General features: G+C 58.6%; 67 protein-coding genes (2 of these 67 cut by a window edge). 38 read left to right on the forward strand and 29 right to left on the reverse strand.

Features of this window, described 5'->3' with window-relative positions; all coding sequences use genetic code 11:
- On the reverse strand, positions 1–97 hold the 5' end (the start) of the coding sequence (locus AC4FIA_RS01660) for a DUF721 domain-containing protein (RefSeq protein ID WP_287473792.1). Its footprint begins 422 nt before the window's first position; 97 of the gene's 519 nt are visible here — the first part of the coding sequence; it begins with the start codon at positions 95–97; the stop codon falls past the left edge of the window.
- A gap of 92 nt (positions 98–189) precedes the next feature.
- Here AC4FIA_RS01660 and mutY point away from each other — a divergent pair, with 92 nt between their 5' ends.
- Both mutY and AC4FIA_RS01670 read left to right on the forward strand, forming a co-directional pair.
- Positions 190–1242: an A/G-specific adenine glycosylase gene (mutY, locus tag AC4FIA_RS01665; RefSeq protein WP_490364456.1), complete on the forward strand. Its 1053-nt coding sequence runs from the start codon at positions 190–192 to the stop codon at positions 1240–1242.
- 100 nt (positions 1243–1342) lie between these two features.
- Positions 1343–2491, forward strand: a complete 1149-nt coding sequence (locus AC4FIA_RS01670; RefSeq protein ID WP_490364457.1) for an alkane 1-monooxygenase — start codon at positions 1343–1345, stop codon at positions 2489–2491.
- Positions 2492–2593: 102 nt separating this feature from the next.
- On the opposite strand, the gene AC4FIA_RS01675 is transcribed toward AC4FIA_RS01670, so the two are convergent.
- The 5 genes from AC4FIA_RS01675 to AC4FIA_RS01695 all read right to left on the reverse strand — a co-directional run bounded on the left by AC4FIA_RS01675 (position 2594) and on the right by AC4FIA_RS01695 (position 5210).
- Entirely contained in the window at positions 2594–3157 is a 564-nt protein-coding gene (locus tag AC4FIA_RS01675) for a F0F1 ATP synthase subunit B (protein ID WP_490364458.1), read from the reverse strand.
- Positions 3158–3161: 4 nt separating this feature from the next.
- Positions 3162–3692: a F0F1 ATP synthase subunit B' gene (locus tag AC4FIA_RS01680; protein WP_490364459.1), complete on the reverse strand. Its 531-nt coding sequence runs from the start codon at positions 3690–3692 to the stop codon at positions 3162–3164.
- 89 nt (positions 3693–3781) lie between these two features.
- Complete coding sequence (locus tag AC4FIA_RS01685; RefSeq protein ID WP_076447653.1) at positions 3782–4018, reverse strand: F0F1 ATP synthase subunit C; 237 nt, start codon at positions 4016–4018, stop codon at positions 3782–3784.
- 75 nt (positions 4019–4093) lie between these two features.
- The gene (locus AC4FIA_RS01690; protein WP_103909265.1) at positions 4094–4876 is read right to left on the reverse strand and encodes a F0F1 ATP synthase subunit A; all 783 of its coding nucleotides are present in this window, start codon (positions 4874–4876) and stop codon (positions 4094–4096) included.
- Entirely contained in the window at positions 4866–5210 is a 345-nt protein-coding gene (locus AC4FIA_RS01695) for an AtpZ/AtpI family protein (RefSeq protein WP_103909266.1), read from the reverse strand. The genes AC4FIA_RS01690 and AC4FIA_RS01695 overlap by 11 nt, the downstream gene beginning before the upstream one ends.
- Before the next feature lie 219 nt (positions 5211–5429).
- Between AC4FIA_RS01695 and AC4FIA_RS01700 the strand changes: the two genes are divergently transcribed.
- On the forward strand, positions 5430–5768 hold the full coding sequence (locus AC4FIA_RS01700) for an ArsR/SmtB family transcription factor (RefSeq protein WP_490364542.1): 339 nt from the start codon (positions 5430–5432) through the stop codon (positions 5766–5768).
- On the opposite strand, the gene AC4FIA_RS01705 is transcribed toward AC4FIA_RS01700, so the two are convergent.
- Positions 5769–6647: a LysR family transcriptional regulator gene (locus AC4FIA_RS01705; protein WP_490364460.1), complete on the reverse strand. Its 879-nt coding sequence runs from the start codon at positions 6645–6647 to the stop codon at positions 5769–5771.
- 110 nt (positions 6648–6757) lie between these two features.
- On the opposite strand from AC4FIA_RS01705, the gene AC4FIA_RS01710 reads away from it, so the two are divergent.
- Complete coding sequence (locus AC4FIA_RS01710) at positions 6758–7339, forward strand: FMN-dependent NADH-azoreductase (RefSeq protein WP_490364461.1); 582 nt, start codon at positions 6758–6760, stop codon at positions 7337–7339.
- A gap of 65 nt (positions 7340–7404) precedes the next feature.
- Positions 7405–8367, forward strand: a complete 963-nt coding sequence (locus AC4FIA_RS01715) for a glycerophosphodiester phosphodiesterase family protein (RefSeq protein WP_490364462.1) — start codon at positions 7405–7407, stop codon at positions 8365–8367.
- A gap of 24 nt (positions 8368–8391) precedes the next feature.
- Here the strand turns inward: AC4FIA_RS01715 and AC4FIA_RS01720 are convergent, their stop codons facing one another.
- Positions 8392–9198 carry a crotonase/enoyl-CoA hydratase family protein gene (locus AC4FIA_RS01720; protein WP_490364463.1) on the reverse strand — a complete coding sequence of 269 codons (807 nt, stop codon included), beginning with the start codon at positions 9196–9198 and terminating at the stop codon, positions 8392–8394.
- A gap of 177 nt (positions 9199–9375) precedes the next feature.
- Between AC4FIA_RS01720 and AC4FIA_RS01725 the strand changes: the two genes are divergently transcribed.
- The 8 genes from AC4FIA_RS01725 (at position 9376) to rpsP (ending at position 14804) form a co-directional block, all read left to right on the forward strand.
- The gene (locus AC4FIA_RS01725; protein ID WP_490364464.1) at positions 9376–10191 is read left to right on the forward strand and encodes a M15 family metallopeptidase; all 816 of its coding nucleotides are present in this window, start codon (positions 9376–9378) and stop codon (positions 10189–10191) included.
- 220 nt (positions 10192–10411) lie between these two features.
- Positions 10412–11920 (forward strand): signal recognition particle protein, encoded by a 1509-nt coding sequence (gene ffh, locus AC4FIA_RS01730; RefSeq protein WP_488049387.1) that lies wholly within the window; start codon positions 10412–10414, stop codon positions 11918–11920.
- 6 nt (positions 11921–11926) lie between these two features.
- Entirely contained in the window at positions 11927–12442 is a 516-nt protein-coding gene (locus AC4FIA_RS01735; protein ID WP_490364465.1) for a GNAT family N-acetyltransferase, read from the forward strand.
- Positions 12439–12969 carry a GNAT family N-acetyltransferase gene (locus tag AC4FIA_RS01740; protein ID WP_488049385.1) on the forward strand — a complete coding sequence of 177 codons (531 nt, stop codon included), beginning with the start codon at positions 12439–12441 and terminating at the stop codon, positions 12967–12969. The genes AC4FIA_RS01735 and AC4FIA_RS01740 overlap by 4 nt, the downstream gene beginning before the upstream one ends.
- Positions 12966–13496, forward strand: a complete 531-nt coding sequence (locus tag AC4FIA_RS01745) for a GNAT family N-acetyltransferase (protein ID WP_490364466.1) — start codon at positions 12966–12968, stop codon at positions 13494–13496. The genes AC4FIA_RS01740 and AC4FIA_RS01745 overlap by 4 nt, the downstream gene beginning before the upstream one ends.
- Complete coding sequence (locus AC4FIA_RS01750; RefSeq protein ID WP_490364467.1) at positions 13493–14020, forward strand: GNAT family N-acetyltransferase; 528 nt, start codon at positions 13493–13495, stop codon at positions 14018–14020. The genes AC4FIA_RS01745 and AC4FIA_RS01750 overlap by 4 nt, the downstream gene beginning before the upstream one ends.
- Before the next feature lie 33 nt (positions 14021–14053).
- Positions 14054–14365: a chorismate mutase gene (locus tag AC4FIA_RS01755; protein WP_103909274.1), complete on the forward strand. Its 312-nt coding sequence runs from the start codon at positions 14054–14056 to the stop codon at positions 14363–14365.
- 49 nt (positions 14366–14414) lie between these two features.
- Positions 14415–14804: a 30S ribosomal protein S16 gene (gene rpsP / locus AC4FIA_RS01760; protein ID WP_103909275.1), complete on the forward strand. Its 390-nt coding sequence runs from the start codon at positions 14415–14417 to the stop codon at positions 14802–14804.
- A gap of 142 nt (positions 14805–14946) precedes the next feature.
- Here the strand turns inward: rpsP and AC4FIA_RS01765 are convergent, their stop codons facing one another.
- A complete protein-coding gene (locus AC4FIA_RS01765) occupies positions 14947–15561 on the reverse strand; it encodes a hypothetical protein (protein ID WP_490364468.1) in 615 nt (204 codons plus the stop codon).
- Positions 15562–15729: 168 nt separating this feature from the next.
- Here AC4FIA_RS01765 and rimM point away from each other — a divergent pair, with 168 nt between their 5' ends.
- The 8 genes from rimM (at position 15730) to AC4FIA_RS01805 (ending at position 22247) form a co-directional block, all read left to right on the forward strand.
- Positions 15730–16242: a ribosome maturation factor RimM gene (rimM, locus tag AC4FIA_RS01770; RefSeq protein WP_287473772.1), complete on the forward strand. Its 513-nt coding sequence runs from the start codon at positions 15730–15732 to the stop codon at positions 16240–16242.
- A 77-nt stretch (positions 16243–16319) separates the two neighbouring features.
- Positions 16320–17477, forward strand: a complete 1158-nt coding sequence (locus AC4FIA_RS01775; RefSeq protein ID WP_490364469.1) for a hypothetical protein — start codon at positions 16320–16322, stop codon at positions 17475–17477.
- 83 nt (positions 17478–17560) lie between these two features.
- Positions 17561–18382, forward strand: a complete 822-nt coding sequence (trmD, locus tag AC4FIA_RS01780; RefSeq protein ID WP_490364470.1) for a tRNA (guanosine(37)-N1)-methyltransferase TrmD — start codon at positions 17561–17563, stop codon at positions 18380–18382.
- A 52-nt stretch (positions 18383–18434) separates the two neighbouring features.
- Positions 18435–18818: a 50S ribosomal protein L19 gene (gene rplS / locus AC4FIA_RS01785; protein WP_490364471.1), complete on the forward strand. Its 384-nt coding sequence runs from the start codon at positions 18435–18437 to the stop codon at positions 18816–18818.
- 12 nt (positions 18819–18830) lie between these two features.
- The gene (gene rpmE, locus AC4FIA_RS01790; protein ID WP_103909279.1) at positions 18831–19052 is read left to right on the forward strand and encodes a 50S ribosomal protein L31; all 222 of its coding nucleotides are present in this window, start codon (positions 18831–18833) and stop codon (positions 19050–19052) included.
- A 165-nt stretch (positions 19053–19217) separates the two neighbouring features.
- On the forward strand, positions 19218–20066 hold the full coding sequence (locus AC4FIA_RS01795) for a DUF3800 domain-containing protein (protein WP_490364472.1): 849 nt from the start codon (positions 19218–19220) through the stop codon (positions 20064–20066).
- Between the two features lie 301 nt (positions 20067–20367).
- A complete protein-coding gene (locus tag AC4FIA_RS01800) occupies positions 20368–21288 on the forward strand; it encodes an endonuclease/exonuclease/phosphatase family protein (protein ID WP_490364473.1) in 921 nt (306 codons plus the stop codon).
- Between the two features lie 149 nt (positions 21289–21437).
- Entirely contained in the window at positions 21438–22247 is an 810-nt protein-coding gene (locus AC4FIA_RS01805; RefSeq protein ID WP_490364474.1) for a division plane positioning ATPase MipZ, read from the forward strand.
- On the opposite strand, the gene AC4FIA_RS01810 is transcribed toward AC4FIA_RS01805, so the two are convergent.
- The gene (locus tag AC4FIA_RS01810) at positions 22237–22830 is read right to left on the reverse strand and encodes a hypothetical protein (protein ID WP_490364475.1); all 594 of its coding nucleotides are present in this window, start codon (positions 22828–22830) and stop codon (positions 22237–22239) included. The two genes, AC4FIA_RS01805 and AC4FIA_RS01810, sit on opposite strands and share 11 nt — an antisense overlap.
- 289 nt (positions 22831–23119) lie before the next feature.
- Between AC4FIA_RS01810 and AC4FIA_RS01815 the strand changes: the two genes are divergently transcribed.
- The 3 genes from AC4FIA_RS01815 to smc all read left to right on the forward strand — a co-directional run bounded on the left by AC4FIA_RS01815 (position 23120) and on the right by smc (position 27927).
- Entirely contained in the window at positions 23120–23905 is a 786-nt protein-coding gene (locus AC4FIA_RS01815) for an HpcH/HpaI aldolase family protein (RefSeq protein WP_490364476.1), read from the forward strand.
- Positions 23906–23940: 35 nt separating this feature from the next.
- Positions 23941–24336, forward strand: a complete 396-nt coding sequence (locus AC4FIA_RS01820; RefSeq protein ID WP_490364477.1) for a hypothetical protein — start codon at positions 23941–23943, stop codon at positions 24334–24336.
- 135 nt (positions 24337–24471) lie between these two features.
- Complete coding sequence (gene smc / locus AC4FIA_RS01825) at positions 24472–27927, forward strand: chromosome segregation protein SMC (protein WP_490364478.1); 3456 nt, start codon at positions 24472–24474, stop codon at positions 27925–27927.
- Positions 27928–27933: 6 nt separating this feature from the next.
- Here smc and AC4FIA_RS01830 read toward each other — a convergent pair whose 3' ends face one another.
- Entirely contained in the window at positions 27934–29109 is a 1176-nt protein-coding gene (locus AC4FIA_RS01830; RefSeq protein WP_490364479.1) for a lytic murein transglycosylase, read from the reverse strand.
- A gap of 164 nt (positions 29110–29273) precedes the next feature.
- Between AC4FIA_RS01830 and AC4FIA_RS01835 the strand changes: the two genes are divergently transcribed.
- Positions 29274–29639: a response regulator gene (locus AC4FIA_RS01835; protein WP_103909288.1), complete on the forward strand. Its 366-nt coding sequence runs from the start codon at positions 29274–29276 to the stop codon at positions 29637–29639.
- Here AC4FIA_RS01835 and AC4FIA_RS01840 read toward each other — a convergent pair whose 3' ends face one another.
- From AC4FIA_RS01840 to def (AC4FIA_RS01860), 5 genes are all read right to left on the reverse strand, one after another.
- Complete coding sequence (locus AC4FIA_RS01840) at positions 29640–30614, reverse strand: glutathione S-transferase family protein (RefSeq protein ID WP_473030839.1); 975 nt, start codon at positions 30612–30614, stop codon at positions 29640–29642.
- A gap of 100 nt (positions 30615–30714) precedes the next feature.
- Entirely contained in the window at positions 30715–30951 is a 237-nt protein-coding gene (locus AC4FIA_RS01845) for a hypothetical protein (protein WP_103909290.1), read from the reverse strand.
- A gap of 3 nt (positions 30952–30954) precedes the next feature.
- A complete protein-coding gene (fmt, locus tag AC4FIA_RS01850) occupies positions 30955–31869 on the reverse strand; it encodes a methionyl-tRNA formyltransferase (protein WP_490364480.1) in 915 nt (304 codons plus the stop codon).
- 31 nt (positions 31870–31900) lie between these two features.
- Positions 31901–32398 carry a peptide deformylase gene (gene def, locus AC4FIA_RS01855; RefSeq protein ID WP_103909292.1) on the reverse strand — a complete coding sequence of 166 codons (498 nt, stop codon included), beginning with the start codon at positions 32396–32398 and terminating at the stop codon, positions 31901–31903.
- Positions 32399–32443: 45 nt separating this feature from the next.
- Positions 32444–32962 carry a peptide deformylase gene (gene def, locus AC4FIA_RS01860; RefSeq protein ID WP_490364481.1) on the reverse strand — a complete coding sequence of 173 codons (519 nt, stop codon included), beginning with the start codon at positions 32960–32962 and terminating at the stop codon, positions 32444–32446.
- 110 nt (positions 32963–33072) lie between these two features.
- On the opposite strand from def (AC4FIA_RS01860), the gene AC4FIA_RS01865 reads away from it, so the two are divergent.
- Entirely contained in the window at positions 33073–34251 is a 1179-nt protein-coding gene (locus tag AC4FIA_RS01865) for a MalY/PatB family protein (RefSeq protein ID WP_490364482.1), read from the forward strand.
- A 3-nt stretch (positions 34252–34254) separates the two neighbouring features.
- On the opposite strand, the gene AC4FIA_RS01870 is transcribed toward AC4FIA_RS01865, so the two are convergent.
- The 4 genes from AC4FIA_RS01870 to ispH form a co-directional block, all read right to left on the reverse strand.
- Complete coding sequence (locus AC4FIA_RS01870) at positions 34255–34878, reverse strand: trimeric intracellular cation channel family protein (protein ID WP_490364483.1); 624 nt, start codon at positions 34876–34878, stop codon at positions 34255–34257.
- Complete coding sequence (gene rnhA, locus AC4FIA_RS01875; protein ID WP_287473845.1) at positions 34875–35342, reverse strand: ribonuclease HI; 468 nt, start codon at positions 35340–35342, stop codon at positions 34875–34877. Before rnhA ends, AC4FIA_RS01870 begins: the two co-directional genes overlap by 4 nt.
- 51 nt (positions 35343–35393) lie before the next feature.
- A complete protein-coding gene (locus AC4FIA_RS01880; protein WP_287473748.1) occupies positions 35394–35843 on the reverse strand; it encodes a DUF3429 domain-containing protein in 450 nt (149 codons plus the stop codon).
- 63 nt (positions 35844–35906) lie between these two features.
- Positions 35907–36857, reverse strand: coding sequence for a 4-hydroxy-3-methylbut-2-enyl diphosphate reductase (ispH, locus tag AC4FIA_RS01885; RefSeq protein WP_490364484.1), 951 nt, complete (start codon positions 36855–36857; stop codon positions 35907–35909).
- 142 nt (positions 36858–36999) lie between these two features.
- On the opposite strand from ispH, the gene AC4FIA_RS01890 reads away from it, so the two are divergent.
- Positions 37000–37425 carry a c-type cytochrome gene (locus tag AC4FIA_RS01890; RefSeq protein ID WP_490364485.1) on the forward strand — a complete coding sequence of 142 codons (426 nt, stop codon included), beginning with the start codon at positions 37000–37002 and terminating at the stop codon, positions 37423–37425.
- A 3-nt stretch (positions 37426–37428) separates the two neighbouring features.
- On the opposite strand, the gene AC4FIA_RS01895 is transcribed toward AC4FIA_RS01890, so the two are convergent.
- On the reverse strand, positions 37429–37863 hold the full coding sequence (locus AC4FIA_RS01895; protein WP_490364486.1) for a YqaA family protein: 435 nt from the start codon (positions 37861–37863) through the stop codon (positions 37429–37431).
- 43 nt (positions 37864–37906) lie between these two features.
- Complete coding sequence (locus AC4FIA_RS01900) at positions 37907–38482, reverse strand: LabA-like NYN domain-containing protein (protein WP_103909301.1); 576 nt, start codon at positions 38480–38482, stop codon at positions 37907–37909.
- Positions 38483–38624: 142 nt separating this feature from the next.
- On the opposite strand from AC4FIA_RS01900, the gene folK reads away from it, so the two are divergent.
- The 9 genes from folK to rnc all read left to right on the forward strand — a co-directional run bounded on the left by folK (position 38625) and on the right by rnc (position 45697).
- Complete coding sequence (folK, locus tag AC4FIA_RS01905) at positions 38625–39191, forward strand: 2-amino-4-hydroxy-6-hydroxymethyldihydropteridine diphosphokinase (RefSeq protein ID WP_490364487.1); 567 nt, start codon at positions 38625–38627, stop codon at positions 39189–39191.
- A gap of 81 nt (positions 39192–39272) precedes the next feature.
- Positions 39273–39626 carry a DNA-directed RNA polymerase subunit omega gene (gene rpoZ / locus AC4FIA_RS01910; protein ID WP_103909430.1) on the forward strand — a complete coding sequence of 118 codons (354 nt, stop codon included), beginning with the start codon at positions 39273–39275 and terminating at the stop codon, positions 39624–39626.
- A 39-nt stretch (positions 39627–39665) separates the two neighbouring features.
- Positions 39666–41804, forward strand: coding sequence for a RelA/SpoT family protein (locus tag AC4FIA_RS01915; protein WP_490364488.1), 2139 nt, complete (start codon positions 39666–39668; stop codon positions 41802–41804).
- A gap of 20 nt (positions 41805–41824) precedes the next feature.
- Positions 41825–42469 carry a DUF2062 domain-containing protein gene (locus tag AC4FIA_RS01920; protein ID WP_287473736.1) on the forward strand — a complete coding sequence of 215 codons (645 nt, stop codon included), beginning with the start codon at positions 41825–41827 and terminating at the stop codon, positions 42467–42469.
- 28 nt (positions 42470–42497) lie between these two features.
- A complete protein-coding gene (locus AC4FIA_RS01925) occupies positions 42498–43250 on the forward strand; it encodes a pyridoxine 5'-phosphate synthase (protein ID WP_103909305.1) in 753 nt (250 codons plus the stop codon).
- Positions 43247–43696, forward strand: a complete 450-nt coding sequence (locus AC4FIA_RS01930) for a hypothetical protein (protein ID WP_490364489.1) — start codon at positions 43247–43249, stop codon at positions 43694–43696. Before AC4FIA_RS01925 ends, AC4FIA_RS01930 begins: the two co-directional genes overlap by 4 nt.
- Positions 43693–44100: a holo-ACP synthase gene (gene acpS, locus AC4FIA_RS01935; protein WP_103909307.1), complete on the forward strand. Its 408-nt coding sequence runs from the start codon at positions 43693–43695 to the stop codon at positions 44098–44100. Before AC4FIA_RS01930 ends, acpS begins: the two co-directional genes overlap by 4 nt.
- Before the next feature lie 83 nt (positions 44101–44183).
- A complete protein-coding gene (gene lepB, locus AC4FIA_RS01940) occupies positions 44184–45017 on the forward strand; it encodes a signal peptidase I (RefSeq protein ID WP_103909308.1) in 834 nt (277 codons plus the stop codon).
- Positions 45014–45697, forward strand: a complete 684-nt coding sequence (gene rnc, locus AC4FIA_RS01945) for a ribonuclease III (protein ID WP_490364490.1) — start codon at positions 45014–45016, stop codon at positions 45695–45697. Before lepB ends, rnc begins: the two co-directional genes overlap by 4 nt.
- A gap of 8 nt (positions 45698–45705) precedes the next feature.
- Here the strand turns inward: rnc and AC4FIA_RS01950 are convergent, their stop codons facing one another.
- Complete coding sequence (locus AC4FIA_RS01950; RefSeq protein WP_490364491.1) at positions 45706–46644, reverse strand: LysR family transcriptional regulator; 939 nt, start codon at positions 46642–46644, stop codon at positions 45706–45708.
- A gap of 95 nt (positions 46645–46739) precedes the next feature.
- Here AC4FIA_RS01950 and AC4FIA_RS01955 point away from each other — a divergent pair, with 95 nt between their 5' ends.
- Positions 46740–47591, forward strand: coding sequence for an alpha/beta fold hydrolase (locus tag AC4FIA_RS01955; RefSeq protein ID WP_490364492.1), 852 nt, complete (start codon positions 46740–46742; stop codon positions 47589–47591).
- A 77-nt stretch (positions 47592–47668) separates the two neighbouring features.
- Here the strand turns inward: AC4FIA_RS01955 and AC4FIA_RS01960 are convergent, their stop codons facing one another.
- Genes AC4FIA_RS01960 through dctP form a run of 3 tightly spaced genes read right to left on the reverse strand, consistent with a single transcriptional unit; the run spans position 47669 to position 50513 of the window.
- A complete protein-coding gene (locus AC4FIA_RS01960) occupies positions 47669–48964 on the reverse strand; it encodes a TRAP transporter large permease (protein ID WP_490364493.1) in 1296 nt (431 codons plus the stop codon).
- On the reverse strand, positions 48961–49506 hold the full coding sequence (locus tag AC4FIA_RS01965; protein ID WP_490364494.1) for a TRAP transporter small permease: 546 nt from the start codon (positions 49504–49506) through the stop codon (positions 48961–48963). The genes AC4FIA_RS01960 and AC4FIA_RS01965 overlap by 4 nt, the downstream gene beginning before the upstream one ends.
- Positions 49503–50513 (reverse strand): TRAP transporter substrate-binding protein DctP, encoded by a 1011-nt coding sequence (dctP, locus tag AC4FIA_RS01970; protein WP_490364495.1) that lies wholly within the window; start codon positions 50511–50513, stop codon positions 49503–49505. The genes AC4FIA_RS01965 and dctP overlap by 4 nt, the downstream gene beginning before the upstream one ends.
- Before the next feature lie 138 nt (positions 50514–50651).
- Between dctP and AC4FIA_RS01975 the strand changes: the two genes are divergently transcribed.
- Positions 50652–51128 carry a DUF3237 family protein gene (locus AC4FIA_RS01975; RefSeq protein WP_490364496.1) on the forward strand — a complete coding sequence of 159 codons (477 nt, stop codon included), beginning with the start codon at positions 50652–50654 and terminating at the stop codon, positions 51126–51128.
- A 70-nt stretch (positions 51129–51198) separates the two neighbouring features.
- Here the strand turns inward: AC4FIA_RS01975 and AC4FIA_RS01980 are convergent, their stop codons facing one another.
- The 3 genes in view from AC4FIA_RS01980 to AC4FIA_RS01990 are tightly spaced (at most 38 nt apart) and all read right to left on the reverse strand, a layout consistent with a single transcriptional unit that may run on beyond the window.
- A complete protein-coding gene (locus tag AC4FIA_RS01980) occupies positions 51199–51909 on the reverse strand; it encodes a ribonuclease activity regulator RraA (RefSeq protein WP_490364497.1) in 711 nt (236 codons plus the stop codon).
- 38 nt (positions 51910–51947) lie between these two features.
- A complete protein-coding gene (locus AC4FIA_RS01985; RefSeq protein ID WP_490364498.1) occupies positions 51948–53471 on the reverse strand; it encodes an aldehyde dehydrogenase (NADP(+)) in 1524 nt (507 codons plus the stop codon).
- Positions 53472–53486: 15 nt separating this feature from the next.
- Positions 53487–53549, reverse strand: the 3' end of a protein-coding gene (locus AC4FIA_RS01990) for a dihydrodipicolinate synthase family protein (protein ID WP_490364499.1). It continues 837 nt past the right edge of the window; 63 of the gene's 900 nt are visible here — the last part of the coding sequence; its start codon lies beyond the right edge, outside the window; it ends in the stop codon at positions 53487–53489.

The following is a 53549-nucleotide window of genomic DNA, read 5'->3' on the forward strand; positions in this document are numbered from 1 at the left end:
GGGCAAATCCACGGCTTTCGGAAACCTTACGAATCTGCGCCTGCATCAGGCTGCTGGCCAGCGTCACTTTGCGTCTGCGCGGACTGTTGTTCGCCATGGGTTGAATCCTCTGCTCTGACGCTATTGTAGTGGTCCAGCGGCGGGCAACCAACCCGCATTCTTTGTCCTTCGTTCAAAGGCTTGTCAGTTATGCGTGAACGCGCCGATAGCAGCGCCCTTCTGGAATGGTATGACCGCCATGCGCGGTCGATGCCGTGGCGCGTGCCGCCTCATGATCGCAAGGCAGGCGTCGTGCCCGATCCCTATCGGGTCTGGATGTCGGAAATCATGCTGCAACAGACCACCGTTGCTGCCGTCAAAAGCTATTTCGAGGCGTTCACCCAGCGCTGGCCGACAGTCACCGACCTTGCCAATGCCGAGGATGCCGATGTGATGGCCGAATGGGCGGGGCTTGGATACTACGCGCGTGCGCGCAACCTGCTGAAATGTGCACGGGCCGTGGCGAACGACTATGACGGCAAGTTCCCCGATGATCACGATACGCTTCTGACCTTGCCCGGCGTTGGTCCCTACACGGCGGCGGCGGTGTCCTCGATCGCGTTTGATCGGCCCGAGACCGTGGTGGATGGCAACGTCGAACGCGTCATGGCGCGGCTTTATGATGAACACACGCCCCTGCCCAACGCCAAGCCGATCCTGACGGAATTTGCCCGCGACCTGACGCCCGACGAACGCCCCGGTGATTATGCGCAGGCCGTTATGGATCTGGGCGCAACGATCTGTACGCCCCGCAATCCGGCCTGCGGGTTGTGCCCGTGGCGCAAATCCTGCGCGGCTTGGGAAAACGGCACCGCGGCCGAACTGCCCAAGAAAGCACCCAAGAAACGCAAACCGACGCGGCACGGCATTGTGTACCTTGCCCGCCGGATCGACGGAGCGTGGTTGTTGGAACAGCGCCCCGACAGCGGGTTGCTGGGTGGTATGCTGGGCTGGCCGGGATCGGACTGGGGCGATGACCCGTCAGAGGCTGCGCCCATCCGTGCCGAATGGAAGACCCTGAACGAAGAAGCGCGCCACACCTTCACGCATTTCCACCTGCGCTTAACGGTAAAGACAGCTTTAGTGCCGCTGGATCGCGAACCGTCCACGGGTATGTTCATTGAGGCCGATGACTTTGATCGTTCGAACCTGCCCACGGTGATGCGCAAGGCCTACGATCTTGTTGCTAAAGGCAAAACTTAACGGCATCGCCTGACGTTTCGTCAGCATTTTATCCACAGGTGCAGACATTGCCGCCGAACCTGCTAGAATCGGGTCAACATGGTTGTTTGAAGGTCCGGTCATGGCTGATCAATCCATTCCCCCCGTCGCCCGCAATTTCGGTTTCCTCAGCGCGCTTCCGTTCTGGATTTCGCTTGGGCTGATCCCATTGGTCTGGCTTGCTGCCACGCAAGGCGGCTGGTGGCTAGCCCTGCCGCCTTTGGTGACGTGGTATCTGTTCAGCGTGCTTGATCTGGTGCTGGGCCAGAACAATGAAAATCCCGATCCTTTGACGGATGAGTCCAAGCTGTTCTGGTACAAGCTGATCACTATGATCTGGGTGCCTTTGCAGGTTCTGACGCTGTTCGGCCTGCTGTGGTACGTCACCCGCACCGATCATCTGACCACGGGCGAAACATTTGGCGTGTTCTTCGGCGTGGGCGTCCTTACGGGAACCATTGGCATCAACTATTCGCACGAGTTGATGCACCAGAAACCGGCCTTGGAGCGTCGTCTCAGCGATCTGCTTCTGGCGATGGTCCTTTATTCGCACTTCCGCTCTGAACACCTGCTGGTGCATCACCGCTATGTCGGCACACCGCGCGATCCGGTGACTGCGCGATACAACGAAGGCTTCCACCGCTTTTTCCCCCGTGTGCTGGTGCAATGCTATGCCTCGGCCTTCAAAGCCGAACGCGCGATGCTGGCGCGCAAGAACCTGCCGTGGACGCACCATAAAAACCCGTTCTTCTATTACTGGGGCCTGCAAGCGATCATGCTGGGTGCGTCCTTTGCAATCGCCGGCTGGTTCGGTGTCGGCCTTTTCCTGTTCCAAGCGTTCGTGGCCGTCTGGCAGCTTGAATTGGTGAATTACGTCGAACACTACGGCCTGACGCGGAAACATCTGGGGGACGGCAAATACGAACACGTCAAACCCCAACATTCGTGGAACGCGCCCTATCTGGCGTCCAACTGGCTGCTGATCAATCTGCAACGCCATTCGGACCACCACTACAAACCCGACCGCCGCTTCCCGCTTTTGCAGACCTATGACACGGTCGAGGCCCCAAAGTTGCCCTACAGCTATCCGGTCATGACAATCGCGGCGATGATCCCGCCCGTGTGGAAAAAGATGATGAACCCGCAGGTTCGCGCATGGCGGCAAAAGTTCTACCCCGAGATCACGGACTGGCTGGCCTATAACAAAGCAAGAAACCCGATGCCCAGATAGGCGGGGCGTGAAACCACGTTTGTTCAGGCTGGTTTACGAACATCCACAAAACAAAAAACCCGGCACTAGGCCGGGTTTCTTTTTGATCCTGTCGAAGACTGCTTAGTGCAGTTTCGAACCGACTGTCGCGATTGCGTCGTCGATCAGTTTCGCCTGATCTTTCGCCGCTGTGTTCTTGCTGACGATATCTTCGGCAGCTTTTACAGCAACGGTGATCGCAGCGTTGCGAACTTCTTTGACAGCGCTTGCTTCGGCGGATGCGATCTGATCTTCGGCTGCAGCCAGACGGCGTGCAACAGATGTTTCAAGATCGGCTTTCGCCTGTGCTGCTGTGGCTTCGGCGTCAACCTTGGCCTGTGCAACAATACGCTCTGCCTGTTCTTTGACTTCCTGCTGCTTACGCTCGTAGGAGGCCAGAAGGTTCTGGGCTTCTTCACGCAGGGCGCGTGCCTCGTCCAGATCCTTTTTGATACCTGCAGCGCGCTGATCCAGCAGTTTGCCCAGCATCCCGGGTACTTTGAAGTATACCAGAACGCCGAGGAACAGCAGGAACGAGATCAGAACAACAAAGTCAGTGTTGCGCAGCGAAAAGAAAGGTCCCGAAGCAGCGAGCGCGGGTGTCGCGCCCATCATAGCTACAGATGCAACGGCAAGTGTCTTACGCATGTCGTTACCCTTTCAACCGGTTTGTGACCGCAGCGTCGATGTCGGCTTTGCTTGCCGAACCACCCAGCGCCGATACCAGCGCTTCTGCTGTGTCTTTGGCGACCACTTCCACGTTCTCCATTGCAGAGGCGCGGATTTCAGCGATGGCCTTTTCAGACTCAGCCGCTTTCGCAGCGATCTTGGCGTCGGCTTCGGCCTGTGCGGCTTGGCCCTGTGCCTTGATATCATCACGAGTTGCCTGTGCGATGGCTTGCGCCTCGAAACGGGCATCTGCCAGCGCCTTTTCATAGGCAGCTTCGGCATCAGCAGCCTGAGCTTTCAGGTCTTCTGCCTTGGCAATGTCGTTAGTGATTGTGCCCTGACGTTCCGCAAGAACCGCCGCAATACGCGGCAGCGCGACGCGCGACAGGACAAAGTAGATCACGACCAGCGTGACCAGAAGCCAGAAGATCTGGTTGCCGAAGGTAGAAAAATCAAGCTGGGGCATACCCGGAGCTTGAGCCGCACCTGCAGCGTCTTGTGTTTCAGTCGCCATGTCGTCGTCCTCTCCGTCGGACCTATTCGTTTACTACGGGCGATGCCGGTGTCCGGTATCGCCCGCGCGTAAGGATCGGTCGGAGATGCTTAGACGGCGAACATCAGCAGCAGAGCAACGAGGAACGAGAAGATCCCCAGAGCTTCCGCAAACGCGATGCCGATGAACAGTGTAGCTGTCTGCGAAGCAGCAGCGGAGGGGTTGCGCAGAGCGCCGGCCAGGTAGTTGCCTGCAACGTTGCCCACACCAACAGCCGCGCCGCCCATGCCCATGCATGCCAGACCCGCGCCGATGAATGCGCCCATTTGTACGATATCGCCTTCCATGTCTTCTCTCCTTACGATGGAATTAGTTCGATTGGTTCAGTTGGATGCGCGCGAGGTGCCCCGCACGCCCCAGCATTAGTGATGCGGATGCAGCGCGTCTTTCAGGTAGACGCAGGTCAGGATCGTGAACACGTAGGCCTGAATGAAGGCTACGAGGATCTCAAGACCGTACATCGCAGTGATTGCGAGGATCGACAGCGGTGTCACGACAAGGCCGATGCCTGTCGAAATCAGCACCATCGGTGCGAACGCTGCGAAAACTTTGATAACCGCGTGACCCGCCATCATGTTACCAGCAAGACGGATCGAGTGGCTGACGGGGCGAACGAAGTAGGAAATCACTTCGATCAGCGCCAGAACGGGGCGCAGTGCCAGCGGGGCCGAGCTGACCCAGAACAGGCTCAGGAAACCTGCGCCGTTTTTGACAAAACCCAGAACAGTAACTGCTACGAAGACCAGCATCGCCAGAACCGCGGTCACCGCGATGTGGGATGTGGGTGTGAACGCGCGGGGCAGCAGGCCCAAGAAGTTCGCGAACACGATGAAGATGAACAGGGTCATGATGTACGGGAAGTACTTGACGCCGTCTTTGCCTGTGACGTCTTCAACCATCTTGTAGATGAAGCCGTAGGCCAGTTCCGCGATCGACTGTACGCGGCTGGGGATAATCGCGCGACGCGAGCTACCGACAACCATCAGGCCGATCACACAAAGAACTGTGATGATCATCCAAAGTGTCGAGTTTGTCACCGTGAACATGCTAACAGGGCCATCCCCCATCAGCGGTTTTACGATGAACTGATCCATCGGGTGGAATACCAGACCACCTTCGTCTGCGCCGTGCGATTCAGTCGCCATCGCCTTCCCTCTCATCCATTCTGGCCGTTTCAGCCAGTTTCTTCTCTTGGAGCTCTTGCGCCGAACGGAGCATTGTCTTCACGCCCGCGACGAACCCCAGCAATGTGAACAGCACCAGGAAAATGGGTTTGGTCCCAAAGAGGCTATCCAGCCCCCATCCCATGCCGAAGCCGATCAACAGACCGGCAACTAATTCGATCACCATCCGCCATGCCAGATCGGCTTGGGAATAGGATTTATCCTGATGGCGTTTAGGCGGTTCCTTGGCCTTTTTGTAGGCTTCGATCCTGGCTTCGAGATCTTCGAGCTGCCGTTTTGGATCGTTGTCGGTCACGCAAAATGCCCCAATCGGAATTTGCCCCGTTGCTAGGGTTCCTACGCGTCTGAGTCAAGCGCGATGACCGATCCTGCAAGGCACTGTATTATATGAACTATTTTCGAAGACAGAGTCGAAAAACACTATGTCGCAGGGGGGCAAATGGCTGTTTCGGGGGTATTTTCTATATTCAACCTTGTGGTTGACCTTTCCCGCACAAGGGCGCTTATGGCCTTTATGACCACCGATCTGGACCTTGTCTTTGCCGCACTGGCCGACCCCACCCGCCGCCGCATCCTGTCGATGCTGCTTGAGGACGATATGGCGGTCACGGACGTGGCCGAACCTTTTGATATGTCGCTGGCGGCGGTTTCCAAACACCTGACCATTCTGGCGCAGGCGGGACTGATTTCTCAGGAAAAGCGCGGGCGGGTAAAATGGTGTCAGCTTGAACCCAACGCCCTGCGCGACGCGAGCGTCTGGATGCAGGGCTTTGGTCAGTTCGAACCCGTCAATCTAGACGCGTTCGAACGGTTTCTTGAATCCGAGATCAGCCCGCAGACCGACGCCGACTGATCAGCTGATCAGTTCGGCAGTGTATTCTTTCAGATGCTTCAGGAACGCCTGAACCTTGGCCGTGCGGTGCAGGTCAACGTGCGTCACCAGCCACAAGGGCACGCGCCAGTCTTCCAGAGGCGGCAGGATTTCAACCATGTCGGGTCTGCTTGTTGCCTCGCGCACCGACATAAACCCGATGCCGGCGCCCTCGATCACAGCTTCTTCCAGCACGCGCTGGTCGCTGCTGCGGAACACAATCTGTTCGGCGGGCACATTGGCGCGCAGCCACGCATAGAACGGCGCACGGCTTTCTGCGTTTTCATGGCTGACGAACTGATGCGTCTTCAGTTCCTCTGGGGACGCGGGCTGACCGTATTTGTCGACATAGCTTTGCGCCGCATACAGCCCGATCGACACATGTTTGAATTCCTGCACCACGTTGTCGGGTTCATTGGGGCGCCCGCCAGCCCGAAGCGCCACATGCGCCTCGCCGTACTCCAGACGGAACACACGGTCGTCGGTCAGGTAGCGCACGATGACATCGGGATAGGCGTCACGGAAGGATTTCAACGCAGGCACAATCGCGGGGGCAAAGTTGATCAGGGATGTCACCAAAAGCTCACCCGACACACTCGCCCCACGGCCTTTTATGCGCCCGACAAGCTGATTGAACTGGTCATCGGTGGCTTGCGCTACACGCAGCAGGTCTTCGCCCGCCTCGGTCGCGGTATAGCCACGGGCATGACGCTGGAACAGTTTTACGCCCAAGCGCGTCTCGAGCGCGTCGATATGCCGGATCACAGTCGCATGGTGGACCCCCAGAACATCCGCCGCGCCGCTGACCGTTCCCAGACGCGCCACCTGAAAGGCGGTTCTGATCTCATCCCAATTGTCCATCACCTTACCTGTGCTTTGATTCACATAACCTGTGTAAATGTGGAAGTTGCGTGTATTTTTGCAAGGGCCATTTCTAGGAAAGACAGCAAAATCCATCAAGGACACATGAAATGACACACACATTGCTTCGCATCGATGCCTCCGCCCGCCGCGACGGATCGGTTTCCCGCCAACTGACGGATCAGATCATCGAAAAACTGACACCGGACCATGTGATCGCCCGCGATCTGGCAAATCCACTGCCCCACGTGAACGAGGCATGGATTTCCGCCAACTTCACCCCCATCACCGACCGCAACGACGAACAAAACAAGGCGCTGGAACTGTCCGACACACTGATCGAGGAAATCCAGCAAGCCGATACCATCGTCATCGGCGCGCCCATCTATAACTTCGGTGTCCCCGCGGGCCTGAAGGCTTGGATCGACCTTGTTGCCCGTGCTGGCGTCACCTTCCGCTATACCGAAGAAGGCCCCGTTGGCCTGCTGACCGGCAAACGCACAATCGTTGTCGTGGCATCGGGCGGTACAGAGGCCGGTTCGAACTACGACTTCGCGACCGGTTTCCTGAAACACGTTCTGGGCTTTATCGGCCTGACCGACGTGGAGTTTGTCACCGCTGACAAACTGGCACTGGATGCTGAAGGCACAATGGCCAAAGCCAAAGCAGATATCGAGCGGATTGCCGCCTGAGCCTGACCTGACGCTTGCGCGTCCCTGCCGATGGGCCAAAACTGGCCGTGATTGGCAGGGACTTTATGCGATATATTATTGGTTTAGGGATTTGTGCACTGGCTGTTTGGGCGGGCAACACGTCGATGTTCTCGGCCAGGTCTGACGTTGCACCCAGACTGATCGCGCATCGCGGTGTGCATCAGGTTGACCGTGGCGAAGGGCGCGATGCCAACACCTGCCGCGCCGCACAGATCGCATATTTCACCCACACCCATATTGAAAACACGGTCCCGTCCATGCGCGCGGCTTTCGAAGCAGGCGCAGAGGTGGTCGAGATCGATGTACACCTGACACCAGATGGCCAGTTCGCCGTTTTCCACGACTGGCGGCTTGAATGCCAGACCAACGGGGTGGGCGTGACCGAAGAAACGCCCATGGCGGAACTCAGGGCGCTGGACATCGGCTATGGGTTTACCGCCGACGGTGAAACGTTTCCCTTTCGTGGCACGGGTGTGGGCCTGATGCCCACGCTCACCGACGTAATTGCAGCTGACCTTCCCGGTCCGGTCTTTGTGAATTTCAAAAGCCGTCGCACAGAAGAGGGCACGCATCTGGCGGCTATGCTGGCAGATCCAGAGGCGCGCGCCGCAGTCTGGGGTGCCTATGGCGGGCAAGAGCCGACCCGCGCTGCACAGGCAGGCATGCCTACGCTACGTGGCTTTGACAAAAAATCGGTGATGGATTGCCTCAAACGCTACATGGCGTTCGGCTGGTCCGGTTACGTGCCGCAGGCTTGCCGAAACACCATTCTGCCCGTGCCGATCAGCCATGCCCGCTTTGTTTGGGGTTGGCCGCACCGCTTTACCAATAGACTGAAGGCACAGGGAACAGACGTGATCCTTTTAGGACCATGGGACGGCAGCGGGTTTACGACGGGCATCGACGACGCAGAAACTCTGGCCCGCGTTCCCGAGGGCTTTTACGGTTACATCTGGACCAACAGGGTCGAAGTGATCGGCGAGCTGGTTCAAGAAATGACCAGATAATCCAGCGTAGCGTGGTTAGCGTTTCTAGTCCGGACGCACCCGCGCGGCGGTTTTGTTGGCGAAGGCTTCAAGGCGGTCGCGGCTGGCTTCTTGTGTGTTCACAATGCCGGCGACCACGGATTCCGCATAGGCCGCATCCAGAGCCGACATGTTCTGCATGTGGCTGATCGCCGAACAGATCGCAAAGTTGGACAGCGGCGGGTTTTGGGCCGCTTTTCGCGCCAGTTCCATCGCCTTGGCGTCGGTGTCGCCATCGATCAGATACTGGCACAGGCCCACATCAACTGCTTCCTGTTGCTTATAGACACGGCCCGTCAGCATCATGTCGATCATCCGCGCCTTGCCAACCAGATCGGCCACGCGGATGGTGGCACCACCGCCTGTGAACAGGCCGCGTTGTCCTTCTGGCAGGGCAAAGTAGGTGGACTGATCCGCCACGCGCACATGAGCCGATGAGGCCAGCTCCAGACCGCCACCGACAACAGCGCCTTTCAGCGCCGCGATCACCGGAACGCCGCCGTATTCCATTTTGTTGAACGCCTCGTGCCAGCGCAGGCAGACGTGCATGAAATCTTCAGGGCGCCGTTCTTCTGTGTGGTGTTCCACCAGATCAAGACCGGCGCAGAAATGATCGCCCTCGGCCGCCAGAACAACTGCGCGCGCGCCCATGCGCGGAAGTTTCGAGAAGACTTCGATCAGTTCTTCGATAGTGTCCGCGTTCAAGGCATTCCGCTTTTCCGGACGGGACAGAACCACACGGACAACGCCGTCTTCGGTGCCGGTGACCTTCAGATATGTCAGGTTGAACTGTTCAAGTTTTGCGATGTCCATCCTTGCTCCTCCCGTTGCGATTTCGGGCACTCTGTGAGGTGAATGAACGATTGTCCATATAGGACGTTGGGAAACTTTCTTCGAAAAATTCCGTTTTCGTGATAAGATACCCAAATTCAAACAACCCAGTTTTATTTGAACTTTTCTGTTCTGCATTTTTTGAAAGGAATTCTGGCAATGGAATTGCGTCATCTACAAATGTTACTTGCTGCGACCGGTGATTATGTCGGTGGGATCGACGGCATCTTTGGTCCCAAAACCGAATCTGCGATTTTGGCGGTCGAGGCTCGGCACTTGGCCGATTACACCTTTGACCCAACCACCACGACAACTGCGCGGCGCCATACGGCCTGCGCTCAGGCCTGCCTGAACCAACTTGGCCATGATGCCGGTTTGATCGACGGGTGGAACGGCGTGTTCACGACCGAGGCGCTGAATGCGTTTCTGTTCGAGACCACAAATGGCCAGTCCGAAGTCGTCACGCGTCACCCAGTCGCCAATCCAACCGCAGGAAACGGGAACATCCCCCATCAGAACGATGTGTCGACATATTACGGCAATCCAGGAGACGACATCAAAAGCCAACTGGTCACGATTGAGGTGCCTTTTGATCTGCGGATTGATTGGAACCTGCGCCAGAAGACCCGCAAGATCACGGTGCATCGCAAAGCGTCCGAACAACTGCTTGCCGCATTGACCGCAGTCGAAGCGCACTATGGCTCTGACGCGATGCGAGAGCTGGGAATCGACCGCTACGCCGGTGCGTACACCCATCGCAAAATGCGCGGCGGGTCCAAATGGTCGATGCATGCCTTTGGCTGCGCGATTGATTTCTATGCCGAACCCAATGGTCTGCGCACCCGTTGCCCACAGGCTTTGTTTTGCGGCACTGATTACAAGGACTTCCTTGATATCATGGAAGCCCACGAATGGCTGCCTGCAATCCGGCTGTGGGGTGCGGATGCGATGCACTTCCAAAGGGCGCGCATTTGACCGCTTCCCTTGACTCTGAGCCATATTCAGACTAACCGCGACCTAACTTTCCGGAAGTGCCAAAGCTTCCGGTCCCATGGGCCTCGCCCGGGATCGCCCTCCGTCAGCGCGTTGCGCCCACGGGGGCGCTCGTCGTTTGGTCGATTGGGATTTGCGAAACAAGACGCCCGCCCCCACCTTTCGGGGACAACAGACAAGACCGGCATAGGAGGCCGCGGACATGTTTGAAAATCTTTCCGAACGTCTTGGTGGCGTCTTTGACCGCCTGACGAAACAGGGCGCCCTGTCCGAAGACGACGTCAAAACAGCCCTGCGCGAAGTGCGCGTTGCCCTGCTTGAGGCTGACGTATCGCTTCCTGTCGCACGCCAGTTCATCAAATCGGTCGAGAAAAAGGCCACAGGCGCTGCCGTGACCAAATCGATCACGCCCGGTCAGCAGGTGGTCAAGATCGTCCATGACGAACTGATCGCAACGCTCGCCGGTGAAGGTGAACCCGGCCAACTGCGCGTCGACAGCCCGCCTGCCCCGATCCTGATGGTCGGTCTGCAGGGTGGCGGTAAAACGACAACCACCGCCAAGCTGGCGAAACGCCTGAAGGAACGTGACGGCAAAAAGGTTCTGATGGCCTCGCTTGACGTCAACCGTCCTGCGGCGATGGAACAGCTGGAAATCCTTGGTAAGCAGATCGGCGTTGATACGCTTCCGATCGTCAAGGGCGAAGACCCCGTTGCCATTGCCAAGCGTGCCAAAACCCAAGCGGGCCTTGGCGGCTATGACGTTTACATGCTTGATACCGCTGGTCGTTTGTCCATCGACGAAGAGCTGATGGCACAGGTCGAAGCGGTGCGCGATGTTGCGAACCCGCGTGAAACGATCCTTGTTGTCGACGGCCTGACAGGTCAGGACGCCGTCAACACCGCCCAGAACTTTGACGACCGTATCGGTATCACCGGCGTTGTCCTGACCCGTATGGACGGTGACGGTCGCGGTGGTGCGGCGCTGTCCATGCGTGCGGTCACCGGCAAGCCCATCAAGTTCGTCGGTCTCGGCGAAAAAATGGACGCGCTGGAAACCTTTGAACCCGACCGTGTCGCGGGCCGCATCCTTGGCATGGGTGACATTGTTGCGCTGGTTGAAAAGGCGCAGCAGACCCTTGAGGCCGAACAAGCCGAGCGCATGATGAAGCGCTTCCAGAAGGGTCAGTTCAACATGAACGACCTGCGCATGCAGCTGGACCAGATGATGAAAATGGGCGGCATGGAAGGCATGATGTCCATGATGCCTGGCATGGGCAAAATGGCCAAGCAGATGGAAGGCGCGGGCATCGATGACCGCATCCTGAAACAGCAGATCGCCCTGATCAACTCCATGACCAAGAAAGAGCGCGCAAACCCGCAGCTTTTGCAGGCCAGCCGCAAGAAACGCATCGCGGCCGGTGCCGGTATGGAAGTGTCCGACCTGAACAAGCTTCTGAAAATGCAGCGCCAGATGGCGGACATGATGAAGAAGATGGGCAAAATGGGCAAAGGCGGCATGCTGAAACAGGCCATGCGCGGCATGTTCGGCAAGGGCGGTATGCCCGCTGGCATGGACCCGTCGCAAATGGACCCCAAAGCGCTGGAAGCGGCGGCCAAACAGATGGGCGCCAAGATGCCCGGCGGCCTGCCCGGTATGCCCGGCGGCATGGGTCTTCCCTCTGGTCTGTCCGGTCTGGGCAAAAAGAAGTAAGCCTCGATGCCCGCCCCCACCCTTCATACAGAGCGCCTGACGCTCCGTGGCCATGTGATGGCTGATCTCGACGCGCTTTGCGATTTGTTCGAGACAGACCGCGCGGCCTATATGGGTGGGCCTATTCCGCGCAAAGAAGCATGGCGCTGGATCGCATCCGAAATCGGCATGTGGGACCTGATGGGTCACGGCGCTTGGGGCATCGATACCAAGGACGGCGAATTCCTTGGTCAGATCGGCATCCTGAAGCCCCCGCATTTCCCCGAGGCCGAAATCGGCTGGACCCTGTTGGAACATGCCGAAGGCAAGGGCTATGCATCCGAGGCCGCACAGGCGGTTCTGGGTTGGGCCAAGGATCAGGGTTTCGAGACCTTGGTCAGCTACATCGATCCGTCGAACGAACGTTCTATCGCGCTGGCGACCCGTCTTGGCGCATCGCATGATCCCAAGGCCGCGCTGCCCAAAGGCGAAACCCCAGACGACACCGTCGTCTATCGCCACACACTGGGGGTCCTGCAATGAGCCTGACACCCGCACCGCGCCTTGAAACAGATCGCCTGATCATCCGGTCCTTTCACATGGATGATTTCGACGCCTTCGCCGAATTTCACGCCGACCCCGTGCGCGCACCGGGTTTTGGCGAGGTCTACACACGCGACCAAAGCTGGCGCTGGTTTGCCTGCAACATCGGGCACTGGCACATCCACGGCTACGGCTACATGACCGTCGAAGACAAAGAGACCGGCCGCCCCTGTGGCATCTGCGGTATCTGGAACCCCGAAGGCTGGCCCGAACCGGAAATCGGCTGGGTCGTCTACGAGGCCTTCGAAGGCAAGGGCATCGCCTACGAGGCCGCCATTCGCGTGCGCCGCTGGGCCTATGAGGAACTGGGCCTGAAAACCCTGACGTCGAACATCCTAGCCTCGAACGACCGGTCGCAGGCCTTGGCCACACGTCTGGGCGCGAAATACGAACGCACCTACCACAACGTCCACATGGGCGAAGACCAGCTGTGGCGTCACCCTGGCCCTGACGAGGTGCTGGCATGACACAGATGTTGCTGAGCGCGCCCCGACTGGAAACCGAACGCCTGGTCCTGCGCGGCCCCGAGGAATCGGATTTCGACGCGGTAAAGGCCTTTATGTCGTCCGAGCGCACCAAATTCATTGGGGGCAAAACGGCCAGCGAATGGGAAGCGTGGCGTGGTTTCCTTGGCTCTATCGGTCACTGGGCCCTGCGTGGCTACGGCTTCTTCACTGTGCTGGATAAACTGGGCAACCGCCTTGGTCGCGTTGGTCTGCTCAATCACGTGATGTGGCCGGAACCCGAACTGGGCTGGCACATGTTCGACGGCAGCGAAGGCAAAGGCTTTGCCTATGAGGCCGCCATGGCGATCCGTGACTGGGCCGCGAAAGAGCGTAAACTCGACCGCCTGATTTCCCAGATTCACCCTGATAACGCGCGGTCTATTGCCTTGGCCGAACGCATGGGCGCGACGCTGGAAAAAGAAACGACGCTGCTGGGCGATCCCTGCCTGATCTACCGCCATCCCTCTGTCGCAGGGGTTGCCGCATGATCGACCGCACCATCACAACAGACCGTCTGGTCCTGCGCCCGTTCCGGCCCGAGGATTGTGCTGGCTACACAGCCTATTCCACTGGCCCGCGCACGCAGTTCGTGGGTGGTCCTGTTAGCTGTGCTGATGCAGCAGCCAAGTTCTGCGCCATGATCGGTCACTGGACGCTGCGCGGCTTCGGCCGCTTTGCGATCTGCCGCAAGGGCGCGACGGGAACGCCCATCGGCCACGCCGGCCTGATGCAGATGGACCTGCTGCGTGATCCCGAAATGACGTGGACACTCTGGAGCGAAGAGGCCGAAGGTCAGGGCTATGCACGCGAGGCCGTAAAGGCGCTCTGTGACGATGCCGTGGCGACCTATGGCTTCAAAACCCTGACCGCGATGGTCCATCAGGACAACGACCGTTCCATCGCGATTGCCAACACCTTGGGCTTTGTCGCCGATCCGTCGACGCCAGCGCCCTTCCGCGATTACCGCGCGTTCCGCCGCACCTCTGACACAGAGGCCGCCGCATGCGCATGACCCTGACACCCTTGAACCCGAAAGGCGCCCTTGATGTCTGACACAACATCCCAAGACGACGTCGCCCGCGCGGCCGAACTGCTGAAAGAACACCGCAACAGCATTGACCGGCTGGATGCGATCCTTGTCTTTACGCTGGCCGAACGGTTCAAGCACACACAAGCCGTGGGCCTGCTGAAAGCAGAGCACGCGCTCCCTCCTTCCGATCCCGCGCGCGAAGAAAAACAGATCGCGCGGCTCGAAGATTTGGCGGATCAGGCCGATCTCGACCCTGAATTCGCTAAGGCTTTCCTGAACTTCATCATTCAGGAAGTCATCCAGCACCACCAGAAACACCAATCTTGATGGGCCACAGCCCCATCGCCTGAACTTCGCCATTCAAAGGAGAAAACCAATGGCTACAAAAATTCGTCTCGCCCGCGGCGGTTCCAAAAAGCGCCCCCACTACGCAATCGTTGTTGCAGACAGCCGCATGCCCCGCGACGGCCGTTTCATCGAAAAAGTCGGCACATATAACCCGCTGCTGGCAAAAGACGACGAGCGTCGCGTTGTCATGAACGTAGAGCGCATCCAGTACTGGCTGGGCCAAGGCGCTCAGACAACTGACCGCATCCAGCGTTTCCTCGAAGCCGCAAACCTGGCCGAGAAGAAAGAGCGCAACAACCCGAAAAAAGGCACACCGGGCAAAGCTGCTCAGGACCGTGCAGAAGCAAAAGCTGAAAAGGCGCGTGAAGCAGAAGAAGCTGCAAACGCACCGGCAGAAGAAGCAGCCGCAGAAGAATAAACCCTTCTGCCTGTTTCAGGCTTTCGAACGGCGGATCAGGAAACTGGTCCGTCGTTTTTTATTGGGTTTCAGATGTGGCCGCGCATCGACGACGCGCGCGGTGGCGAACGGACCGAGGGATCAACTCAGCGTCAAATTCTCCTCATATATCATACGCTTTTCCAGTTATCGCGTTCAAACCTTCCAGCACATCGGCTGGCTCAAAAATGTACTCCATTCCAAGCTTGCCGAGCGCTTCAGAATTCTTCTGAAAATCGCTGGTATTGCGCGTGACGAAGACGTCGCGCTTGGCATGGATATGTGAGTACGCGGAAATCACATCACACCAAGCGTTTCTCCATTTGGCCAAGTCTTTGGACTGTATCGCCTCATCGGTTAAGTTGACTCCTGTGGGCAGGTGGCAACATGGATCGCTTTTCACGTTCGGCGCTATAGCCAGCCACAACTTGGCCATATCGTCTTTGAATTTTTCTCCGTCATCTACGAAAAAACTACGGTCGAAGTAGCTCAGTCCAAAAATCCCGGGCACCAAAATGAGTGGCAAATCCTCCCAACCTAAAGCTTCTACTCGTTCGTTGAAGATTGCGGCGCTTTCAGGGAGGCGCCTAAACCTATTGTTCTCAGACGCAGACGCCGCCAAAAGGGCTACTTCGAATTGCCCCTTCCGATGGCGATCGATCAAATCCATAACCGCGAATGCCTGACTGCGCTGTTCCTCGACTTCGATTACGCAGTTCCAGTCCAGTGTAAGTTTCATTGGAAATATCGATCCTGTAATGCGTTCGAAATGATTGAGATCAGCTTCAATGCGTTCAGTCTGCGCGACACATGCTTAGCGTTTCAATAGATATGCCGGCAGGCGCACCATTGCCCTTGCCCCTGAACCCGCGCTATTTGAAACTCAACACGGCCTGAGGGACACACCATGAGCGACATGATCTGCGTAGGGGTAATCGGCGGCGCCTTTGGCGTGAACGGCGAAGTGCGCATCAAAAGCTATACCGCCGATCCCGAAGCCATCGAAGACTATGCGCCGCTGCAAACCGAAGACGGCAGCAAGACCTTTGACATCCAGATCACACGCGGCGTCAAACAGGGCTTTGCCGCCCGCCTTAGCGACGTACGTACCAAGGAAGAGGCCGACGCCTTGAAAGGCGTGCGCTTGTTCGCCCCGCGTGATCGCTTGCCGAACCTGCCCGACGACGAATACTACCACGCCGATCTGATCGGCCTGTCCGTCTATGACACGGGCGGTCAGTTGATCGGCAAGGTGCGCAATGTGCTGAACCACGGCGCGTCCGACATTCTGGAAATCGCGGTCGACGGCAAAAGCGGCACGACATTGCTGCCCTTTACCCTTGCGGCGGTTCCGACCGTCGATCTGACCGCCGGACGCATTGTTGCAGATCCGCCAGATGGTCTGTTCGACGACGAATAAACCATAAAATCCGCGGCAAAAGACCCGTTTCAGCCACAATCATCCCGTATGAATCGGCTGAAAGTTATTGAGGTTTCTTGGTGCGTCGTTTGTGCATTCGCGGTGTTTTGCTGGGGATAGCGGTATTCCCTGCTGCCTTTCTGTTGTCACTGGCAACGGAGACACGCGTCACGTTGGTGCAAACGGTGGGCGCATTCGGCCTGATCGCCTGCTTTGTCCTGCTTGCCGGCATCGCCATCCATTTCTCGTCCCAACACCGGAAACGTGATACGACCACACCCGAAGAACCGCAGCCCGTCGCCCTTTTAACAGGCCGCGCCCGACGGGCGTTGCAGGCCACTCTGCCGACCGCGGATGAGCAGCGCCAAGCGGTGGATCAGCACCTTGCGCGCCACGGCACCATCAGCACCCACGCGGTGTTTGGCAAAGAACCCGAAAGCCGCGACAGCGCGATCACCCGCGTTGTGCGCCTGATTGCCGATACGTGGCACGCGCCGACGACGGCCCATATGACCCCCGATCAGGTCACCGATATCTTTGTGCTGGAAAAGCTGCTGCGTGCCTCGCCAGAAGAGGCTGGCGCTTTGGCGCAGATGTTCCGCGATCCGTCGCGTGTTCTGGAAATCCGCGACCAGATCGCCGCTTTGGCGCGGCAGCGGGCGCAATACGAACAGCAACGCGACGCGTTTTCCGCCAGCTGGACGCTGTGGCGGACACAAACGGTGAACCTGTCGCCTTTGTCCCTGATCGACGATCTTGCCGCCATGGCGCACCCCGATCCCGACCTTTGGCACAGAGTGATCGAAGACCACGACCCAGACGATAAAACCCAACGCGACGCTGCCCTGTGGTGTGCCCTACAACCCGATTGCGACCGCGCCTCGGTCGCGTTGTTTCTGGCGCAGATCGCTGCACAATCAACGTTGGTCTATGCCGCCGAAACAAGGGATCGCGTCTATCTGGACGGTGTTCATCAGGTGATCCGGCAATGGAACGAGTCGATGTATCAGCGCCACGACCTTGCCCTTGATCCGCCCGAGGCCGTTCTGGAGGCTGCCAAGGATTTCCATCAGGCGCTGGCAGATGTGGCGGCCATTCTGGATCAACCCGAATGGCCCATGCCCAAATCGGCGTTCACCGAATACGCGGGCCGCGCGCCCCTACCACGCAGCGCGTGGGATATTGCAGACGGCGGGCTGATGCGGAAACCTGTGGTCAGCGACTATATGATCTGATCTCTGACGGTTGCCTTTTGCCTTCGCAGGCCAAGGACGCTAGAGAACGGCGCAAACACCCTTAACCGCAGTCAGGTGGCCCCATGTCCAACCCTTCCCGCTCACTTGGGCGCAAAAGCATTTCAGTCAGCCTGAAACCCCGCGACCTGATGGCCGAGCGCGCTGACCTGCACAATGTCTGGAAGGCGCAGGTGATCACCCTGATGCCCGAGGCCTTCCCCGGCATCCTTGGCGAATCCCTGACTGGCCGCGCCCTGAAAGACGGGCTGTGGCAGCTGGAAACCGTGCCCTTGCGCGAATTCGGCGAAGGCAAACACCGCAACGTCGATGACACACCCGCAGGCGGTGGCGCGGGTATGGTGCTGCGCCCTGACATCATGGGCGCCGCCATCGAAGACGCCCGCCAGCGCATCGCACCGGGTGCGCCGCTGATCTATCTGTCGCCCCGTGGCCGCCGGTTTGATCAGTCCATGGCACGCATGCTCAGCGAAGGGCCGGGCATGACGCTGATCTGTGGCCGGTTCGAAGGTTTGGACCAGCGTGTGATGGATCATTACAACGTGGTCGAGGTGTCTTTGGGCGACTTTGTCCTGACCGGAGGAGAGCTGGCAGCACAGGCCTTGATTGACGCGACGGTTCGACTTATACCGCGCGTGCTTGGGAATCAGGCATCCATCGAAGAAGAATCCTTCTCGCACGGATTGCTGGAACATCCCCAGTATACCAAACCCGCCGTCTGGAATGGCCGCGCGATCCCTGACGTTCTTCTGTCAGGACATCACGCGAATATCGCCAAGTGGCAACGGGCTATGGCCGAAAGGCTGACTAAAGAACGACGACCTGACCTCTGGCGGGCTTATTGTGCGAACCACGATAGGGACCCGGATGAAGACCAAGAGCTCTGAGGACGCGCACACCTTTGCGGAACAAACCGCAAGCAAAATAGGAGAAGGTCAGATGGATCTGATCGCACAGCTGGAAGCAGAACAAATTGCTTCCCTCGGGAAAACCATTCCCGATTTCAAAGCCGGCGACACCATTCGCGTAGGCTATAAGGTGACCGAAGGTACGCGTACTCGTGTGCAGAACTACGAAGGCGTCTGCATCAGCCGCAAGAACGGCAAAGGCATTGCCGGTTCGTTCACCGTTCGCAAGATTTCCTTCGGTGAAGGCGTGGAACGTGTGTTCCCGCTGTTCTCGACAAACATCGAGTCGATCGAAGTTGTCCGCCGTGGCCGTGTACGCCGCGCCAAGCTGTACTATCTGCGTTCGCGTCGTGGTAAGTCCGCGCGTATCGCCGAGGTCACCAACTACAAAGCGCCCAAAGGCGCCGAAGCGTAAGGAACCGGCGAGATGAAAAAAGACATCCACCCCGATTACCACACAATCACTGTCAAAATGACAGATGGTTCCACTTTCGAAACACGTTCGGTCTGGGGCAAAGAAGGCGATACAATGTCGCTGGAAATCGACCCGACAGCACACCCGGCATGGAACGGCGGCTCGTCCCGCCTGATGGACCAGGGTGGTCGCGTTTCCAAGTTCAAAAAGAAATACGAAGGTCTGGGCTTCTAATTCAGCTCAAACTGACGGTTCTGAAAGGCCCACGCATTTGCGTGGGTCTTTTGTTTTGGATGAACAAAATTAGAAAACTTGAAATATCGTACTTTCCGAAGCTGGCTAGCAGCACCTAAGAGTTGTAATGTTGACTCTCCTTCGCGTCAGGTGGTCGTTTAATCCATGCCCAACTCCTCAGAATCTTACAACTATGTGCTATATATCGATGAAGCAGGAGACGACGGACTTAAACGGGTTAAACCGATAGACGAAAACGGTGGGAGTGAATGGCTTTGCATCGGAGGACTTTTAATCCGCGCGGACTTTGAAGCAGACACCGTTGAATGGGTCAGGGACATTAGGAAGAATATCAACGCTGTCCAAGGTCCTGCATTACATTATCGAGACCTTTCTCCTACCAAAAGAAGGCGAGCGTGCGAATTACTAGCCGAGTACCCATGCAGGTTCTTTTCCGTCGCCTCAAACAAAAAAAATATGCGGGGCCATAATAATTCTCGCGCAGCCAAGCGAGGCGGCAAGCAATGGTATTACAATTATTGCGTTCGCCTGCTCATGGAGCGAGTTACAGACTATTGCCTGCAAGACAGCACCAAACGCTTTGGTGAGCCACGATGTATAAGGGTGATATTCAGCGCCCGAGGTGGTCACTCATACGGTCAAACAAAAGCCTATTGGGAGTTGCTGAAAAAACAGGCTACTGGAGGATCGACTTATTTGAATAAACGCGAGATTGCGTACCAAGTATTGAGGTTTGGCCTCGTTGAATATGTCCCGCACTATAGCGTAGCTGGACTACAGTTGGCAGATGTAGTCGCCAGTTCAGTTTACCAAGCCGCCGATGCTCTAGGACCAAAATGGGCGATTGAACCAGCAAAAGCACTCGAACCACGAATGGGTAGAGAAAGAGGACTAATTGCAGACTACGGCATTGTATTGCAGCCATCAGCTAAAAAGGCAGAATTAACTGATGATCAAAAGCTGATTTTCCAGCACTACGGATATCAGTTCTGAAGAGCGTGGGCCCCGGCCCCAAGTTGCATTAAGTCTTCTAGGCTGTCATCCGTTTGGACAACCGTACTAAATGCCGCCAGAGTCACATATTGCGCTCCAACATGGGGGTGTTCCGGTGTTTCCCACGCTCATAATTTTCGCACATATTGTGGAATCTGTCATCTAAAATATGCGCTTACGCATATATAGGTTAAAAACACTAAACAATTTATTTAGTACTAACGACATTCACGCAAATATGCAGTGATCCAGCATCGCCCCTATGGCAGGGTTTCCATCACAAGACACAATCGGGGGCGGCATGGGGATCATAAGACGGATACGGCTGTGGGGCACGCTGGTATTGGCGTCGATGCTTTTGGTGGCCTGTGCGCTTCAGATCAGCCATTCGACCGATACCGCGATCCCTGCCCGTCCTGCCGATGGTCTGCGCGTCGCGACCCACAACGCCCATTACATCATCCTGTCGAAGGAAACCGGCGCTTGGTCGGTTGCCGATTGGAACGAACGTGCCCCTGCCATGGATGCCGCCTTCAAGGCGGTGGATGCCGACATCATCGCCTATCAAGAGATGGAAAGCTTCTCGGGCGGGGATTCAGACGACGTCAATCTGGCCCGCAGCTATCTGGCCGATCGCAATCCTGATTACAGCATCGCGGCCATCGGCGACTGGCGGGAGTTTCCGTCGACCCAGCCGATCTTTTACCGCAGCGCGCGGCTGCACCTGCTGGATCAAGGGTGGTTCTTTTTCTCGGACACGCCCGACGTGATCTATTCGCGCACCTTCAACGGGTCTTGGCCTGCGTTCGCGTCTTGGGCCGAATTTCAGGACCGTCAGAGCGGCAAGCGGCTAGCAGTGATGAACCTCCACTTCGAATACAAAAACGCGTCGAACAGGCTGCAATCGGCGGCGCTGGTGGTTGACCGCACAGCCCCCCTTGCCGCCCGCAACGATGCGGTGATCCTGCTGGGCGATCTGAATGCCGTGGCCGGGTCCGAGACGATGGAAATCCTTGAAGCCGCAGGCTACCGCTTTGCCCCCGTTGATGGCGCGACCTACCACATGAACCGTGGAGTGAACCTATTTGGCGCCATTGACCACATCGCCACCATCGGCGCGGTTCAGCCCATCGATGCCCCCGTCATCGTGCAGCAAAAGTTCGCAGGCGACTGGCCGTCAGATCACTATCCTGTCCTGATGGACCTGCGTCTGGCCCCCTGAAACAGGGCAATTCGGTTGTGTCCCTGACGCCCCTATTTTTTTCGCGTTTCGCCGCAAAATTGCACCACGCTTTTCTTGCCGAGGTCCACAAGATACCGTAGGTGGCAAAGCCCGCAGGCAAACATGCGGATATAAATGAGGGACGGCAAGTGGCGCATATTATAGTTGTCGGAAACGAAAAGGGCGGTGCGGGGAAATCGACGGTTTCCATGCACGTTGCAACGGCCCTGTGCCGCGCGGGGCATCGCGTGGGCGTCTTGGATTTGGACCTGCGCCAGCAAACCACCGGCAGCTACATCCGGAACCGGAAGAAGTTTCTTGAGGCAGAAGGGCTAGACCTGCCCAGCCCGATCTATCAGGAACTGCCCGAGATTGATCAGGCCTCGCTCCAGCCCGGCGAAAACGTCTATGACCACCGCCTGTCCGCCGCTGTGGCCAAACTGGAACCCGAAACGGACTTTATCCTGATCGACTGCCCGGGGTCGCATACCCGCCTGAGTCAGGTCGCCCATTCGCTGGCCGACACGTTGATCACACCGCTGAACGACAGCTTTGTCGATTTCGATCTGCTGGCCCATGTGGATTCCACCGGTGACAAAATCCTTGGCCCGTCGGTTTATGCCGAAATGGTCTGGAACGCGCGTCAGCTGCGGGCGCAAGCCGGTCTGAAGCCCATCGACTGGATTGTTCTGCGCAACCGCCTTGGTGCCCAGAACATGGTGAACAAACAAAAGATGGAAAAGGCGCTGGAACGTCTGGCCAAGCGGATCGGTTTCCGCATCGCACCCGGCTTTTCCGAACGTGTTGTGTTCCGTGAACTGTTCCCGCGTGGCCTGACCCTGCTTGATCTCAAGGACGTCGGCGTCAAACAGCTGAACATCTCGAACATCGCAGCGCGGCAAGAGCTTCGCGATCTGATCAAGGAACTGAACCTGCCGGGCGTCGAGATCAGCTTTTGAACAAACCCGAATAGTTTTTATCGTGGTTCTCGGTCGCAACGAGAGCCGCGATAAAGATCGCGTAGACGCCTTTGACACAGGCGTAGACCGACAGGACAATCATCAAAATCCACGCGTCGCGTTCGTTGCCAAGCGTTGCGGTCAGCGCCGCCATCGCCAACCAGAACACCCCCGAAAGCGCCATCATCCCGCGACCATCCAGTGTCCGGCTGAAAAGGACGGCGCCCAGATTGCCCAAACCGGCCAGCCCCATCGCCGCCGAGATCAGCAAGCCTGCCTGTTCAAACGGGATCACCGCGCAGATCGCCAGTACGCCTGACGCAATCAGGGCCATCACGCCAAAGCTGTAGATTTGGGTCATCGACCCCCAAAGGTCCGGAATGTACCGCGCGTTCAACACCACGATAAGACCCGCCATTGCCAAGGACAGCGTTGTGACGAACGGGCTGAACGACCAATGCCAAGACACATCGCTTAAAAGAAGGATACCTGCGACGGCCATCAGCCATCCGTACCCGATCAACGCCGCAAAACCGCGTTTCGTCCCTTGCTCGGGAAGGTTCTTTTGTGAATTGCTTGTCATTATCGCGATCCCCTACCGGAAAAACGGACAAAAATATCTTCAATCAAACCGGTCCCGCGTGACAGAAAATGTCGCTTGGGATGTCGCGCAAAAGGTCGTCAAGTTAGCGTACGAAACCACGCGCGACAAAGCCGATCAGGGCGTTTAAAAATTTTACGCGCGCCAACCCGGAGCGGATCATAAAAAACCAAAAAAATCGCAGGGACACCCAAAGGGTCGGCGTGCTTGCCTTCACTTAAGTGCGTTGCCTAGAGTTTGAACTAGCGCAGATCCCCAGAAAGGCCAGCACATGCCCGCACCGATCAATCAGTTCAAACAGCAGCTATTGGCAGGGACCCGCACTGTTGGGCTGTGGATGGGATTTTGTGATCCCTACGTGGCGGAACTTGTCGGCAAGTCCGGTTTCGACTGGGTGGTGATCGACGGAGAGCACACGCCGAATGACATCCCGCTTTTGACACGGCAGCTTCAGGTGCTGGATCCCCTGCCGACCTCGGCGATCGTGCGGCTGCCTGTGGGGGATGTGAACCTGATTAAGCAAGTGTTGGACGGCGGGGCGCAGACATTGCTGATCCCGATGGTGAACACAGCCGAACAGGCAAAGCAGCTTGTCGCCGCCATGCGCTACGCGCCCGAGGGTATCCGGGGCATGGGCGGGGCGCTGGCCCGCAGCACGAACTTCGGGCGCGATGCCGACTATGTTGCGACAGCCAACGACCAGATGTGCCTTCTGGTCCAGATCGAAACGCGCCAAGGGCTGGAAAATCTGGATGAGATTCTGGCCGTCGACGGGGTAGATGGCCTGTTTGTGGGCCCCGCTGATCTGTCCGCCGAAATGGGATACCCCGGCCTCCCAGATGCCCCCGAGATGCAGGCATTGATTTCGGAAACACTGGGCCGGATCAGGGATGGGGGCAAAGCGGCGGGTATCATCGACTTCAGCGAAGATGCCGTCACCCGCCATTATGCCAGCGGCGCGCAGTATGTGGCTGTTGGTGCAGACATCACCTTTCTGTCACGCGGCCTGCGCGATCTGGCAACGCGGTGGAAAGATCAGGTTTCGACCTTCGATTAACCGCCTGTTTACCATGTGGTCGCAGTCTGACGGCTATGAAGCGGTCTCTCACATTCTGCTTGCTGCTTGCAGCCTGCAACACCCCCAGTCAGGGGTATTGGGGCGCTGACAAAGTGCAGTTCACCGATGGCGGCATGCGTTTTACCGCCTATCGCAAAGGCAACCTGATCGAAGTTTTGCGCACCTCGCCCGAGGTGTTGCCGGCCTTTCCGCAGGTCGCTTTGCGCGCCGTTCCTGGGGTCGAACGTCTGACCGGTTGCAAGGCTGTCTGGGCCGAAGGGGATCAGGCTCTGATGGAGATGGGGCTGTCCTGCGACGGGGCCAAAGCACCAAAGCGAAAGCGCCGACCAAAGACGCTTTATTGCGATATCATCAGCGGACCAGCGCGTGATGGCGTTAGCTATGGCGATATGCGCTGCGAAACTGGCTAAGACATCATCACCCCTTGATGGATGCCCAATATCTTGTGGATAACCCGCCGATAGCAGCCAGATGATGCGCAAAACGTTTGACTCAGCGCCTTTCGGCCCCGCAAACTTGATGAATATCAGGAATCGGGGTGCCATTTGCGCTTTTCGCGACTCAAACTTGCAGGCTTCAAAAGCTTCGTTGATCCGACGGATCTGGTCATTGCCGAAGGGCTGACCGGTGTCGTGGGTCCGAACGGCTGCGGCAAGTCCAACCTGCTTGAGGCGCTGCGCTGGGTGATGGGCGAAAACCGCCCGACCGCGATGCGTGGCGGCGGCATGGAAGACGTGATCTTTGCCGGTGCCTCCAGCCGCCCTGCCCGTAACTTTGCTGAAGTCACACTGACCATCGACAACTCTGACCGGCTTGCGCCTGCAGGGTTCAACGATCAGGACCAGCTGGAAATCGTCCGCCGCATCACCCGCGATGTGGGATCCGCCTATAAGGCCAACGGCAAGGATGTCCGCGCCCGCGATATCCAGATGTTGTTTGCCGATGCGGCCACCGGTTCGACATCGCCCGCTCTGGTGCGTCAGGGCCAGATTTCGGAACTGATCAACGCCAAGCCCAAGGCGCGCCGCCGCATTCTGGAAGATGCCGCTGGTATCGCCGGTCTCTATCAGCGCCGGCACGAAGCCGAGCTGAAGCTGAAGAACACCGAAGCCAACCTGTTGCGCGTCGATGACGTGATCGAACAGCTGGCCGGTCAGCTGTCGCAACTGGCCCGTCAGGCCCGCCAAGCCGCCCGCTACCGCGCGATTGGCGAAGACCTGCGCCGCGCCGAAGGCATGCTGCTGTATCGCCGCTGGAAAGAGGCCGATCTGACCCGTGCCACCACCGAAGAACAGCTGCGCACCCGCCTGACCGACGCCGCCCGCGCGGAGGCCGCCGCGCGTGAGGCCGCCAAGTTGCGCGAAACGCAGGAAAACGCCCTGCCTCCGCTGCGCGAAGAAGAGGCCATTGCCGCCGCCATTCTGCAACGCCTGATCGTCGAACGCGATGCGCTGTCCGAACAGGAAAAGCGCGCGGCGGAGACCATCGAAACACTGAAACGCCGCATTACCCAGTTGACGCAGGATATCGACCGCGAAGGCGGGCTGAACCGAGACGCGGGCGAAACCATCGAACGGCTGGAATGGGAAAGCCGCGAACTGGCCAAGGCCAGCGAAGGCCATCAGGACAAACTCGACGCCGCCTCTGACGGCGCGACTGAGGCCGCCAGTGTTCTGCAAGACCGCGAAGCCGATCTGGGTCAGCTGACCGAAGACGTCGCCCGCCTTGCCGCCCGCCACCAGTCGGCGCAACGCTTGCTGGCCGACACACAGAAAACGCTGGAACGCAGCGAAACAGAATCGCAGCGCGCGCGCAATGCGGTGGAAGAGGCCAAGGAAAAACTGGTCGAACTGTCCGACACGTTGGAAGCCGCCGTTGAGGCCCGCGAAGCCGCGCAGGAAATGGTCGACCGCGCCGATGCCGTTCTGACCGAAACCGAAGCGCAGCGGTCCGAGACGCAATCGCGCGAAGCGGACGCCCGTGGTGAACGTTCCGAGGCGGAAGGCGAACTGAGCGCACTTCGTGCAGAGGTCACGGCTCTTGCCCGCCTGCTGGAACGCGACACGGCTGAAGGTGGCCAGATCCTTGACCGTCTTCAGGTGGAACAGGGTTTTGAAAAGGCGCTTGGTGCGGCACTGGCCGACGATCTGCGCGCACCCGAGGTTGAGGCCGACGGCCCCTCGGGCTGGACCGTTCTGGCCGCCTATGACACCGAACAATCGCTGCCTGCGGGCGTGACATCGCTGGCGCAACACGTGTCTGTCCCCGATGTTCTGGCCCGCCGCATGAGCCAGATCGGCCTTGTCGACAGCGACGACGGCGACCGCATCCAGCCGCTTTTGAAACCCGGTCAGCGCGTGGTCAGCCTTGAAGGCGACCTGTGGCGTTGGGACGGTTACCGCGCTTGGGCGGAAGACATGCCCTCGGCTGCCGCACTGCGTCTGGAACAGCTGAACCGCCTCGAGGCGCTGAAACAAGAAATGGCCAGCGCCACCGCCCGTGCGGAAGGCGCGATTGCCGCGCATGAGACACTGCAGAACCGACTGGCCGAACTGAACCGCGCCGATAAATCCGCGCGCGAGGCGCGTCGCGAAGCCGAACAGCGCCTGACCGATGCCACCCGCGCCCTGAACCGCGCCGAGGCGGACAGGTCCGTGGCCGAGGGCCGCGTAGAAAGCCTGACCATGGCGGTTGCCCGTCACGAAGACGACGCCACCGAAGCCCGCAAACAGGTGACCGAAGCAAAGCGCGCGATGGGTGATCTGGATGATCTGGATGCCGCCCGCGCCAAGGTCGAAGACGTCAAAATGACGGTCGAAGCCGCGCGGATGACGATGATGGCACGCAGGTCTTCGTTCGACGAACTTCGCCGCGAAGGCGAGGCTCGTACAGCCCGCAGCCAGCAAGTGACCAAGGAACTGTCCGGCTGGCGCCACCGTCTGGAAACCGCCAAATCCCGTAGCGCGGAACTGGAAGACCGCCGCGCCGCAGCCGAAGATGAGCTGGTCGATGCGTCCTCGGCGCCCGAGGAAATCGCCGAAAAGCGCGCCGAAATGGCCGACGCGATCGAGGCCGCAGAAGAACGCCGTTCTGCCGCCGCTGACGCGCTGGCACAGGCCGAAACCATCCTGCGCGAAGCGGTTGCGACCGAGCGCGATGCGGAACGTCTTGCATCCGAGGCCCGCGAAGCCCGCGCTGGCGCCGAGGCCCGTGCAGAAGCCGCGCGCGAAGCGGTTCAAACCGCCGCTGCCCGCATCCGCGAAGAACAGGAAACCACGCCGGACAAGCTTCTGGAGCAGCTTGATGCCAACCCCGAAGACATGCCGCCGTCGGACGAGATCGAGACACAGGTCAACAGCCTGAAACGCCAGCGCGATGCTTTGGGCGCGGTGAACCTGCGGGCCGAGGAAGACGCCAAGGAAGTTCAGGAAGAACACGACACGCTGCTGGCCGAAAAGATCGATCTGGAAGAGGCGATCAAGACCCTGCGCACCGGTATCGCCAGCCTGAACAAGGAAGGCCGTGAACGCCTTCTGACCGCGTTCGAGCAGGTGAATTCCAACTTCACCTTGCTGTTCCGTCACCTGTTCAACGGTGGTGAGGCGAACCTAGTTATGGTCGAAAGCGATGACCCGCTTGAGGCCGGTCTGGAAATCCTCTGCCAGCCCCCGGGCAAAAAGCTGTCGACACTGTCGCTGCTGTCTGGTGGGGAACAGACCCTGACGGCACTCGCTCTGATCTTTGCGGTGTTCCTGGCCAACCCCGCCCCGATCTGTGTTCTCGACGAGGTCGACGCGCCGTTGGATGATGCGAACGTGACCCGTTTCTGCGACATGCTGGATGAAATGTGCCGCCGCACCGACACACGTTTCCTGATCATCACGCACCATGCCGTCACCATGAGCCGCATGGACCGCCTGTTCGGCGTGACCATGCAGGAACAGGGCGTCAGCCAGCTGGTGTCGGTTGACCTGAAGAAGGCCGAAAAACTGGTCGCCTAAACCGCCTTACAAACGGTTCAACAACGCCGCCGTGGGCCATGCATCTGCGGGCATCCCGAGCTTTCTTTGCACATCACGCACCGCCGCACGCGTACCCGCGCCCAAGATGCCGTCGATATCACCCACGTCGTACCCACGCTGTGCCAGCTTTTGCTGCAACTGCTTCATCTGCGCGCCGTTCAGGCCGGGCGCTGGATTGCCTGCGTTATAAACCGGCGCACCGTCCAGACGGGTGGCGAAATAGGCAGCGGTTAGAACGTAGGTAAAGCTTTGGTTCCATTCGAAATAAACGTTGAAGTTCGGATAGGCGATAAAGGCAGGGCCACCCACGCCCTGCGGCAACAGGATCGACGCCCGCAGCGCTGGATTGCCCAGTTTGCCACTTCGCGGCTGGACGCCCATCTTGGCCCAGTCCGAGACCGAGCGCACCGTGTGCAGGCCCGCGTCATAAGGATCAAATCCAGCGGGCAGCACGACCTCTTGCAGCCACGGCTGGCCCGCTTGCCAGCCCAAGGATGACAGCATCTTGCCACCGGACATCAGCGCATCGGGGGCGGATGTTTTCAGCGACACATGCCCGTCCCCATCGCCATCGACACCGTTTTCGATGATATCCTCGGGCAGCATCTGAACCATGCCGATTTCGCCTGCCCATGCGCCTGTGGTGGTCGCGGGGTCGAAATCGCCGTGTTCGAACAACTCAATCGCCGCCAGCAATTGCGGGCGGAACAGTTCGGGGCGGCGGCAATCATGGGCCAAGGTTGCCAAGGCATTGGCCGTGTTGAAGTCCCCCTGAAACGCGCCGTAGTCGGTTTCAAACGCCCAGAAGGCCAGCAAAACACCGCGCGGCACGCCGTAGACCGCTTCGATCCGGTCAAACACCGCATCATATTTGCGCGACATCGAAATCCCGCGATCAATGCGGTTCTGCGAAATCAGTTTGCGCGAAAATTCGATGAACGGAGTCTGGAAGATGCCCTGCTTGCGATCTGCCGCCAGCACCGCACTGGAAGGCGCGACAGTGCGGAAGAACCGGTCCACTGTCGCCTGCGAATGGCCGCGCTGCATAGCCTCGGCCTTAACGCCCTGAATGAAGGTGCCAAAGTTTCCGCCGCATGGAACAGACTGCGCCATTGCTGCGGTGGGCAGAAACAGACTGAAAGCGATGTTACGTAAAAGCATGGGACCCTCTATTTTTGGCTGTCCAACACCCTAGCGGATGGCCCATAACCTGCAACCGAACTGATCGTTATCGGCGGACTTCCCCTAGGGGGACCGATGATGCTCGTCTTGAATGGTAACTTCGGATATGTGGAATGAATGGTAAAAAGGCATTCAGTTCTCGAATGAAAGTTCTGGTCGTCGAAAGTAATCAGCCGCTTGCCGGGATTTGGCAAAAGCACCTCGAACGCCACGGCGTCGAGGTCGTTCTTGCGTCTGGGTATGACGATGCCACCGACAATCTGCGCGAAGCGGATTTCAATGTTCTGATTCTGGATGCCGCACTTGAAGACGGCAGCGCGCTGTCTGTGGCCGATTTCGCCAGCTACCGACGCCCTGAATGCGACGTGATCTTTGTGAGCAAGAACAGCTTTTTCTCGGACGGGTCGATTTTCAAATTATGCGCCAATGCCCGCGCCCATGTGTCCAGCGCGACAAAGCCCGAAGACCTTGCCACGATGGTTCTGCATTACGGCCAGCGTAACAGCTGATCAGCCACGCCCATGGGGTGACATCAGATCAAGTTCCGGCCCGATGGGCACGATCCGGTTCGGATTGATGGTATCGTGGCTGTAGTGATAGTGCCGCGTGATGTGATCAAAGTTCACCGTCTCGGCGACACCATCCCACTGGTACAGTTCGCGCAGATACCCCCAGATGTTCGGGTAATCGACGATCCGGCGGCGATTACATTTGAAGTGACCGTGATAGACCTTGTCAAAACGGATCAGCGTCGTGAACAGACGCCAGTCGGCTTCGGTCACGCGATCGCCCATCAGATAGCGGTTTTCCGACAAGATGCCTTCGATCCAATCAAGGCTTTCGAACAGCGGATAGACCGCCTCTTCATAGGCTTCTTGCGTCGTGGCAAAGCCAGCTTTGTAAACACCGTTGTTCACGGTGTCATAGATGCGTGCGTTGACGGGTTCGATGGCTTCGCGCAGGTCCTCTGGCCAGAAATCCTGTGTGTCGCCGGTGATGCCGTCAAACGCACTGTTGAACATGCGGATGATTTCCGAGCTTTCGTTCGACACAATGGTTTCCCGTTCCTTGTCCCATAGGATCGGCACGGTCACACGGCCGGACATGTCGGGCTTGGCTTTCAGATACACATCGCGGGCAAAGGGCAGGCCATACAGCGTGTCGCCGGTTGCCCCGTCGAAATCTGTGTCAAAGGTCCAACCGTCACCCAGCATATCGGGATGAACAACGGACACGTCGATCAGGTCGGTCAGGCCTTTGAGCGCGCGGAATACCAACGCACGGTGCGCCCAAGGGCAGGCAAGCGACACATACAGGTGATAACGACCAGCTTCGGCCTTGAACCCACTCTCACCGGATGGCCCCGCGCTGCCGTCGGCGGTGATCCAGTTTCGGAACGCCGCTTCGGATCGCTTGAATTTACCACCGGTGCTTTTGGTGTCGTACCACTTGTCTTCCCAGTTGCCGTCTACCAACAGGCCCATTCTTACATCCTTCCATTTCGTTGGGATGCAACCTAGGCCATTTGCAAAAATGAACAATCGCACGGATGCGCAGGCTGTACCTGCGCACACGCACACATGGCTATTTGCGCCAGTGTGTCGGCACGATGATCAACGCGCCGATAGATGCCGCGATGGCATTCGCACCGGGCGATCCAAAGCCGATGCGGAACATGATCGTGACGAAGTAGAACAGAAACGCCCCACCCACACAGATGATGATCGAGGGCAAAACGCCATTGCGGGTAAAGCCCGTCCGTTCGGACGCGTAGCCAACGATGCCCGCAATAACGACGGTACCGATCAGAACTGGAAACATGGCTTATCCTTCACCCAACTGCGTGCCCTTGGGCACGGCGAACCCCCGCAGGAACACATCGGCATCTTGCGCCGCCTTGCCTGCCTTCTGCAAGCGTGTCAGCGCCACAGCCCCGTCGCCACAAGCAATTGTCAGCGCATCATCCAGCGCCACGCCTGCAGCGCCCGCCCCTTGGGCAAGCTTTGAGCCCAACAGTTTGACGCGCTCGCCGCCGATCAGCGTCCATGCACCGGGAAAGGGCGATAGGCCGCGGATCTGGCGATCCACCTCGGCCGCAGGGCGGGACCAGTCGATGGCCGCTTCGGCCTTGTCGATCTTTTTGGCATAGGTCACGCCGTCTTCGGGTTGGGTGTCTGGCGTCAGCGACGGCAGTTTTTCCAGTGCCTGGACGATCATGCGCGCACCCATGTCTTGCAGACGGTCGTGCAGTTCGCCGGTGGTTTCCGTCTCGCCAATCTTGGTCGCTTCACGCAGCAGGACAGGGCCGGTGTCCAGCCCCGCCTCCATCTGCATGATGCAAATTCCGGTTTCTGCATCGCCCGACATGATCGCCCGATGGATCGGCGCCGCACCGCGCCAGCGGGGCAGCAGGGACGCATGGATATTCAGACAGCCATGTTTCGGCGCATCCAGCACTTCCTGCGGCAGTAGCAAACCATAGGCCACAACCACCGCCACGTCGGCGTTCAGCGCGGCAAACTCTGCCTGTTCGTCAGCGCCCTTCAAAGACACCGGATGGCGCACGGTCAGGCCCAGCGCTTCGGCCCGTGCGTGGACGGGTGTGGGGCGGTCTTTTTTGCCACGACCTGCAGGGCGCGGCGGTTGGCAGTAGACGGCGGCGATGTCGTGGCCCGCGTCAACCAGCGCATCCAGCACCGGAACCGAGAAATCAGGCGTACCCATAAAGACAACGCGCATGTTCACCCCACCCTTTTTCTGTTCAACCGGATCAGCGCGCCAGTTTGCGCGACTTCTTCACCAACATATCGCGCTTCACCTTGCTTAGGTGGTCGATATACAGCTTGCCGTTCAAATGATCGATCTGGTGTTGCACGCTGGTGGACCAAAGACCCACGAAATCGCGTTCTTCCATCTCGCCCTGTTCATTCATGAACCGCACCGTCACCGCCCGCGGGCGCGAGATTTTGGCGGAGACACCGGGCAAGTTCGGCGATGCTTCTTCATGATCGCGCAGCTTCACGCTGGCGTGCAGAATTTCAGGGTTCGCCATACGCACGACCTGCCCGCGTTCCTCGGACGCATCCACGACGGCCAATCGCAGCATCACACCGATTTGCGGCGCGCCCATGCCAACGCCGGGCATTGCCTCCATCGTGTCGACCATGTCCTGCCATGTTGCGCGCACCTCATCCGTGATCTCGGTCACGGGGTCTGCAACCGTTTTCAGACGTTTGTCAGGATAAGGGATACAGGGGCGGACGGGCATGTCATTTCCTTGTATTCTGAAAATATACCGTTACTTGGCAGCGCCTTACGTCCGCGCCAGTTCGCGCTTCAGCTTCACCATCTTGCGGGTGATCAACTGGCGTTTCAGCGGCTTGAGGTAATCAATAAACAGCTTGCCGTTCAGGTGATCGATCTCGTGCTGGACACAGGTTGCCCACAGCCCACCAAAGTCGGCCTCTTGCGGGTTGCCGTCCTTGTCGATCCACGTGACCGTCACATCCGCAGGGCGCGTCACCTCGGCGAACTGGTCGGGAATGGACAGGCAGCCCTCTTCGTAGACGTTCAGATCATCCGACGATGCCTTGATCTCGGGGTTGAACATCACGATCGGTTTAGCATCGGTCGTGTCATCTTTTTCGCAATCCAGAACGATCAGGCGCTGAAGCACACCGATTTGCGGCGCGGCCAGACCGATGCCAGGCGCGTCGTACATGGTTTCCAGCATATCATCGGCCAGCGTCCGAAGATCGTCAGTGATGTCCGTAATCGGGTCACAGACCTTTTTCAGACGCGGGTCGGGATGGATCAGAATAGGGCGTTTCATGCAGTGTGATGTAGGCGATGGGGCTTGCGGGCGCAACTGCGCTTCATTCGGGGTTGCGCCTGCCATCCATAGAGATAGCCTGCGGACCAAATCCACCTGTGAGGACAGACATGACCAGCCGCTTTGACGAAATCATCGACCGTGTAGGAACCGCCTGCGCCAAATGGGACAAGATGGAAGCGCTTTATGGTGTTTCGCCCCAGGAAGGTCTGTCGATGTGGGTGGCTGACATGGACTTCCGCCCCCCTGCCGTTGTGCAGAAAGCGGTCGAGGATATGGCCGCGCATGGTGTCTATGGCTATCTGGGCGACGAAAGCGCCTATCGTGCAGCAATCCAGTGGTGGATGAAGAACCGCCATAGTTGGGATGTTCCGGCAGACGCGATTTTCTCGACCCACGGGTTGGTCAACGGCACGTCGATGTGCCTCCATAGCTTCACCCAGCCCGGCGACGGTGTGATCCTGTTTACGCCCGTCTACCACGCCTTTGCCCGCGTGATTAAGGCGTCGGGCCGCGAGGTGGTGGAATGCCCGCTGGCGATGATCGATGGCAAATACCAGATGGATTTCGACGCCTACGACGCGCAGATGACCGGCAAGGAAAAGATGGTCATCCTGTGTTCGCCCCATAACCCCGGTGGCCGTGTCTGGACGCGCGAAGAGCTTCAGCGTGTTGCCGACTTTGCCAAACGCCATGACCTGATCCTGGTTTCGGACGAAATCCACCATGACCTGCTTATGCCTGGTCAGAAACACACGGTGATGTCACTGGTCGATCCGTCGATTTCGGACCGCCTGGTGATGATGACGGCGGCGACCAAGACGTTCAACATCGCGGGCAGCCACGTGGGCAACGTGATCATCGAAGACAAGGCCCTGCGCGCCAAATTTGCAGGCCAGATGGCAGCAATGGGCATGTCGCCCAATTCATTCGGCGTCTTTATGACCACCGCCGCCTATTCGCCGGAAGGGGCCGCATGGGTGGATGAGCTGGTCACATATCTGGATGGCAACCGCCAAGCGTTTGATGAAGCCGTGAACAGCATTCCGGGCGTCACATCGATGCCGATGGAATCCACCTATCTGGCATGGGTCGATTTCCGCGACACCGGTATGAGCGCCGAGGAAATCAACAAACGCGTTCAGGACGGTGCGAAAATCGCCGCGAACCACGGGCCAACCTTTGGCCTTGGGGGTGAAGGATTTATGCGGTTCAACTTTGCGACGCCACGGTCGCGGGTGATTGAAGCGGGGGAACGTCTGAAGGCGGCCTTTGCCGACCTTCAGTAACGGCTACTGGCGCGGCGGGCGCGATTTGTAGACAGGTAGGCTCCAACCATAGCGGATGGAGCCTGCGCGCAACACGAATGTAGAAGCGCCGCACACCAGTGCCGCGATCAGAGCCGACGCGCCCAGTTGCGTGGACACAGAGGTGCCCAACGCACCGACAAAGGCACAGGTGACGTAAAGCTGTCCCTGTTTCAGAACCAAAGGCACCTCGTTCGCCACCACATCCCGCGCCAAACCACCCATACAGCCGGTGATCACGCCCATCACCACCACAATGGTTGCGGGCGCATCCACCGCCACTGCAATGCCAGACCCCGCCGCCACCGCGAAAGACAACGCGGCCGCATCCAGCCATTCCAGCACGGTGTAACGGCTTTCCAGCATATGCGCTGTGAAAAACACGATCACCGCCGTTGCCGCCGCCACGAACAGATAGGTCGGGTCCGCGATCCAGAACACAGGGTTCCGATCCAGAAGAACGTCACGAAAAGTGCCACCCCCGACCGCTGTCAGGCTGGCCAGAAACACAAAGCCGATGATGTCCAATTGCGCCCGACTTGCCACCAGCGCCCCCGTGGCCGCAAAGACCAGGACCGAGCTGTAGTCAAGTATGGCGAAGAGCGTCATCCGGTGCTTTTCTTCGATTTGAAGGGGGCCATCCCAGCGCGCGCCAGTTCATCGGCGCGTTCGTTTTCGGGATGGCCTGCGTGGCCTTTGACCCATTCCCACGTCACATCGTGACTTGCCTGCGCTTCATCCAGACGCTGCCAGAGTTCGACGTTTTTCACGGGCTTTTTGTTGGAGGTTTTCCAGCCGTTCCGCTTCCACCCGTGGATCCAACTAGTCACGCCGTTTTTCACATAGGCGCTGTCGGTGACGATGGTGATCGGGGAAGACCGGCTCAGGCTTTCCAGCGCGTGGATCGCGGCCAAAAGCTCCATCCGGTTGTTGGTTGTCTCGGGCTCACCACCGGAAAGTTCCCTTTCCTTAACAATGGTTTCGCCGTCCATAGCGCGCAGCAGAACACCCCAGCCCCCCGGGCCGGGATTTCCGGAACATGCGCCGTCGGTATATGCAAAAAGTTCTGGCATGGTCCGATGGGGTAAGCCACGCACACCCCGCGCCGTCAAGTCCTGCGTCGCCTAGATGACAACGGTCAGCAGGCAGGCCACGACCAACGTGGTCAGCAAAACGCGCAGCTGCATCCACCATGCGGGTGCCAGCCCCCAGCGCCAGAAAGTGAAATCAAGGCCCAGAAGCGCGATGAAACCCACGATCAGGTTGATCGCCGCAGACACAGGGCCGCCACCCACCATGAAGAACGCCCAGAGCGCAGGCAGAACCGATAGCGCATAGCCCGTGGCAGCCATTGGGCCATCGGCTTTGGTCGAAAAGCCCCATAAAACGCCGGACATGAAAGCAAGGATCACAGTGCCGTAGGACAGTTGCACATATGGCCCGATGAACCGCGGCCCGAGTGTTTCCAGCGTCAGGGTCACAGCCGGATCGGAATAAATTGTCAGCGCGCCCCAGATGAACGGAAGCACACCAGCAAGGCCAAGCAGTAAGGCGGAACGGGGGATTTGTGTCACGTCACTGTCCTAAGCGTTGTTCTGGTCAAGATCATAGGGCAAAACCCGCCCCGCACCAATCACTCAGGCCGGTTCGCGCAGGACGCGGGGCACCTTGAATTCAACGTTTTCCTTGGCCGTTTCGACCACCTCGACGGTGGTGTCATACCGGTCGCGGAAAGCATCGATCACCTCTTGGATCAACACGTCAGGCGCCGATGCTCCGGCAGTAACGCCCACGCTTTTGATCCCGTCCAAGGCGCGCCAGTCGATGTCCGTTGCCCGCTGCACCAGTTGGGCATAGGCGCATCCGGCTTTGGATGCGACTTCGACCAGACGCTTGGAGTTTGACGAATTCGGCGCACCTACAACCAGCAGGGCGTCACACTTAGGCGCGACGGCCTTCACCGCCTCTTGGCGATTGGTGGTGGCGTAGCAGATGTCTTCTTTGTGCGGGCCCACGATGTTCGGGAACCGGTCTTTTAGCGCGGCGACCACATCGGCGGTGTCATCAATCGACAGTGTGGTCTGCGTGACATAAGCCAGTTGATCGGGGTCGCGCACAATCAGGCCCGGCACATCATCAGGCGTTTCCACCAACAGGACTTCGCCTTCGGGCAACTGCCCCATGGTGCCGATGGTTTCGGGGTGGCCTGCGTGGCCGATCATCACCATTTGCAGCCCGTTTTCCGAATGGCGCGCGGCTTCGATATGCACCTTACTGACCAGCGGACAGGTCGCATCGACATAGACCATCTCGCGGCGCGCGGCCTCGGCCGGAACGGCCTTGGGAACACCGTGGGCCGAAAAGATCACCGGGCGATCTGTCGGGCATTCTTCCAGCTCTTCAACGAACACAGCCCCTTTGGCGCGCAGATCATCCACCACGTATTTGTTGTGAACAATCTCGTGCCGCACGTAGACCGGCGCGCCCCATTTTTCGAGCGCCATTTCCACGATCTTGATCGCACGATCCACGCCCGCGCAAAACCCGCGCGGTGCAGCAAGATACAGAGTCAGGGCTGGCTTGGTCATGGCGTCTCCTTCGGGCAGACAGGTATGCGATCAGGGGCGTTCGGTCCAGTACCTAGGGCGTTTTCATTGCGCTCACATGGGTGTGACTTGCCTTCCCCCAAGGGGAAGGATGCATGTATACTCCAAACCAAAGGGAGCCATCATGATACGTGCCATTCTTCTAGCTACCGTTTTGCCTGCGTCAGTCTCGGCACAGGGCATCTTTCCCTATCAGGATGCCGAGCGCGTCGCGAACGGCCAGATCGTCTACGAAAACAATTGCGCAGCGTGCCATGGCGCAAATTTGGAAGGTGAGCCCAATTGGAAATCGCGCGATGAAGATGGCTATCTGCGCGCGCCGCCGCATGATGAAACTGGCCACACGTGGCACCACCCGGATATGCAGTTGTTCGCCATTGTCGCGCTGGGGTCTGAGGCCGTTGTCGGAAACGGATACAAATCCCGCATGATGGGCTTTCGTGACATCCTGACAGAACAAGAGGTTCTGGACGTCATGGCCTATATCAAAAGCACGTGGCCCGAAGAAATTCAGGCGCAGCACAACATGATCAACGCGCGCAGCCAGTAAGGCCTAGACGACCTGCGCCGTCAGCCATGCAAGAATGATGAAGCGGCCTGTTTTGGCGATTGTCACAAGCAACAGGAACAGCCAGACGGGCGTGCGCATGATCCCTGCGATGACAGTGAATGCGTCGCCCAAAGGTGCCCAGCTTAGCAGCAGCGTCCAGACACCGTATTTGCCCCACCATTTGCGCGCACGTTCGATCTGGCTGTCGCTGACCGGAAACCAGCGTCTGCCACGGTAGCGTTCGAAAAATGTGCCAAGGAAATAGTTCAGGACCGAACCCAGAATATTGCCGAAGCTTGAGACGGCGATCATCACCCAGATCGGGACGGTTCCAGCGGCCTGCACGGCCACAAACACGACTTCCGACTGGAACGGAAGAATTGTAGCCGCCCCGAAGGCGGCTACAAAAAGCGAAATTAACGATGTTAAGTCACCCATAAAGCACCCAGACCTTCATCCCTAAGGTCCGGGCGTTATGGTCTTAGCCGGCTGCGCTTGCAACGTCGAACTCACGTTCGTTCGACTGTTCGCGGGGCGGGCGGCCGATGACGTCGCGCAGTTCATCAAGCTCGATGAAGTTATCGGCTTGGCGGCGCAGTTCGTCAGCGATCATCGGGGGCTGGCTGCGGATTGTCGAAACAACAGATACGCGAACGCCTTGACGTTGCAGGCTCTCGACCAGCGGACGGAAATCGCCGTCGCCCGAGAACAGAACGATGTGATCAACACGCGGAGCAAGCTCCATCGCGTCGACGGTCAGTTCAATATCCATGTTGCCTTTGACTTTCCGACGACCTTGGGCGTCGGTGTATTCCTTGGCGGGCTTGGTCACCATGGTAAAACCATTGTAGTGAAGCCAGTCTACAAGCGGGCGGATCGGTGAATATTCGTCGTTTTCCAACAGCGCAGTGTAATAAAACGCGCGCACCATTTTACCACGACGTACAAACTCCGTTCTCAAAAGCTTGTAGTCAATGTCAAAACCCAACGCCTTGGCTGCTGCGTAAAGATTTGACCCATCGATGAACAGCGCCAGCCGTTCGTCTTTGTAAAACATAAAATGTCCTTTCAGTGAATTGCTAGCGCCAGATAAGAAGTGAGTGAAAAAAACTGACACTAACAGACTTTATACAATGTATGGAGCGATCCGGAGGATCAACCCTTGCGAACGTTCAAAAAAGGATAGGTCCTTACTCAAAATGGAGCAAGATATTCTAATCGCCTTAGGCGCGAATCTGCCTCAGTCACACAACCGACCTTCGGACACTCTGAAGGCGGCAATCATCGCTATCGGGCAAAGCACGCTGACGTTGAAGTCTGTTAGCCGTTTCTACAAAACCCCTTGCTTCCCACCAGGTGCAGGCCCGGATTATATCAACGCTGTCATACGTTTACGGGCAAACAAAGGGGAAAAGGCCAGTCAAATTCTCGCTATTTTGCACGAGATAGAAGAGGAACATGGCCGGACCCGCGATGTCAGGTGGGGCATGCGGACGCTGGACCTTGATCTGCTAAGCTACGGAAATCAGGTGGCTCCTAGCCTAGACGATTATCTGTATTGGCAACAACTTCCGGCGGATGAACAAACCGTGCGCGCACCCGAATCGCTTATTCTGCCGCACCCCCGAATCCAGGACCGCGGGTTCGTACTGGTGCCTGCGATGGATGTGGCCCCTGACTGGTGTCATCCGGTGTTGAAGCTGACCATATCCCAGATGTGTGCTGCACTGCCGCAAGAGGCACGAGATGAAGTGGTGCCGATTTGACCTTTATGCCACCTTGCCATTCGGCCTTTGGCGCGTTAAATGTGCGCCTTCTGACAGAAATCCATATGAATGGAGACCTCCATGGCCCGCGTGACGGTTGAAGATTGCGTTGACAAGGTACCTAACCGGTTCGAGCTTGTTATGCTTGCTGCACATCGTGCGCGCGAAATTTCGGCGGGTGCTCCGATCACTGTGGACCGCGACAACGACAAAAATCCTGTCGTTTCCCTGCGTGAGATTGCAGAAGAAACCCAATCTGCCGACGAACTGCGTGAGCGTCTGATTGAATCCAACCAGACCCAGATCGAAGTCGACGAGCCGGAAGATGACGCAATGGCGCTTCTGATGGGTGCAGAGCCGGACAAGCCGCAAGATGACGACATGTCCGAAGAGAAGCTGCTCCGCGCACTGATGGAAGCACAAGGCGAAGGCTAAGGTCCGCTTCTTGCGGGCCGGGTTAAGGAATACTGGCGCATGATCGCGGCCGAAGACCTGATTGCACTGGTCCGCAATTACAATCCCAAGACCAACGAAGCATTGATCCACGCGGCCTATAATTATGGCCGCGAGATGCATGAAGGGCAGTTCCGTCGTTCGGGCGAGCCCTACTTCACGCACCCTGTCGCAGTCGCGGCCATCCTGACCGAACAGAAACTGGATGACGCAACGCTGATCACAGCGTTGCTGCACGACACGATCGAAGACACCAAATCGACCTATGGCGAAGTGGCCGACAAGTTCGGCGACGAAATCGCGTCTCTGGTCGATGGTGTGACCAAGCTGACCAATCTTCAGCTGTCGTCGACCGAGACCAAACAGGCCGAAAACTTCCGCAAGCTGTTCATGGCGATGTCCAAGGACCTGCGCGTTATTCTGGTGAAACTTGCCGACCGTCTGCACAACATGCGGACGATCAAGGCGATGAAGCCTGAAAAGCAGCAGCAAAAAGCCCGCGAAACCATGGATATCTACGCGCCACTGGCTGGCCGCATGGGTATGCAGTGGATGCGCGAAGAGCTTGAGGATCTGGCCTTCCGCGTGCTGAACCCCGAGGCCCGCGCGTCGATCATCCGCCGCTTTATCACGCTGCAGCGCGAAACCGGCGATGTGATCCACCGCATTACATCGGACATGCGCCACGAGCTGGACAACGCACATATCGAGGCCGAGGTTTTTGGCCGTGCGAAAAAGCCCTATTCGATCTGGCGCAAGATGCAGGAAAAGGACATGGGCTTTTCCCGCCTGTCCGACATCTATGGCTTCCGCATCATCACACGATCCGAGGCCGACTGTTACGCAGCCCTTGGTGTGATCCACCAACGCTGGCGCGCGGTTCCGGGCCGGTTCAAGGACTACATCAGCCAGCCGAAATCAAACGGCTACCGGTCGATCCACACCACAGTATCGGGCCGCGACGGCAAACGTGTCGAGGTTCAGATCAGAACCCGCCAGATGCACGAGGTTGCCGAAACCGGCGTTGCTGCGCACTGGTCCTATCGCGACGGTATCCGCGCACAGAACCCCTTTGCGGTGGATCCCGCCAAGTGGATCGCGTCGCTGACCGAACAGTTCGACGCAGAGGAAGACCACGATGAATTCCTCGAAGCTGTAAAGCTCGAGATGTATTCGGATCAGGTGTTCTGCTTTACGCCCAAGGGCGACGTGGTGAAGTTGCCCAAAGGCGCAACGCCGCTGGATTTCGCCTATGCGATCCACACGCGGATCGGTGCGGCCTGTGTGGGCGCAAAGGTTGACGGTCTGCGCGTGCCGCTCTGGACGCGGTTGAAAAACGGCCAGTCGGTCGAAATCATCACCGCCCAAGGCCAGACACCGCAGGCCACATGGCTGGACATCGCCAAAACCGGCAAAGCCAAGACCGCGATCCGCCGGTCGCTGCGTGAAGCAAACCGCGAAAGGTTTATCAAGCTGGGTCAGGAACTGGCGCGATCAGCGTTTGAACACGTGGGCAAGAAAGCGTCGGACAAGGCGCTGGAAAAAGCAGCCCGCACATTGCGCCTTGAAGATCGCGAAACGCTGCTTGCCCGCCTAGGCAGTGCCGAACTGACATCGCGTGAGGTCATTCAGGCAGTTTACCCCGATCTGGCCCCGAAAGATGACGTACAGGTCGACACGGAACGTGCCGTTATCGGTCTGACCCCCGGGCAGGGCTTTACCCGTGCGCGATGCTGTCAGCCGCTTCCGGGCGAACGTATCGTGGGCATCGCCCAGCGCGGCAGTGGCGTGACCGTTCACGCCATCGATTGCGAGGCGCTTTCGGAACTCGAAGACCAGCCGGATCGTTGGTTGGATCTACACTGGGCAGACGGCACGCATCCTGCAGCTTATGACGTGACCCTGATTTTAACGATTGGTAACGATGCAGGCGTTTTGGGTCGGATCTGCACATTGATTGGCGAACGTGGCGCAAATATCTCTGATCTAGAATTTTTGGATCGTAAACCTGATTTTTATCGGCTTCTCGTCGATATAGACCTGAGCGACGCCGAGCATTTGCATTCGGTTATTTCCGCGCTCGAAGCGGAAAGTGATGTTGCCTCGATCGAGCGCCGCCGCGACGCGACACTGTTAAAGCCATCGGTCCCTACCGAATGAGGCACGAGGAAGGATAGAGTTTGGTCTTTAAGCGCCGCGACAGGCAGCCGTTATATCAACGGGCTCTCCGTGCGCTCTGGCCAAAGGGTGGCTGGGCGCGTGCTGCGCGGTACATCAAACACCGAATCCATCGTCTTCCCGACCCCCCCGAAAAAATCGCACGCGGCATTTTTGCCGGTGTCATGACCACTTTCACGCCGTTCTACGGCTTCCACTTTTTCTTTGCGTGGATTCTGGCGCTTGCAGTGCGTGGTAACGTGGTGGCTGCGCTTCTGGGCACGTTTTTTGGCAACCCGCTGACCTACGTTCCGATTGGCGTGATTTCGATGAAGACCGGCTATTGGATGCTGGGGATTGAACGTGATCCCGAACATCACAGTTCGCTAGGTAAAAAGTTTGTGCTGGCGGGTCAGGATTTGTGGGACAACCTGATGTCTCTGTTCACCGGCGCGACACCCGACTGGACCGATCTGGCGATTTTCTATCGCGAAGTGTTCTACCCCTATCTGGTCGGCGGCATTGTTCCGGGTATCATCACCGGTCTGGTGGCCTACTACCTGTCCGTGCCCCTGATCCGCGCCTATCAGAACCGTCGCAAGGGTGCGCTGAAAGCACGCTTGGCCAAATTGAAAAAACGGGCTGACGAGACACTGTCATCAGACTAGGTTCACCCTGAACAGCGGGAGCGAACAGATGACCGAATTCAAAGGCAAATTGCGGCTTGGCGTGAACATCGACCACGTCGCCACGGTACGGAACGCACGTGGCGGGGCCTATCCCGATCCGGTGCGCGCGGCCAAAATCGCCGAAGAGGCCGGCGCTGACGGAATTACCGCCCACCTGCGCGAAGACCGCCGTCACATCATGGACGCCGATATCGATGCGCTGATGGAGCAGCTGTCCGTTCCGCTGAACTTTGAAATGGCCGCGACAGAAGAAATGCAGAAGATCGCCCTGCGCCACAAACCGCATGCGGTGTGCATCGTTCCGGAAAAGCGCGAAGAGCGGACCACCGAAGGCGGGCTTGAGGTTGCGCGCGAGGAAAACAAGCTGGCCCATTACATCGCGCCGCTGCGTGACGCCGGTTGCCGCGTGTCGATCTTTATCGCGGCCGACAAGCGCCAGATTGAAGCCGCCCATCGCATCGGGGCAGAAGTGATCGAACTGCACACCGGTGCATATTGCGATTACCACGCAGAGGGCCGTTTCGACGAACGGGACAAGGAACTGGCCGCGCTGACAGAGATGGCCGCCTTTGCCGACAGTCTGGGGCTTGAGGTGCACGCTGGTCACGGCCTGACGTACGACACGGTCACGCCGATTGCCGCCCTGCCCCAAGTGATGGAACTGAACATCGGCCACTTCCTGATCGGTGAATCCATATTCCGCGGTTTGGCCCCTGCGATCACGGAAATGCGCCGCGTGATGGACGCGGCCCGCGCATGATCCGGTTCACGGCACTGGCCGTCGCCTGCGCGTTGGCAGGTCCGGCCTTGGCCGAGCCTGCAACGCTGTCCGAATGCGACGGTTTCACGGCCAGCGCCCGCAATCTGATGATGCCGCCTTCTGAGAGCATCCGTCAGTTCGCCAATGGCGCAGTGCGTCTTTATTGGCTGGACACAACCGAACCCGCCTGCTGTTCATCGCACCTGATGGTGATCCAGCCCGCGCCGAACGATCCTTATGAGATGTGCACGCTTGTCTCTGCCTCGGAAAACCTGGGCTTCGGGGGCATGGACCTGTCCGGTGCTGCGGCGAACTACGAACCGACCGTTGGCCTGACAGTCAGCATTCCCGTCAACATTTGGGAAGGCGACGGCCCCGATCCTGCGATGCTGTATGTGGTGATCAACCAAGGCGCTGGCACAGTCGAAACCGAGGTCGTTCAATGATCTTGGGGATCGGCAGCGATCTGGCCAACATCGACCGGATTCAAGGCACGCTTGACCGCTTTGGCGACAGGTTTCGCAACCGCGTGTTCACCGAAACCGAACAGCGCAAATCGGAATCCCGCGCGGATGTGGCAGGCACCTACGCCAAACGCTGGGCCGCGAAAGAGGCGTGCTCCAAGGCGTTGGGCACCGGCCTTCGGATGGGGATCAGCTGGAAAGACATGGCCGTGTCTAACCTGCGCACGGGCCAGCCCGTGATGGCGGTTACCGGTTGGGCCAAAGAACGTCTGGATGAGATGACCCCCGAAGGCCATGAAGCCATCATTCACGTCACCCTGACCGATGATCACCCTTGGGCGCAGGCCTTTGTGGTGATCGAGGCGCGGCGGATCACAGCGCCATAGAGGCGCGGCACCCCAAGCAACCTTGACTTCACCATGCCTGCCCCGCAAGAAGCCAGCGACCCAATCGACGAGGAAGCCAAGTCATGACAACCGAGACCAAATCAGGCGGATTTCTGGAAACCGTCAAAACGGTCGTCTATGCACTGCTGATCGCGGGTGTCATCCGCACCCTGTTCTTTCAACCGTTCTGGATCCCGTCGGGATCGATGAAAGACACGCTGCTGATCGGCGACTTCCTGTTCGTGAACAAAATGGCCTACGGCTATTCCTATGCGTCGTGCCCGTCGATCTACATTCCCAACTTTGGCATCGACATCGATGCCGAGGACGTCTGCGGCATGTTTGACGGCGACAACACACGTCTGTTCGGCAGCGAACCCGAGCGCGGTGATGTGGTGGTCTTCCGCCACCCTGTGACGGGCCGCGACTTTATCAAACGTCTGATCGGTCTGCCGGGTGACAAGGTTCAGGTGCGCGAAGGTCTGGTCTACATCAACGACGTTCCGGTCGAGGTCACGCCCGACGGCACGTTCGAAGAAACCGCCGCACCCCAAGGCCCCCATGCGCTGCGTCCGCGTTGTGCGAACGGCCCTGTCGGTGATGGCGGCGTTTGTATCAAGCAGAAATTCGTTGAAACCCTGCCAAACGGTGTCAGCCACAGCATCCTGAACATCGGCACGCAAGGATCCGACAACACCCCCGTCTACGAAGTGCCCGAAGGCCATTACTTCTTTATGGGCGACAACCGCGACAACTCGTCTGACAGCCGTGTGCCGACCATCGCGAATGGCGTGGGCTTTGTGCCGTTCGAAAACCTCGTCGGTCGTGCCGACCGCGTCATGTTCTCGTCTGCGGGCAGCTCGATGCTGTTCTTCTGGACATGGCGGGGGGATCGTTTCTTTAAGGCGATCCAGTGAAACGCTCGGCCGAAATAAGCGCGCTTGAGGGCCGCATCGGCTATGAGTTCAAGCAGGTCCAGCTGTTGCAGCGGGCCCTGATCCATTCGTCCATGTCCGGCCCCAACCGCGAAGACAACCAGCGGCTGGAATTTCTGGGCGACCGCGTTCTTGGTCTTGTGATGGCCGAAGCGCTTCTGGACAAGGACAACAAGGCAACCGAAGGCCAGTTGGCCCCGCGCTTTAATGCCTTGGTGCGCAAGGAAACCTGCGCCGACGTCGCGCGCGAGTATGAATTTGGCGAAGCGTTGAAGCTGGGCCGATCCGAACGCCTGTCCGGTGGCCGCCGTAAGATGGCGCTGTTGGGCGACGCGATGGAGGCGGTGATTGCGGCCGTCTATATGGACGGCGGGTTTTCCGAGGCCAAATCGCTGGTCCTGCGTTTGTGGGGCAAACGGATTGATGCGGTCGAAGAAGACGCGCGCGATCCCAAAACCTCGCTTCAAGAATGGGCCCAAGCCCGCCGCATGCCGCCCCCCGCCTATGTCGAGGTGTCCCGCAGCGGCCCCGACCACCAGCCGGTCTTTACCATCGAGGCACGTCTGGAAAACGGCGAAACCTGTCGGGCGACAGCGGGCAGCAAACGACTGGCGGAACAAGCCGCCGCAAAAGCACTGCTTGAGCGGTTGGAACAGTCGTAATCCTGTCCCTACTCCCCACCAACCCGCATCAACTCTCGGGCCACTTTGCGCACCACGCGTGAGCGGTTGGTTTCATTCAGCAAGATACCCAGCGGGCGCATGCGGGTGGTCGCAGGGGTGTCAAGAACAGTGACCAGCCCTTCGTTCTGCCATGGGATCGTGACGCTTTTGGGCAGAAACGCCAGACTGTTGGTCCGCATCAGCATGGCAAGCGTCAACATCGGGACGTGTGTGACCGTGCCGCGGCGGTGACTGTCGGGCAGTTGGATATCTTCGGCCAGATCGTCAAAGCGGTCGCGTGCAACTGAGCCGCGCCTCGTCATCAGCCAGTTCGCGTTGCGCAGCGCCTCTTTGTCGGCTTTTCCTTCGGCGGCCAAGGGGTGTTGCGACCCACAGGCCACCACCAGTTCGTCATCGCACACGACCTCGAACGTCCAGTCGGCGGGCACTGTTGGCTGCTGACGACTGCACAGGATATCGCAGGTTCCGTTGGCAATGGGTTCAAGCGGGTTGGCCGACACGACCTCGGAGATTTCCAGATGGATCGAGGGGAAGTTTTCCGACAGCCGTTGGATCGCGGGTTCGACGATGCCACTTAGGCCTGCGGGGGTTGCGGCCAAGCGGACAAAGCCCGCGTTTTCGTTCAACACACTCGAGACGATTTCCGACCCGTCCCCAAGCGCCGCCATGATCCGGCGGGCGACAGGCACCAGTTCGGTCGCGGCCTGGGTCGGCTCGACACCGCGCGCATGTCGCAGGAACAGGGTGACGCCCAACAGCTTTTCAAGTTCCGATACCGCAAGCGAAACGGCAGGCTGTGTCAGGTTCATGGATTCCGCTGCGCGTTTCATGTTGCGCAGGTCGTTCAACTGGATCAGCAGGCTAAGATGCCGGAACTTGGCCTTGTTCAAAAGGCGGCGGTAAATGATGTCGGCGTCGGGCTGCATTGGTATTCGATTTACTCATATCAAATGGCCATTCATTATTATCTTCATATACCTCTTCTGTCTACTTTTCTGACTGGATTAGGAGAGGCCAATTTATGCCACTAGACACACTGCAGCCCACTGTCGCGACCCTGCCGGACGGTGCTGAAATCAACTACGTTCGCGCAGGTCAGGGCCCCGTTTTGATCATGATCCACGGGGTCATGGGCGACTACCGGTCTTGGGCACCGCAGTGGGCGGCCTTCACCGAACACTACGACTGCATTTCGCTGAGCTGCCGGTTCAATTGGCCCAATAAAAACACCATGGACGCCCCCGATCACAGCGCCATCGACAACGCTGCGGATGTGGCGGCGTTGATGGACAGCCTCGGGATCGACAAGGCGATCATCGTCGGGTCGTCCTATGGCGGGTTTGCTGCACTGGCGATGGCTGTGCACCACGCAGACCGCGTTCGGGCCGTTGTCGCCGTCGAACCGCCCATGATGAAATACGCCGAGATGTTCAAAGACACCGCGCCCGCTGCCGACGCCTTCCGCGACGCGGTTGTCGTGACTTCACGCGCCGCATTCGAACGGGGCGATGATGAAGAGGGCGCGATGCTGCTGACCGGCGGCATCCAGAATAAATCGGTCGATACGATCCCCGAAGAAAAGCTGCGTCAGCGCCGCCAGAACATGTTGGCCGGCAAACGTGTCGCGCTGTCGTCGGATGAGTTTCCGCTGCTTCCGCCGGAAAAACTGGCTGCACTGGATATCCCTGTCATGATCCTGACCGGCGCGAACACAGGGCCGATTTTCAAGGCGATGATGTCCGGCATTCACCGCACCATTCCGCAGGCACCGTTAGAAGTGGTCGAAGGCGCAGGCCATTCCGTCCCGCAGGATCAGCCCGAGGTGTTCAATCGACTGGCGCTGGATTTCCTGAAAGACCGACTGACAAACTGACGTTTCACGCCATCCCCGAAACGTCAAACCCCAGCCCGTCACCGGACTGGGGTTTTTTCGTGTCTTGGGTCGCCGCCTTAGCTGGATTTGCCGAACACCAGATCCGGCAGGAAGGTCGTGATGATCGGCACGTAGGTGATCACGATCAACAACACCAACATCAGCAGGAAGAAAGGCAGCGTGCCGCGAATAACCTCGCCCACGGGGCGGCGGGTGACATTGGCCATGATGAACAGGTTCAGGCCAATCGGCGGCGACAATAGCGCCAGTTCGATATTGATGATCATCACCACCGCAAAGTGAGTCATGTCGATGCCCAAGGTGCGCACAATGGGGGCCACGATGGGCAGAACCACAAGGATGATCACCGCGCCTTCAAGGAACATGCCCATCAGGACAAGGAAGATGTTCATGAAGGTCAGGAACTGCCAAGGCTCCAGCCCCGTATCTGCCACGTATTGCGCCAAAGACTGGGGAAGGCCGGACTTGATCACCCAAGCCGACAACAGGAACGCGCCGATGATTTTGGCGGTCACAACGCCTGTTCGGTCGATGGCCTCGGAAAACAGGTTGATCAGGTCCTTGATGCTGCCCGTACGGTAGACAAACAAGACCGCGATGATCGCGGCTGTGGCGCCCAGAACGGCCGCCTCGGTCAGCGTGACAAAGCCGCCATAGATACCGCCCAGAACGATCACCGGGATCGCATAGGCGGCCAGAGCGTGCGTGTTTGTCTGAACCATTTCCTGCATCGTTGCGCGCGGCATAGGCGCGCCGCCCACGCGTTTTGCCACGACAAAGATGTAGGCCATGAACAGACCCGCCTGCAGCAGGCCCGGCACAACGCCACCCAGGAACAGACGCGGCACGGATTCCTCGCCGATGATGCCGATCAACAGCATAGGCAGAGATGGCGGGATCAGAATACCCAGCGTGGCCGAAGCCGCCGTCAGGCCCATCGCAAAGGATGGTTTGTATCCCTTTTCGATCATTAACGGCACCAGAAGCGTGCCCATCGCCAAAGCCGTCGCCATAGACGACCCGTTAATCGCTGCAAAGATGGCTGTGGCCGCGACGCCCGCGATGGCCAGACCACCACGCACCCAGCCGAACATGGTCAGGGCGGCGTCGAACAGGACCTTGGCGATCCCGCCGCCCCGCATGGTGACGGCAGCGAGCAGGAAGAACGGTACGGCGATCAGAACCGGCGAATTCAGGTGATCAAGAACGTGCTGGCCAAAACCGGCATCGGAATAGCCTTCGCCCAGCAACAATGCGATCGCGACGGTGCCCAACACAAGGTAGATCGGCGCACCAATCGCCAGCAGGCAACATACTGCGATGAAGCCCAGTACAAGCAGAAATAGGGTCAATCCGAAAGATCTCCGGTACGTTGGATGGTCACGGCCAGATCGCCGGTTTCCAGTTCCATTTCACCGCGCGCCAGTATGCTGATGCGGTGCAAGACAAAGGCGGCATGAACCGAAAGCGAGACACTGAGGGCCGAGTAATACACCCAGAACGGCAAGCGCAGCGAACTGTCGGTGCGTTCGCCCCACATAATGCTGTCCTGAACGACCAGCCAGCCGGACCAGACCAGAAACAGGCTGAACGCCAGACCCAGCAGCAGCGACACATATTCGGCCCGCACCTTGTTTTGGTGCGAAAGCCTGCGCCAGAGACTGTCCATCCGGATGTGCGCGCGGCGGTGTTCGATCCGCGCCACAGACAACAGAATGGCCCAGACCACGACGAAAATAACCACTTCATAGATCCAGTCAGTGCCGGAACCGGAAATGACATAGCGCTCGACAACGCCAAAAACGGACAGGGCGTAGGCCACAGCAAGCAAGCCTGCCGTGACCCAGCCAATCAGGCGGTCGAAACCGTCAAAGAAACGATCAATGTGGGTCACTTCACGAACTTTGTAGCAGCTTCGACAACCTCGGGAGAAATCTCGAGCTTTTCGATCATCGCGTCCTGTACAGCCAGCATCGATTCATTGGCCTGCGCAACGTCCGCATCTGTCGCCTCGACGATCTTAATGTCCTGCTCTGCCAGCTTGGACAGGAAAGCGGTTTCTTCTTCGGCCACTTTCTGGCGCTGCTCGATAGTGATTTCGTTCCAGGTGTCACGGAACATCTGCTGTTCTTCGGTTGTCAGGCCATCCCAGTAACCCTGATAGACCAGCGGCGCGAGGAAGCCGACAACACCGCCATCCCAAAAGCCGTGCTTCACGCCCGCATCCCAGAACTTGTTGTTGTACATATAGTCAGGGCCACCCATCGTCGCGTCCACTGTGCCCTGCTGCAATGCCAGCGGAACGTCAGAACCCGGCATCGACACCGCCGAGGCACCAACCGCATCCAGACGCATCACCAGCGCCGCACCACCCGGAATGCGGACCTGCATGTTTTTCAGGTCAGCAAATTCATCCATCTTCTTATCTGTGGACCACAGCCAGACACGGCCCATCGACCAGAACTGGCCGGGGATCACGATACCCAGCTTGTCTTCGGCCTGTTTGGTCAACATATCGCCCAATCCGCCGTCCAGCATGGCGGCGCGTTCGTCGGCTGTCATGCCGTTCAGAATGGGCAGATCGAACACGTTGTAATCCGATACAACGCGGCTCAGGTACGGGGTGACCAGAATGGTCATGCCGGCGTCGCCCCGCGCCACAGCTTTCATCGCGTCGCGCGACGAATACAGCTGGTTCGAGTCGAATACCTCAAAGGTCAGTGCGCCGCCGGATTTCTCTCCCAGCGTTTCCGTGAACTTCTTGATCATACGCGTCCGGATGTGACCCGGCGGGGTGTCCAGCGTGATGACAAGCTTATCCGCAGCAAACACGGGCATCGCCGTTCCCAGCGCCAGCACAGCAGCAAGTCCGGTGGTGGTGAGTTTCTTGAAAATAGACATGGATCCTCCCTCGGGGCGAATTTTTGGCCCCTTTCCTAGTGAACAAGCTAAAGACCTGTGATATAAAGGAATAATAAATTTAGCCCATATTCGATAAGGGTTTCGAAACCCTGAAATACATCCCTCTGAGAGAAAAACATGACGCCGGAACAGATCCTTGAAGCCAAGCCTCCTGTCACCCCGCAACTGTCCCTGATCTGGACAGCCGTTGTCGACATTGCCCCGCGCGAAGACTGGGGAATGACCCCGAAAGGCCAGCGATACGTCGTTCCCATTCTGGGTGGCAAGGTGTTTTCCGGTCCGGGGATCGACGGGTTGTCCGGCGTTGTGCTGCCCGGCGGCGCAGACCGGCAGCTTGTGACATCCGATGGCTTTAAAACGCTGGATGCGCTGTATGAGATGCAGATGGATGATGGGTCTGTCCTGACGGTGCACAACCGCGTCCGGATCGATGAAACCGTTGCGCCCGATCCCTACAAACTGTCGGTCATCGATGTCACCGCACCGGTGGGCAAACTTGAGTGGATGAACCGCCGTATTTTCGTGGGCACGCTGAAAACGGCCAAACCCGAGCGCGACGCTGTTATCATCCGTGGCTGGGGCCTGAAAGAATAAGGGCAGCCATAAAGGCTGCCCCATTCCAAGATCTTCATGCGACGCGGGGAGAAGGGTGCGCCGCATTTTCTTAGCGGCCGTTTTCGGCACGCCATTTTTTGAAGATCTCAAGGTTTTCTTCCTGTGTCGCAGGATAAAGACCGATGATCGTCGCCCCGCCTTTGACGCGCTCCACGACAAAGTCTTCGTAGGCCGTCATCTCAACCGCTTCATCGGCGATCTCGTCGGCGATTTCGGCAGGGATCACGATGACGCAGTCTTCATCACCCACGATCACATCACCGGGGAAAACCGGCGCGTCGCCACAGCCGATCGGTCCGTTGATTTCGATCGCTTCGTGCAGCGTCAGGTTCGTCGGGCTGGACGGCTGTGTGTGGTAGGCGGGAATATCCAGTTCGCCAATCGTTGCCGCATCACGGAAACCACCGTCGGTCACGATGCCAGCACCGCCACGTACCATCAGGCGCGTGACAAGGATATCGCCCGCAGACGCGGCACGCGCATCCTTGCGGCTGTCGATAACCATAACGTGGCCTTCGGGGCACTGTTCGATGGCGACGCGCTGGGGGTGTTCCGGATTGCGGAATTCGACCAACTGGTTGCGGTCTTCGCGGGCGGGCATATAGCGCAGGGTAAAGGCCGGACCGACCATGTTTACGCCTTTGCCTTTGACCGGATGCACGCCCTGAATGACCTGATTGCGCAGGCCGCGTTTGTACAGCGCCGTGGCAAGCGTCGCGACGGAGACACCCATCAGCTTTTCGCGGGTTTCCTGTTTCATTTCTCGGTTCTCCTCGACCGTCGTAATCGTTGTGTGGCTTAGGCCAGATCTTCGGGAAGAATGCTGGCAGGCAGGTTCTGGTAACAAACGGGGCGCAGGAAGCGACGGATCGCCAGCGTGCCGACCGATGTCGCACCAAAGTTGGTCGAGGCAGGGTAAGGCCCGCCATGGACCATCGTGTCAGCCACCTCGACCCCTGTCGGGAAGCCGTTGACCAACACGCGACCAGCCTTGCGTTCCAGAACGGGCAGCAGGCGGCGGGCAAGATCGGTGTCGCCCTCATCCATATGCATGGTTGCTGTCAGCTGGCCTTCAAAGCCACGGGCCAACGATTCCATCTCTTCCGGTCCGGACACGCGCACGATCAGACCAAGCGGGCCAAACACCTCTTCACCCAGCGCATGGTCCTGCAGGTAGTTTTCGGCGTTTGTTTCATACAGGTTCGGGCTTGCGTTGCGGCCTTCGCTGTCAGTCACCAGAACCGGTTTCACCGCGTTGCGGCCATCGAAACGGGTCTTGCCGTCTTTGTAGGCCTGCGCGATGCCGTCTGTCAGCATGCACTGCGTCTGAACACCTTTCAGCGCTTCAGCGGCGGCACTGACAAAGGCGTCGCCTTCAGCACCTGTTTGAACCACCGCGATACCGGGGTTGGTACAGAACTGGCCTGCGCCCATGGTCAACGATCCGGCCCAACCTGTGCCGATATCGGCACCACGCGAAGACACGGCGTTCGGCAAAACGAACATCGGATTGACGGACCCCAGTTCACCAAAGAACGGGATCGGTTCGGGGCGCGCGGCGCACAGATCGAACAGCGCACGTCCACCACCCAGCGAACCGGTAAAGCCCACGGCCTTGATCAGCGGATGCTGAACCAGCGCGGTGCCCACGTCACGTTTACCGCCCTGGATCAGGCTGAACACACCAGCGGGCATGCCACAGGCCTTGATCGCTGCGTGAATGGCTTCGGCAACGATTTCACCGGTGCCGGGGTGGGCAGAGTGGCCTTTGACGACAACGGGGCAGCCAGCGGCCAGCGCGGCGGCGGTGTCACCACCGGCAGTCGAGAACGCCAAGGGGAAGTTCGATGCACCGAAGACGGCCACAGGGCCAATCGGGCGCTGCATCATATACAGCTCGGGGCGCGGCAAAGGCTGACGATCCGGCAGCGCCGCGTCATGGCGACGGTCCAGAAATTCGCCGCTACGGATGTGCGATGCGAACAGGCGCAGCTGGCCCGTTGTACGGCCGCGTTCGCCTTCAAGCCGTGCGGCGGGAAGACCGGTTTCCGCGCTGCCGATCCATGTGATCTGCGGGCCGCGTGCCTCGATCTCGTCTGCGATCTTGTCCAGAAACGCCGCGCGGGTTTCGCGCGATGCATAGCCATAGGTCCAGAAGGCGTCTTCTGCCGCTTGGCTGGCCTGATCCACCAGATCGGGTGTCCCGACCGAGAAATCAAAGGCGTCGCCAGTCGCAGGTTCGGAAGCAAAGGTCTGTTCGCCCGCAACCCAATTGCCCGCGATCAGATGTTTGCCGTGCGGCGTGAATGTTTCATCAAGCATGTCTTAAATCCTTGTTCAGATCAGGCCGTTGGCCTTCAGGAAATCACCAAGTTGGGCCTGCTGCGTATCTGTCAGCGG

The sequence above is a fragment of the Thalassococcus sp. genome, assembly GCF_982780845.1.

Bases quoted from the DNA above. Each gene is read 5' to 3' on its own strand.
- AC4FIA_RS01895 (WP_490364486.1), bottom strand. From the start codon at position 37,863: ATGGGTGACTTAACATCGTTAATTTCGCTTTTTGTAGCCGCCTTCGGG.
- ispH (WP_490364484.1), bottom strand. From the start codon at position 36,857: ATGACCAAGCCAGCCCTGACTCTGTATCTTGCTGCACCGCGCGGGTTT.
- AC4FIA_RS01735 (WP_490364465.1), top strand. From the start codon at position 11,927: ATGCCCGCCCCCACCCTTCATACAGAGCGCCTGACGCTCCGTGGCCAT.
- AC4FIA_RS01725 (WP_490364464.1), top strand. From the start codon at position 9,376: ATGGAATTGCGTCATCTACAAATGTTACTTGCTGCGACCGGTGATTAT.
- AC4FIA_RS01755 (WP_103909274.1), top strand. From the start codon at position 14,054: ATGTCTGACACAACATCCCAAGACGACGTCGCCCGCGCGGCCGAACTG.
- AC4FIA_RS01870 (WP_490364483.1), bottom strand. From the start codon at position 34,878: ATGACGCTCTTCGCCATACTTGACTACAGCTCGGTCCTGGTCTTTGCG.
- rpoZ (WP_103909430.1), top strand. From the start codon at position 39,273: ATGGCCCGCGTGACGGTTGAAGATTGCGTTGACAAGGTACCTAACCGG.
- AC4FIA_RS01835 (WP_103909288.1), top strand. From the start codon at position 29,274: ATGAAAGTTCTGGTCGTCGAAAGTAATCAGCCGCTTGCCGGGATTTGG.
- AC4FIA_RS01700 (WP_490364542.1), top strand. From the start codon at position 5,430: ATGACCACCGATCTGGACCTTGTCTTTGCCGCACTGGCCGACCCCACC.
- AC4FIA_RS01865 (WP_490364482.1), top strand. From the start codon at position 33,073: ATGACCAGCCGCTTTGACGAAATCATCGACCGTGTAGGAACCGCCTGC.
- rpsP (WP_103909275.1), top strand. From the start codon at position 14,415: ATGGCTACAAAAATTCGTCTCGCCCGCGGCGGTTCCAAAAAGCGCCCC.
- AC4FIA_RS01675 (WP_490364458.1), bottom strand. From the start codon at position 3,157: ATGCGTAAGACACTTGCCGTTGCATCTGTAGCTATGATGGGCGCGACA.
- AC4FIA_RS01955 (WP_490364492.1), top strand. From the start codon at position 46,740: ATGCCACTAGACACACTGCAGCCCACTGTCGCGACCCTGCCGGACGGT.
- rplS (WP_490364471.1), top strand. From the start codon at position 18,435: ATGGATCTGATCGCACAGCTGGAAGCAGAACAAATTGCTTCCCTCGGG.
- AC4FIA_RS01975 (WP_490364496.1), top strand. From the start codon at position 50,652: ATGACGCCGGAACAGATCCTTGAAGCCAAGCCTCCTGTCACCCCGCAA.
- AC4FIA_RS01845 (WP_103909290.1), bottom strand. From the start codon at position 30,951: ATGTTTCCAGTTCTGATCGGTACCGTCGTTATTGCGGGCATCGTTGGC.
- rpmE (WP_103909279.1), top strand. From the start codon at position 18,831: ATGAAAAAAGACATCCACCCCGATTACCACACAATCACTGTCAAAATG.
- AC4FIA_RS01950 (WP_490364491.1), bottom strand. From the start codon at position 46,644: ATGCAGCCCGACGCCGACATCATTTACCGCCGCCTTTTGAACAAGGCC.
- rnhA (WP_287473845.1), bottom strand. From the start codon at position 35,342: ATGCCAGAACTTTTTGCATATACCGACGGCGCATGTTCCGGAAATCCC.
- AC4FIA_RS01710 (WP_490364461.1), top strand. From the start codon at position 6,758: ATGACACACACATTGCTTCGCATCGATGCCTCCGCCCGCCGCGACGGA.
- AC4FIA_RS01765 (WP_490364468.1), bottom strand. From the start codon at position 15,561: ATGAAACTTACACTGGACTGGAACTGCGTAATCGAAGTCGAGGAACAG.
- AC4FIA_RS01890 (WP_490364485.1), top strand. From the start codon at position 37,000: ATGATACGTGCCATTCTTCTAGCTACCGTTTTGCCTGCGTCAGTCTCG.
- trmD (WP_490364470.1), top strand. From the start codon at position 17,561: ATGTCCAACCCTTCCCGCTCACTTGGGCGCAAAAGCATTTCAGTCAGC.
- AC4FIA_RS01930 (WP_490364489.1), top strand. From the start codon at position 43,247: ATGATCCGGTTCACGGCACTGGCCGTCGCCTGCGCGTTGGCAGGTCCG.
- AC4FIA_RS01900 (WP_103909301.1), bottom strand. From the start codon at position 38,482: ATGTTTTACAAAGACGAACGGCTGGCGCTGTTCATCGATGGGTCAAAT.
- mutY (WP_490364456.1), top strand. From the start codon at position 190: ATGCGTGAACGCGCCGATAGCAGCGCCCTTCTGGAATGGTATGACCGC.
- acpS (WP_103909307.1), top strand. From the start codon at position 43,693: ATGATCTTGGGGATCGGCAGCGATCTGGCCAACATCGACCGGATTCAA.
- AC4FIA_RS01705 (WP_490364460.1), bottom strand. From the start codon at position 6,647: ATGGACAATTGGGATGAGATCAGAACCGCCTTTCAGGTGGCGCGTCTG.
- AC4FIA_RS01820 (WP_490364477.1), top strand. From the start codon at position 23,941: ATGAAGCGGTCTCTCACATTCTGCTTGCTGCTTGCAGCCTGCAACACC.
- AC4FIA_RS01925 (WP_103909305.1), top strand. From the start codon at position 42,498: ATGACCGAATTCAAAGGCAAATTGCGGCTTGGCGTGAACATCGACCAC.
- AC4FIA_RS01980 (WP_490364497.1), bottom strand. From the start codon at position 51,909: ATGAAACAGGAAACCCGCGAAAAGCTGATGGGTGTCTCCGTCGCGACG.
- AC4FIA_RS01750 (WP_490364467.1), top strand. From the start codon at position 13,493: ATGATCGACCGCACCATCACAACAGACCGTCTGGTCCTGCGCCCGTTC.
- rimM (WP_287473772.1), top strand. From the start codon at position 15,730: ATGAGCGACATGATCTGCGTAGGGGTAATCGGCGGCGCCTTTGGCGTG.
- AC4FIA_RS01685 (WP_076447653.1), bottom strand. From the start codon at position 4,018: ATGGAAGGCGATATCGTACAAATGGGCGCATTCATCGGCGCGGGTCTG.
- dctP (WP_490364495.1), bottom strand. From the start codon at position 50,513: ATGTCTATTTTCAAGAAACTCACCACCACCGGACTTGCTGCTGTGCTG.
- AC4FIA_RS01740 (WP_488049385.1), top strand. From the start codon at position 12,439: ATGAGCCTGACACCCGCACCGCGCCTTGAAACAGATCGCCTGATCATC.
- AC4FIA_RS01715 (WP_490364462.1), top strand. From the start codon at position 7,405: ATGCGATATATTATTGGTTTAGGGATTTGTGCACTGGCTGTTTGGGCG.
- folK (WP_490364487.1), top strand. From the start codon at position 38,625: ATGGAGCAAGATATTCTAATCGCCTTAGGCGCGAATCTGCCTCAGTCA.
- def (WP_103909292.1), bottom strand. From the start codon at position 32,398: ATGCCCGTCCGCCCCTGTATCCCTTATCCTGACAAACGTCTGAAAACG.
- AC4FIA_RS01800 (WP_490364473.1), top strand. From the start codon at position 20,368: ATGGGGATCATAAGACGGATACGGCTGTGGGGCACGCTGGTATTGGCG.
- lepB (WP_103909308.1), top strand. From the start codon at position 44,184: ATGACAACCGAGACCAAATCAGGCGGATTTCTGGAAACCGTCAAAACG.
- AC4FIA_RS01840 (WP_473030839.1), bottom strand. From the start codon at position 30,614: ATGGGCCTGTTGGTAGACGGCAACTGGGAAGACAAGTGGTACGACACC.
- def (WP_490364481.1), bottom strand. From the start codon at position 32,962: ATGAAACGCCCTATTCTGATCCATCCCGACCCGCGTCTGAAAAAGGTC.
- AC4FIA_RS01810 (WP_490364475.1), bottom strand. From the start codon at position 22,830: ATGACAAGCAATTCACAAAAGAACCTTCCCGAGCAAGGGACGAAACGC.
- AC4FIA_RS01680 (WP_490364459.1), bottom strand. From the start codon at position 3,692: ATGGCGACTGAAACACAAGACGCTGCAGGTGCGGCTCAAGCTCCGGGT.
- AC4FIA_RS01815 (WP_490364476.1), top strand. From the start codon at position 23,120: ATGCCCGCACCGATCAATCAGTTCAAACAGCAGCTATTGGCAGGGACC.
- AC4FIA_RS01720 (WP_490364463.1), bottom strand. From the start codon at position 9,198: ATGGACATCGCAAAACTTGAACAGTTCAACCTGACATATCTGAAGGTC.
- AC4FIA_RS01745 (WP_490364466.1), top strand. From the start codon at position 12,966: ATGACACAGATGTTGCTGAGCGCGCCCCGACTGGAAACCGAACGCCTG.
- AC4FIA_RS01915 (WP_490364488.1), top strand. From the start codon at position 39,666: ATGATCGCGGCCGAAGACCTGATTGCACTGGTCCGCAATTACAATCCC.
- AC4FIA_RS01795 (WP_490364472.1), top strand. From the start codon at position 19,218: ATGCCCAACTCCTCAGAATCTTACAACTATGTGCTATATATCGATGAA.
- ffh (WP_488049387.1), top strand. From the start codon at position 10,412: ATGTTTGAAAATCTTTCCGAACGTCTTGGTGGCGTCTTTGACCGCCTG.
- fmt (WP_490364480.1), bottom strand. From the start codon at position 31,869: ATGCGCGTTGTCTTTATGGGTACGCCTGATTTCTCGGTTCCGGTGCTG.
- AC4FIA_RS01690 (WP_103909265.1), bottom strand. From the start codon at position 4,876: ATGGCGACTGAATCGCACGGCGCAGACGAAGGTGGTCTGGTATTCCAC.
- AC4FIA_RS01985 (WP_490364498.1), bottom strand. From the start codon at position 53,471: ATGCTTGATGAAACATTCACGCCGCACGGCAAACATCTGATCGCGGGC.
- AC4FIA_RS01670 (WP_490364457.1), top strand. From the start codon at position 1,343: ATGGCTGATCAATCCATTCCCCCCGTCGCCCGCAATTTCGGTTTCCTC.
- AC4FIA_RS01830 (WP_490364479.1), bottom strand. From the start codon at position 29,109: ATGCTTTTACGTAACATCGCTTTCAGTCTGTTTCTGCCCACCGCAGCA.